Here is a 56,982-nt window from a genome sequence, read left to right as displayed (position 1 = left end):
GACGGCGCCGGTGACGACCAGGCCGACACCGGCACCAAGAACATCACCCGCGAGCACGAACTGGCACTGGCCGCCAACGCGCGCGAGATGCTCGAACAGACCGAGCGCGCCCTGCAGAGGCTGGACGCGGGCACCTACGGGCTCTGCGAGAACTGCGGGAACGCCATCGGGAAGGCCCGGATGCAGGCCTTCCCGAGGGCCACCCTGTGCGTGGAGTGCAAGCAGAAGCAGGAACGCCGCTACTGAGCATCGGGGTCCCCTGGGGCGTGCCGTAGTCTCGTCCCGAGGCAGGCACCTAGGTTGAGGGACTCACGTGGCAGAGGCGGAACGCATCATCGGTACGCCGGGTACCCCGGACGACGACGGCGAGCGGACGGCGGCGCCCGGCGCGTCGGACGCGTCCGGTGCGGATCAGCAGTCCACCGCCGACCGGCGGCCCGGGCGCGGGCGCCGTATCGCCGTGCTGTTCGCGGTGGCCGCCTTCGCGTACGCCCTCGACCTGGTCAGCAAGATGATCGTGGTCGCGAAGCTGGAGCACCACGCGCCGATCGAGGTCATCGGCGACTGGCTGGAGTTCCACGCGATCCGCAACCCGGGCGCGGCCTTCGGATTCGGCGGCGCCTTCACGATCATCTTCACGGTGATCGCGGCGGCCGTGATCGTCGTGATCTTCCGGCTGGCGCGCAAGCTGTACAGCTTCCCCTGGGCGGTCGCGCTCGGCCTGCTCCTCGGTGGCGCGCTCGGCAACCTCACCGACCGGATCTTCCGCTCGCCGGGGATCTTCGAGGGCCAGGTCGTCGACTTCATCGCGCCCAAGGGCTTCGCGGTGTTCAACCTGGCCGACTCGGCGATCGTCTGCGGCGGCATCCTGATCGTGCTGCTCTCCTTCCGCGGCCTGGACCCGGACGGGACCGTCCACAAGGACTGAGCGGCCCTGGGGCTCGCGTGCGTACGGGGCTGTCGGCGCGGTCCGGCATACTCGACGGGTGACCACGATTCCCGAGATCCGTACCCTGCCCGTGCCCGACGGCCTGGAGGGCGAGCGCGTCGACGCCGCCATCTCCCGCATGTTCGGCTTCTCCCGCACCAAGGCGGCCGAGCTGGCCGCGGCGGGCAAGGTCCAGGTCGACGGCTCGGTGGTCGGCAAGTCCGAGCGGGTGCGCGGCGGGGCCTGGCTGGAGGTCGAGATGCCGGGGGCGCCCGCGCCCGTGCAGATCGTCGCGGAGCCCGTCGAGGGCATGGAGATCGTGCACGACGACGATGACGTGGTCGTGATCGTCAAGCCGGTCGGCGTCGCCGCGCACCCCAGCCCCGGCTGGACCGGCCCGACCGTGATCGGCGGTCTCGCGGCCGCCGGCTACCGGATCTCCACCTCCGGTGCCGCCGAGCGCCAGGGCATCGTGCACCGCCTCGACGTCGGCACGTCGGGCCTGATGGTGGTCGCCAAGTCGGAGCGGGCGTACACGTCGCTGAAGCGCCAGTTCAAGGAGCGCACGGTCGACAAGCGCTACCACACGCTCGTGCAGGGCCACCCCGACCCGACCAGCGGCACCATCGACGCCCCCATCGGCCGCCACCCGCAGCACGACTACAAATGGGCGGTCACGGCCGACGGCAAGCCCTCCGTGACCCACTACGACCTCATCGAGGCGTTCCGCGCGGCCTCCCTGCTCGACGTGAAGCTGGAGACCGGCCGCACCCACCAGATCCGCGTCCACATGGCCGCCCACCGCCACCCCTGCGTCGGCGACCTGACCTACGGCGCCGACCCGACGCTCGCCAAGCGGCTGCGTCTCACCCGCCAGTGGCTGCACGCGGTCCGGCTCGGTTTCGAGCACCCCGGGGACGGCGAGTGGGCCGAGTTCGAGAGCGAGTACCCGGCGGACCTGCAGGAGGCGCTCGACCAGGTCCGCGAGGAGACGTACGGATGAGCACGCGCGCGTACACGGTGCGGGTCGCCGGGGACCCCGCCGACCTGGAGGCGTGCTTCGCGGTGCGCAAGCAGGTCTTCGTGGTCGAGCAGGGCGTCCCCGAGGACCTGGAGTACGACGAGTACGACCCTGTCGCCGTGCATGTCCTGGCGGTCCGCGAGGACGGCGTACCGCTCGGCACCGGCCGGCTGCTGTACGGCGAGGTGGCCGCGGCGAAGACCGGCGGCGACCTGTCCCTCGGCTCGCTGGGCCGGCTCGCGGTCTCCCAGGAGGCCCGCGGCCTCGGTATCGGGGTCGCCCTCGTCCGGGCCATCGAGGAGGCCGCACGCGCGCGTGGCCTGACCGCCGTGGACCTGCACGCGCAGACCCACGCGCTGGGCTTCTACGAGCGGCTGGGCTACGAGCCCTACGGCCCGGAGTACGAGGAGGCGGGTATCCCGCACCAGGGGATGCGCAGGGCTCTGTAGCCGAGGGTCGGCGCGGGACGGCGAGGGACGGCGGCGGTCGTCCGGCACCGCCGGGCTGCGGCGCCGTGGCCGATCACCGCCGTGGCGGACGAAAGCCGATCGCGGTCGTGGCGGACCAGAGCTGATCGCCGTTGCGGCAGACAAAAAGGGCGCGCCGCAGATACGTGGGCCGGAAGGCCGCCGTGGCACGCTTGAGGCTGCCGTTGCGTCGTCGATCTTCCCGGAGCGCTGGCCGTGGATCAGTTGGCCCTGTTGTTCGTGCTGCTGCTCGGGGCCCTGGTGAGCGTTCCGGTGGGGGACCGGTTCGGACTGCCGGCGCCTGTGCTGATGACGCTGTTCGGGATCGTCCTGGCGGTGGCCGACTTCGTGCCGAACGTGAACATCCCGCCCGAGCTGATCCTGCCCGGCCTGCTGCCGCCGCTGCTCTACGCCGCCGTACGGCGGACCTCCTGGCGGCAGTTCGCGGCCAACAAACGGCCGATCTTCCTGCTCGCCGTGGCCCTGGTCTTCGTCACGACGCTGTGCGTGGCCGTCGTCGCCAACGCGATCGTGCCCGGACTGCCGATCGCCGCCGCGGTCGCGCTGGGCGCGCTGGTCGCCCCGCCCGACCCGGTCGCCGCGACGGCCGTCGCCGGACAGCTCGGACTGCCGCGCCGGCTGGTGTCGATCCTGGAGGGCGAGGGCCTCTTCAACGACGTCACGGCCATCGTTCTCTACCACGTGGCCATCGCCGCCGTGGTCAGCGGCACGTTCTCGCCGTGGCGGGCCGGGCTGGACTTCCTGCTGTCCGCCGTGGTCGCGGTCGTCGTGGGGCTGGTGCTCGGCTGGGGTGCGAACCGGCTGATGGACATCCTCGGCGACGCGACCCTGCAGATCGGCCTGACCCTGATCGTCCCGTACGCCTCCTACGTCATCGCCGAGGAACTGCACGGTTCCGGGGTGCTCGCCGTGCTCACCACAGCGCTTTTCATCGCCGAGTACGCCACCGACGCCGACGACGTGATGACCCGGCTGGCCGGCTACACCTTCTGGGACATCGTCGACACGCTCGTCACCGGGGTCGCCTTCGGGCTGATCGGCCTGGAGCTGCACAACGCGATCCGTACGGCGGCCGGCCGCTGGAGCGAGATGCTCGGCTGGGCGGCCACGATCGTCGGCGTGGTCGTCGTGGTCCGGCTGGTGTGGCTGCTGCCGGCGACCTGGCTGACCAAGCGGCTGCACGCCCGGCGGGACTACGACGAGGAGATCCCGACCAGCTGGCGGGAGACCATCGTGATGTGGTGGGCCGGGATGCGCGGGGTGGCGTCGGTGGCGCTGGCCCTGGCCATCCCCCTGAAGACGGACGACGGGTCGGCGTTCCCGGACCGGGACGAGATCGTCTTCATCGCCTTCGGCGTGATCATGGCGACGCTGGTGCTCCAGGGGCTGACCCTGCCGTGGCTGGTGAGGCGGCTGGGGGTACGGGCCGACACCGACCGCGAGAAGGAGATCGAGAAGGAGCTGGCGGTACGGGCGGCGAAGGCGGCACGGCGGCGCCTGAAGGAGATCGAGCAGGTCGAGGAGTTGCCGGAGGACGTGACGGAGCAGATGCTGCGGCGGGCCTTCGAGATCGGGTTCCGGATCAGTCCCGACGTGGTGGAGGACGAGCGGCGGGAGGGCCACGAGAAGCGGATGCGGCGGCTGAAGAGGTTGCGGCGGATCCAGCAGGAGATGCTGAGCGCGGCGCGGCACGAGGTGCTGGCGGCGCGGAGCGAGCCGGGGGCGGATCCGGAGATCGTGGACCGGGTGCTGCGGCATCTGGACGTCCGCAGCCTGCGCTAGTTCGCCCACCCGCGCAACGCCCGTTCGGTTGCTCGAAGGGCGGGCGTCTCCCGCGGGGCTGAGCACCGTCGGCGGCCGGCCGTGGGCGGTCCGCCGTGGTCGGTCGGCCCTGCGTGGTCTGCCGGGCGTGTGTGGCGGCGGTCATACAAACACATGGCGGCTGTGGACAGCCACAGGCGCCGTCGGCTTTCCGCTCGTAGTCTCGGATCATGGCTCGGAACATTGTGATCAGTGGTGGAGGGACCGGGATCGGGCTCGCGGCGGCGCGGGTGTTCGCCGGGGACGGGGATCGGGTGCTGCTGCTCGGGCGGCGCAGAGAGGTGCTGGAGAAGGCGGGGGTGCCGGGGGCGGAGGTGTACGCCGCCGATCTGGCCGAACCGGAGCAGGTACGCGGAGTCGCGCGGTTCGTCGCCGAGGAGTTCGGGACCGTCGATGTGCTCGTCCACAGCGCCGGAGGGAACGCGGCGCGCACGGCCGACGCGGATGCCGGCGATCCGCTCGACGCCGCCGCGCGTACCTGGACCGGTAACTTCCGGCAGAACACGCTGACCTCCGTCCTGCTCACGGAGGCGTTGAAGGACCGGCTCGCCGACCCCGGCGGGCGGGTGCTGTTCATCAGTTCCATAGCGGCCTTCCGGGGCTCGGGGACCGGGTCGTACGCCGCTTCCAAGGCCGCTCTGCATCCCTATGCCCATGACCTGGCCCGGCAGTTGGGGCCGCGCGGGGTCACCGTGAACGTGGTCGCGCCCGGGTACGTCGAGGACACCGACTTCTTCGGCGGGCCGGTGGAGGAGGCGCGGCGGGAGCAGCTTGTCGCCGAGACGTCGACCGGGCGGGCCGGCACACCCGGTGACGTCGCCGCCACCCTGCACTGGCTGGCGTCCCAGGCCGCCGGGCACGTCACCTCGCAGATCATCCAGGTCAACGGCGGCGCCGAGCGCGGCCACTGAGGTACGGCCTCAGCCGCGGCCGGTGCGGGGCGGTTCGTGCAGCCGCCGGTTGGCCGCGGCCGCCGCCCCGTCCTGGGCGGAGACGATCCCGCCGGGTGGCAGGACGGCGTCGGCCGTGTTGACCCGGGGCAGGGCGTACGGGTGCTCCGCGTTCAGCCAGGTGATCATCTGCTCGCGGACGGTCACCCGGACCTTCCAGACGTCGTCCGCGTCCTTGGCGGTCACCAGCGCGCGTACCTGGATGGTGTTCGGTGTGCTGTCGGTGACCACCAGGCCGTGGTCCCGCCCGTCCCAGGCCGGGCACTCCCGCAGGATGTCCCGGAGCTTCTCGCGCATCGGCTCGATCGGCGCCGAGTGGTCGAGGTGCCAGAAGACGGTCCCGGTCATCTGCGGGGTGCCCCGCGACCAGTTCTCGAAGGGTTTGGAGGTGAAGTACGACACCGGCATGGTGATCCGGCGCTCGTCCCAGGTCCGTACCGTCAGAAAGGTCAGGGTGATCTCTTCGACCGTGCCCCACTCGCCGTCGACCACGACCGTGTCACCGAGGCGCACCATGTCGCCGAAGGCGATCTGCAGACCGGCGAACAGGTTCGCCAGCGTGGACTGGGCGGCCACACCGGCGACGATGCCGAGGATTCCGGCGGAGGCCAGCAGCGAGGCTCCGGCCGCGCGCATCGCCGGGAAGGTCAGCAGCATCGCCGCCACGGCCATCACGCCGACGATCGCCGTCACCACCCGCATGATCAGCGACACCTGGGTGCGCACCCGGCGGACCCGGGCCGCGTCGTGGTGGGCGCGGGCGTAGCGGGTGTAGGTCGACTCCACGACGGCCCCGGCGATCCGCACCACCAGCCAGGCGGCCGACCCGATCAGCACCAGGGTCAGGACCTGGCCGACGGCGACCCGGTGCTCCAGGATCAGCTCGGCCTGGTCGTAGGACCCTCTGAGCAGGGCCGCGCACAGCACCAGCTGGTAGGGGACGCGGCCGCGGCGCAGCAGGCCCCACAGGGGCGTCTCGCTGTGCCGTGCGTCGGCCTTGCGCAGCAGCAGGTCGGTCGCCCAGCCGATCAGCAGGGTGAGGACGACGGCGCCGCCGACCACGATCAGCGGGCGGAGTACGTTCTCCATCTCCATGGATCCGAACGTAACCGGATCTGCGGGGTCCTGAACATGCCGTCCGGTGACAAGGGCGTCACGGTCGTGGCCGGAGCCGTCGGCGCGCCGGGGCCGGCGGGCGTCGCCGGTGGTGGCTGGCACCATGGGCGCATGAACATCATGCTCTTTCACTCGACCTATGGCCTCAGGCCCGCGGTGCGTGCGGCCGCCGACCGGCTGCGTGCCGCCGGGCACGAGGTGTGGACGCCGGACCTGTTCGAGGGACGCACGTTCGACACGGTCGAGGAGGGCATGGAGTTCAACGAGTCGATCGGCAAGGACGAGCTGCTGAAGCGGGCCGTGCTGGCGGCGGCGCCGTACTCGGAGCGCGGGCTGGTGTACGCGGGGTTCTCGCTGGGCGCCTCGATCGCACAGACGCTGGCGCTGGGTGACGAGCGGGCGCGGGGGCTGCTGCTTCTGCACGGCACGTCGGACATCGCGCCGAACGCCTCGGTCGACGACCTGCCGGTGCAGCTGCACGTGGCCGAGCCGGACGCCTTCGAGACGGACGACTGGCTGAGCGCCTGGTATCTGCAGATGGGCCGGGCCGGCGCCGATGTGGAGATCTACCGGTACGAGGGGGCCGGTCACCTCTACACCGACCCCGGTCTGCCGGACTACGACGAGGAGGCCGCCGAGGCCACCTGGCGGGTGGCACTCGGCTTCCTCGACACGCTGTAGGACTTTTCTGCAGCCGCTGGCTAGACCGGGTCGTAGGTGCGCTCGACCTTCTGGGTGCCGCTGCGCGTGCGGTACGACCGCTCCCAGGACGAGGTGGCGTCGGCCTTCGTCTTGTCGGAGAGGACGTAGTAGTCCATCTGCGCCCGGTCGGCGGTGATGTCCAGGACGCCGTAGCCGTGCCGGTCGGTGTCGACCCAGTGGACATGCCGGTTGGCCAGCTGGATGACCGGCGCGGCGAGCGTGGAGACGACGCCCGGGGAGACCTTGAGGATGTCGTCCAGGTTGTCGGAGGTCACCGAGGTGACCACGAACTCCGTGGCGGCGGAGGCCGACAGCGGGTACGTACCGGCGTCCACCGGCACATCGTTGGCCCAGGCCATGTGGATGTCGCCGGTCAGGAAGACGGTGTTGGAGATCGCGTTGGAGCGCAGGTGGGCCAGCAGCTCGCGGCGGTCGTCTGTGTAGCCGTCCCACTGGTCGGTGTTGAGGGCGAGGCCGTCCTGGGGCAGCCCGAGCAGCTTGGCGAGCGGCTTGAGCAGGTCGGCGGAGAGCGAGCCGATGGCGAACGGCGAGATCATCACCGAGTTGCCGACCAGCCGCCAGGTGGTGTCGGAGGCCTTGAGTCCGGCCTTCAGCCAGTCGAGCTGGGCGCGGCCGGTGATGGTGCGGTCCGGGTCGTCGACCGAGCCGCTGCCCGTGGACACCTGCTGGGAGCGGAAGGAGCGCAGATCGAGCAGGGAGAGGTCGGCGAGCTTGCCGAAGCGCAGCCGGCGGTAGGTGGTGCCGGCGATGGCCGGGCGGACCGGCATCCACTCGAAGTAGGCCTGCTTGGCGGCGGCCTGACGGGCCGTCCAGGTGCCTTCGGTGCCCTCGGTGTGGTTCTCGGCGCCGCCGGACCAGGAGTCGTTGGCGAACTCGTGGTCGTCCCAGATCGCGATGACCGGGGCCTTGGTGTGCAGGGCCTGCAGGTCGGTGTCGGTCTTGTACTTGCCGTGCCGTATGCGGTAGTCGGCGAGGGTGATGATCTCGTGGGTGGGCGCGTGCTCACGGACGACGGTGTCGCGGGTGCCGTACTCGCCGGTGCCGTACTCGTAGATGTAGTCGCCCAGGTGCAGCCAGGCGTCCAGGTCGTTGCGGGCGGCCAGATGGCGGTAGGAGGCGAAGTAGCCGGCTTCCCAGTTGGCGCAGGAGACCACGCCGAAGCGCAGGCCCGAGACGGTGGCGTCCGTCGCCGGCGCGGTGCGGGTGCGCGCCACCGGGGAGTCCGTGGAGCCGGCCGAGAAGCGGAACCAGTAGTCGGTGGCCGGGGCCAGGCCGCGGATGTCGGCCTTGACGGTGTGGTCGGAGGCGGCGGTGGCGGTGGTGGAGCCCTTCGAGACGACGTTCGTGAGCGCCTTGTCGGTGGCGACGACCCAGCTGACCTCGGTGTCCGGGCCGACCCCGGAGCCGGGTGTCGCGTCGGCGGTCGGCGTCACCCGGGTCCACAGCAGGACGCCGTCGGGCAGCGGGTCGCCGGAGGCGATGCCGTGCAGGAAGGCGGGCGCGTCCGAGGCGGCCCGGGCCGGCAGCGCGGCGGCCAGCGGGGCGGCCAGGACAGCGGTCGCCGCCGCGGCCTTGACGACCGTGCGGCGGCGGGGGGAGAGGGAGTTGGCACCCTCGGAGGCCTGAGTTGATCGGTATCGACTGGTCACGTCCGATGAGGTTACTGACCAGTATGAACAAGAGCAGGCGAACAAATAAAAGTTCGCCTGCTCTTCACGCGGAGGTGATCCGGGCCCTGTGCACAGGGACCCGGGTCACGCCTTGAGCGCCGCGTCCACCACGGTGTTGAAGGCGTCGACCGTCATCGGCGGGTTGCCGCTGGAGTCGGCCGTCAGCATCTTGCCGTTCATGACGAAGCTCGGGGTGCCCGTCACGCCGTCCTTGTTGGTGTTGAAGAGGTTCGACATGGCCATCGCCCAGGCGTCGTAGGTGCCCTTCTTGACGGCGTCGTCGAACTTCGCGTTGTTCTTCAGCGCGGGGACCGTGTTCGCGACCTTGATGAGGTACGAGTCGTCCTTGAACTTGTCGGTGGTCTCGTCCGGGTGCCACTTGGTCGAGTACAGCGCGGTCTTGTACTCGAGGAACGCCTCGGGGCTGATGTTCAGCGCGGCGCCCATGGCGCTCAGCGCGTTCTTGGAGCCCTCGCCGTTGTCCTTGTCGTCGATGAACGTGCCACCGATGTACTCGATCTTGAACTTGCCGTCGTCGATGTCCTTCTTCACGGTCGAGCCGACGGTCTGCTCGAACTGGGCACAGATCGGGCAGCGCGGGTCCTCGTAGATCTTGAGGGTCTTCGTGGCGCTGGCCTTGCCGATGACGACCGTGGTGCCCTTGGTGCCGGTGGTGTTGGCCGGGGTGACGACCTTGGCGTCCTTCAGGCCGTTCCAGTAGCTGGGCTTGTTGGCCTGGACGACGGCGTAGCCTATGCCGCCCGCCGCAGCCAGCACGGCCACGACCGAGCTGGCCACGATGAGCTGCCGCCTGACCTTGGCGCGCTTGGCCTGCTTCTCGCGCTCGGCGCGCAGTCGCTCCCGGGCCGCGTTCTTGGCAGCTGCGCTGTTCCGCTGGCTCATGTTGGTGATCTCCATAGGGGACGCGCACATGTCGTACGCGGGATACGTGTGGGGGACTCGTCGTACTCGGAGTACTCGGACGAGGGGCGTGCTCGGGTGGGAGGGGCGCTCAGGCGAAGGGCAGGGCGAGCGCCCCGGAGCACGGCGGTCCGCGCCGTCCCAGGGAGTGCACGAGGAGCAGGCCGCGGGCGGCGGCCGGGCGCGGCGCCGGGCGCGGCAGCCGTCGTACCGGAGCCTGCCGGACCGTGCCCGCGGCGACCGCGAGGAGCAGCGGGCGGAAGGTGGTGGCGGCGACGGCGCGCAGCAGCTGGGTCAGGGCGCGCTCGCCACGGCGCAGCCAGGCGGCGGCGAGCAGGCCGACGCCGACGTGCGCGGCGAGCAGCAGCCAGGCGGCGGCCGGGTCGGCGTGCGCGAGGGCCGTGGCGGCGCGGGAGCCACCGGTCATCCGGGCCAGCGGGGTACCGACCATGCCGCCGTGACACAGCACGTCGAGGCCGACCGCGCGCAGCGGGCCGGCCACGGGGCCGCCCGCCCGGCCGTAACAGGCGTGCTGGCCGGTGGTGAAGACCGTGTCGGCGGCCAGCTCCAGCGGGATCAGCAGGGCCGCGATCCGGCCGAAGCCGCGCTCGCGGCCCGCCAGCGCGTAAGCCGCGACGAACACGCCGGCGGCGACCGCGGCCACCGTCGTGAACGGCAGCGGGGCCCGGGACAGCAGCACGTGCGACGCGGTGCTGAGCGTCACGACGAAGGCCGTGAACAGCGCCGCGCGCACGGCTCTGAGCTGGGTCCCGGATATGTCCATAGCGGTGGAGAGTCTGTCACGTACTCATGTAAGGGACCCCTAAAAGGGACCTGAGAATTGGCGAAGGTTACAGCCCTGGAATGCGGCCGTTGCGGAAGAGGTCGACGAAGATCTGGTGGTCGGCACGCGCGCGTGCGCCATAGCTGTGCGCGAAGTCGGTGAGCAGGCCCGCGAAGCCGTCCTCGTCGGCGGCGATCGCCGCGTCGATGGCCCGCTCGGTGGAGAACGGCACCAGGGACTCGCCGGACTGGTCGTCGGCCGCCGAGTGCATGGACGCCGTGGCCCGGCCGAGGTCGGCGACGACCGCCGCGATCTCCTCCGGGTCGTCGAGGTCGCTCCAGTCCAGGTCCACCGCGTACGGCGACACCTCGGCGACCAGCTGTCCCGCGCCGTCCAGCTCGGTCCAGCCCAGCCACGGGTCGGCGTGCGCCTGCAGGGCGCGCTGCGAGATCACCGTGCGGTGGCCCTCGTGCTGGAAGTAGTCCCGGATCGCCGGGTCCGTGACGTGCCGGGAGACGGCCGGGGTCTGCGCCTGCTTGATGTAGATCACCACGTCGTTCTCCAGGGCGTCCGTGGCGCCCTCCAGGAGGATGTTGTACGACGGCAGGCCGGCCGAGCCGATGCCGATCCCGCGGCGGCCCACGACGTCCTTCACACGGTAGGAGTCCGGGCGGGACAGGGACGACTCGGGGAGGGTCTCCAGGTAGCCGTCGAAGGCGGCCAGGACCTTGTAGCGGGTGGCGGCGTCCAGCTCGATGGAGCCGCCGCCGGAGGCGAAGCGACGCTCCCAGTCGCGGATCTCCGTCATCGAGTCCAGCAGCTCGAAACGGGTCAGCGAGCGGGCCGCGCGGAGCGCGCCGAGCAGCGGGCCCTCGGCGGTGTCCAGGGTGAACGGCGGCACCTCGTCGCTCTTCGCGCCCGTCGCCAGCGCGTGGATGCGCTCGCGGTACGCCTCCGCGTACACCTCGACCAGCTCGGTGATCTGCTCGTCGCTGAGCGCCTTCGCGTACCCGACCAGCGCGATGGAGGCGGCGAAGCGCTTCAGGTCCCAGGTGAACGGGCCGACGTAGGCCTCGTCGAAGTCGTTGACGTTGAAGACCAGACGGCCGTTGGAGTCCATGTACGTGCCGAAGTTCTCCGCGTGCAGGTCGCCGTGGATCCACACGCGCGAGGTGCGCTCGTCCAGGTAGGGGCCGGTGTATATCCGCCCACCGCCCAGTCCGGCGTTCTCCGCGTCCAGGTCGTGGTAGAAGAGCGCGGCCGTGCCCCGGTAGAAGGCGAAGGCCGAGGCCGCCATCTTCCGGAACTTCACGCGGAACGCGGCCGGGTCGGCGGCCAGGAGCTCGCCGAAGGCGGTGTCGAAGACGGCGAGGATCTCCTCGCCGCGCTGCTCGCCGTTGAGCTGGGGGACCGGCATCGCTGGGTGCCTCCTGGTACGGGTGGTGCCTGACATGTGGCGCGGATCTCTCGCCCGGACCAACGTGCGAAGGTCCCCGGGAGTGCCCGCTTTCTCCGCACGAAGGTACGCGGGGGAGCCCGTCGGGTGTCAGTGCCGAGGCATAGGATTCCGCTGTCCCACCAGACTGTCCGCAGTCGGTCGGGAGATCGTCGACGCCAGTTTCCTTTGGAGGCCGAAACCGTGTCAAAGCCGCCCTTCACGCACCTGCACGTCCACACCCAGTACTCGCTGCTGGACGGTGCCGCGCGGCTCAAGGACATGTTCAACGCCTGCAACGAGATGGGCATGACGCACATCGCCATGTCCGACCACGGCAACCTCCACGGGGCGTACGACTTCTTCCACACGGCGAAGAAGGCCGGGGTCACCCCGATCATCGGGATCGAGGCGTACGTCGCCCCCGAGTCCCGGCGCAACAAGCGCAAGATCCAGTGGGGCCAGCCGCACCAGAAGCGGGACGACGTCTCCGGTTCCGGCGGTTACACCCACAAGACGATGTGGGCCGTGAACAGCACGGGCCTGCACAACCTCTTCCGGCTCTCCTCGGACGCGTACGCCGAGGGCTGGCTGCAGAAGTGGCCCCGGATGGACAAGGAGACGATCGCCCAGTGGTCCGAGGGGATCGTGGCCTCCACCGGCTGCCCCTCCGGCGAGCTCCAGACCCGGCTGCGCCTCGGCCAGTACGACGAGGCGCTGAAGGCCGCCGCCGACTACCAGGACATCTTCGGCAAGGACCGCTACTTCCTGGAGCTGATGGACCACGGCATCGAGATCGAGCACCGGGTCCGCGACGGCCTCCTTGAGATCGGCAAGAAGCTCGGCATCCCGCCGCTGGTGACGAACGACTCGCACTACACGTACGCGCACGAGGCGACCGCCCACGACGCCCTGCTGTGCATCCAGACCGGCAAGAACCTCTCCGACCCGGACCGCTTCAAGTTCGACGGCACCGGCTACTACCTGAAGTCCACGGACGAGATGTACGCCGTCGACTCCTCGGACGCCTGGCAGGAGGGCTGCGCCAACACCCTCCTGGTCGCAGAGATGGTCGACACCACCGGCATGTTCGAGGCCAAGAACCTCATGCCGAAGTTCGACATCCCGGAGGGCTTCACCGAGGTCACCTGGTTCAAGGAGGAGGTCCGCCGGGGCATGGACCGCCGCTTCCCCGGCGGGGTCCCGGACGACCGGCAGAAGCAGGTCGAGTACGAGATGGACGTCATCATCCAGATGGGGTTCCCGGGCTACTTCCTCGTGGTCGCCGACTTCATCATGTGGGCCAAGAAGAACGGCATCGCGGTCGGTCCCGGCCGAGGTTCCGCGGCCGGTTCGATCGTCGCCTACGCCATGGGCATCACCGACCTGGACCCGATCCCGCACGGCCTGATCTTCGAGCGGTTCCTCAACCCCGAGCGCGTCTCCATGCCCGATGTCGACATCGACTTCGACGAGCGTCGGCGCGTCGAGGTGATCAGGTACGTGACCGAGAAGTACGGCGCCGACAAGGTCGCCATGATCGGCACCTACGGCAAGATCAAGGCCAAGAACGCGATCAAGGACTCCGCGCGCGTGCTGGGCTACCCGTACGCGATGGGCGACCGCCTCACCAAGGCGATGCCCGCCGACGTCCTCGGCAAGGGCATCGACCTCGACGGCATCACCAACCCCTCGCACCCGCGCTACAACGAGGCGGGCGAGATCCGCGGGATGTACGAGAACGAGCCGGACGTCAAGAAGGTCATCGACACCGCGAAGGGCGTCGAGGGCCTGGTGCGGCAGATGGGTGTGCACGCCGCCGGCGTGATCATGTCCAGCGAGCCCATCGTCGACCACGCCCCGATCTGGGTGCGGCACACGGACGGCGTGACCATCACGCAGTGGGACTACCCGCAGTGCGAGTCGCTCGGCCTGCTGAAGATGGACTTCCTCGGCCTGCGCAACCTGACGATCATGGACGACGCCGTCAAGATGGTGAAGTCCAACAAGGGCATCGACCTCGACCTGCTGGCCCTGCCGCTCGACGATCCGAAGACCTTCGAACTGCTCCAGCGCGGCGACACCCTCGGCGTCTTCCAGTTCGACGGCGGCCCCATGCGCTCCCTGCTGCGCCTGATGAAGCCCGACAACTTCGAAGACATCTCCGCCGTATCGGCCCTGTACCGTCCGGGCCCGATGGGCATGGACTCGCACACGAACTACGCCCTGCGCAAGAACAAGCTCCAGGAGATCACCCCGATCCACAAGGAGCTGGAGGAGCCCCTGGAGGAGGTCCTGGCCGTCACCTACGGCCTGATCGTCTACCAGGAGCAGGTGCAGAAGGCCGCCCAGATCATCGCCGGCTACTCGCTCGGCGAGGCCGACATCCTGCGCCGCGTGATGGGCAAGAAGAAGCCCGACGAACTGGCCAAGAACTTCACGATCTTCCAGGCCGGCGCCAAGAAGAACGGCTACAGCGACGAGGCGATCCAGGCCCTGTGGGACGTGCTGGTCCCGTTCGCCGGCTACGCGTTCAACAAGGCGCACTCCGCCGCGTACGGGCTGGTCTCCTACTGGACCGCCTACCTCAAGGCGAACTACCCCGCCGAGTACATGGCCGGTCTGCTCACCTCGGTCAAGGACGACAAGGACAAGTCGGCCGTCTACCTCAACGAGTGCCGGCGCATGGGCATCAAGGTGCTCCCGCCGAACGTCAACGAGTCGGTGCACAACTTCGCCGCCCAGGGCGACGACGTGATCCTCTTCGGCCTCGAAGCCGTACGCAACGTCGGCACGAACGTGGTGGAGTCGATCATCAGGAGCCGCAAGGCCAAGGGCAAGTACGGCTCCTTCCCCGACTACCTCGACAAGGTCGAGGCGGTCGCCTGCAACAAGCGGACCACGGAGTCGCTGATCAAGGCGGGCGCCTTCGATGCCCTGGGACACACCCGCAAGGGCCTCACCGCGCACTTCGACTCGATGATCGACAACGTCGTCGCGGTCAAGCGCAAGGAGGCCGAGGGCCAGTTCGACCTCTTCGGCGGGATGGGCGAGGAGGAGAGCAACGAGCCCGGCTTCGGACTGGACGTCGAGTTCACCACCGAGGAGTGGGACAAGACCTATCTGCTCGCCCAGGAGCGGGAGATGCTCGGTCTGTACGTCTCCGACCACCCGCTCTTCGGCCTGGAGCACGTGCTCTCCGACAAGGCCGACGCGGGCATCGCCCAGCTCACCGGCGGCGAGCACGCCGACGGGGCCGTGGTCACCATCGGCGGCATCATCTCGGGCCTGCAGCGCAAGATGACCAAGCAGGGCAACGCCTGGGCGATCGCCACCGTCGAGGACCTCGCGGGTTCCATCGAGTGCATGTTCTTCCCGGCGAGCTACCAGCTCATCTCGACCCAACTGATCGAGGACGCGGTGGTGTTCGTCAAGGGCCGCCTCGACAAGCGCGAGGACGTGCCCCGGCTGGTGGGGATGGAGCTGGCGGTCCCGGATCTCTCCAACGCCGGCACCAACGCGCCCGTGATCCTCACCATCCCGGCCACCCGGGTCACCCCGCCGATGGTCAGCCGCCTCGGCGAGATCCTCAGCCACCACAAGGGCGACAGCGAGGTCCGGATCAAGCTCCAGGGCCCGACCAAGACCACCGTGCTGCGCCTCGACCGGCACCGGGTGAAGCCGGATCCGGCGCTCTTCGGCGACCTGAAGGTGCTGCTCGGCCCGTCCTGCCTGGCCGGCTAGGTCCTCACCCCGTACGGACGGTCGTACGCGCGCGGAAGGGGCGCACCCGCAACGGGTGCGCCCCTCCTGCGTGCCTGGGCTTCAACAGCCCGGTGGGACCTGGTCAGTCCGCTCAGTTGTGGCCGAAGCTCTTCTGCTTCTTCTTCGCGACGTCCGCAGGGCTGCCCTGGATGTGCGACACCGGTGAGTCCTGGGACTCCGTCGACGTACGCTGCGGGTGCTCGTGGGTCTGCTCGGTCTGCGAGGTGCGGTTCTGAGAGCCACCCTTGCGGTTCTTGTTCTTGGCCATGGTGATCTGCCTCCTGTGGGGGATCTAGGGGCCGAATTCAGATTCACATAGGCTGACAACAGACGCATTTCGGATAATTACCGTGTGTGACAGGGCTTGTCGGAGAGCGAGGTCCCGAAACGCCACGCCGAAGATCGAGTTCGGGCCGTTAACCCCCGCGTGGTCGGGCAGACTCGAAGGAAGCCCCGAAAGCAAACCTCCCGGAAAGAGGGTGAGTCGCGTGGACCGCTGCATCGTCCTGGTGGACGCCGGGTATCTGCTGGGTGCCGCCGCCAGTCTCCTCGCCGGTGAGCCCTCCCGATCCCGGATCACCGTCGACCACGCCGCGCTGATCCAGGCGCTGCGCGACCGCGCGGAGTCCGACACCGAGCGTCCACTGCTGCGCATCTACTGGTTCGACGGCGCCCCCGACCGTGTTCCCCAGCCGGAACACCGTCGGCTGCGCGTGATGCCCCGGGTGACCGTCCGGCTCGGCGCGCTGACCCGCAGCGACGGACGCTGGGCGCAGAAGGGCGTGGACGCGGCCATGCACGCCGAGCTGACCGAGCTGGCCAGGAACCGCGCCTGCTCCGACGTCGTCCTTGTGACCGGCGACGGGGACCTGCTGCCGGGCATGATGGCCGCCAAGGAGCACGGGGTCGCCGTACACCTGTGGGCCGTGCAGGCCGCCGACGGGGACTACAACCAGTCCGAGGACCTGGTCGCCGAGGCCGACGAGCGGCGGGTCCTGGACCGGGCGTGGATCACCCAGGCGGTACGGGCCAAGGAGCTGACCGCGGTCTGTGCGCCGCCGCCGGTGCCGCGGCCGGAGATCGCCGCGATTCTCTCGGCGCCGCTGCCCGAGTCCTCGCTGGCGGCAGCGGCGGAGGCGGTGCCCGAGGACGCCGACCGGGCGCCTGCGGCGAGCGGGGCGGAGAACGGGGCGCCGGAGCGGATGCCGACGCCGAAGGGGGTGCCGACGCCCAAGGATCTCGCCGCGCTGCGCGCGCCGGGCGCGCCCGGCGCGCAGCCGGTCCAGCATCCGGCGACGGCCACCCTGCGGTGGTCCTCCGACAAGGGGTGGGTGGACCGGCAGGGGGGTGCGGCGGAGTCGGCGGAGGCGTCCTCCATGCCGACGCTGGCGCAGCTGACCACTGCGGAGCAGCGGTGGGCCGACCGGGAGGAGGACATCACGACCGTCGGCGGGGATCCGTATGAGGTCGGACAGGTGTTCGCCAAGCGGTGGATGTCGCGGCTCGGGGACCAGAACCATCTGCACAAGCTGTCGGGGATGTATCCGCGGATTCCGCACCGGATCGACGGGGAGCTGCTGCGGTACGCGGCGCGGTTCGGGCTGCTGGCGCACAAGGACGACCAGATCGACGAGCACGACCGGTACGCCATTCGGGCGGGGTTCTGGAGAGAGTTCGATGTGCCGGCGGGGGCCGGGGAGCATGCGTCGGCGGAGTGACCTGGGGGACTGCGGGAGGTGACTTCGGGTGCGGGCCGGTGGGGGTTGCTCGCGCCCACGCGGCGGCAGCCGCAAATTGACACGGCCCCGCGCCCCTTTCAGGGGCGCTGCTCTTACGGAGTCAGGAAGCTGGGCGCCCCAAAGGCGAGTAAACGGGGGCGACCCCGTAGTCTCGTCCCTTGTGAGTACGGGCGTGGGTCGGGCACTTCGGCAGCAGGGTGACGTCGTGTGTGCCGTGCGTGGGCTGACCAAGACCTACGCCGCGGTCAGAGGGCGGCGTGGCGCCCCCGCCGTGCCCGAGGTGCGGGCCACCGACGGGGTGGAGCTCGATGTCCGGCGTGGGGAGATCTTCGGGCTGCTCGGGCCGAACGGGGCCGGTAAGTCGACGCTCGTACGGCAGCTCACCGGGCTGCTGCGGCCGGACGCGGGCAGCGTCGAGATCCTCGGGCACGACATCGTGCGGCACCCGGAGCGGGCCGCGCGGATCCTCGCCTACCTCGGGCAGGAGTCCAGCGCCCTCGACGAGCTGACCGTGTCCCTCGCGGCCGAGACCACCGGGCGGCTGCGCGGACTGGACGTGCGGCAGGCGCGGAGCGAGCGCGACGCCGTACTGGAGGAACTGGGCCTGACGCCGATCGCCGGGCGGGCGCTCAAGAAGCTCTCCGGAGGACAGCGGCGGCTGGCCTGTTTCGCCGCCGCGCTGGTCGGGGAGCGGCCGTTGCTCGTGCTCGACGAGCCGACGACCGGGATGGACCCGGTGGCCAGGCGGGCCGTGTGGGCCGCCGTGGACCGGCGGCGGGCCGAGCAGGGGGCCACCGTGGTGCTGGTCACCCACAACGTCATCGAGGCCGAGACGGTCCTCGACCGGGTCGCCGTCCTCGACCAGGGACGGGTCATCGCCTGCGACACCCCCGCCGGGCTCAAGGAACGCGTCGCCGGCGAGGTCCGGGTCGAGCTGGTGTGGCGCGAGCGGGCGCCGCTGGAGGTGCCCGAGGTGGCCGTCCTTCGGGAGGGTGCCGTCGAGTCCGGCCGGCGCTGGACGCTGCGGCTCGCGCCCGAGGAGGCGCGTGCCGTCGTCGCCACGGTGACCGGCGGGGCCGCCTTCGCCGCCCTCGACGACTTCACCCTCGCCACGCCCAGCCTGGAGGACGTATACCTGGCGCTGGGCGGCGCCGCACGGCAGGGGCTGGTGAAGGCGTGAGGGTGAACAGGACGGCGGCCAGGCGCGTACGGAAAGACGCGGCAGCGGTACGGGCCGCAGGTGCCGCACGGAAAGGGAGCAGCGCGACGTGAGTGTCGTACCCGCGGAGGTTCTGCCGGGCGGTGCCCTGGCCGTGGAGGAGACGGCGCCGGGCGCTCCGGCGGCCGAGCTGGGCCCGCGTGCGCGGCTGTGGCCGTCGCTGGCGGCCGTCTACCGTGCGCAGCTGTCCCGGGCCCGGGTGGCGCGGATCCCGCTGCTGTTCGTCGCGACCTTCCAGTCCGTCGGCATCATGATCATGATGCGCGGGGTGGTGGACTCGCGGGGCGAGGCCCAGTCCGTGGTGGCGGGCTCGGCGGTGGTCGTGGTGGCCTACGTCGCGCTGAACCTGCTCGCGCAGTACTTCGGACAGCTGCGGGCGAGCGGCGGGCTCGACCACTACGCCACGCTGCCCGTGCCGCCGGCCTCGGTGGTGCTCGGGGCGGCCGCGGCGTACGCCTCCTTCACCGTGCCGGGGACGCTGGTGACCGCCGTCTTCGGATGCGTGCTGTTCGGGCTGCCGCTGGGGAACCTGTGGATCCTCGTCGCCGTGATCCCGCTCGCCGGGGCCGCCCTGGCGGGGCTCGGCGCGGCCTGTGGACTGCTTGCGCCCCGTCCCGAAATCGCCACACTGCTCGGGCAGTTGGGCATGTCCGCGGCGCTGCTGCTCGGGGTGCTGCCGCCGGACCGGATGCCGGGGATCATCCAGTTCGCGCGCGACCTGCTGCCTTCGACGTACGGCGTCGAGGCCTTCGCCCGGACCTTCGGGTCGCAGCCCGACTGGGCCGTCGTCCTCGCTGACCTGGGGGTGTGCGCCGGGGTGGGGGTCGTCTCGCTGGCCGTCGCCACCTGGGCGTACCGCCGGGCTGCCGTCCGGTGACGCGCCCCACAGGCCGACCTGGCACGATGGCATCGTGACCGCACCGCTGACGCCGCCTCCGCCGCCGCACGACCAGCCCTCGCACCAGGCCTGGCAGGCGCCGCCGCCTGCCGGGGAGGCCGCGGGGGAGTACGGACAGTACGCAGCGTACGGACAGGACGGTCCCGGGATGAAGACCGAACTGCGGGAGGGCGCCGTGATCGCCGTCGCGGTCGCGGTGAGCGGTGTGCTGCTCGGGCTGCTGTGGCTGTGGCTGGCGCCGCATGTACCGCTGGTGGGGGACCAGTCCGGCAAGAGCTGGGCGGTCTACCTCAAGGACAGCGAGGGGGAGCAGGCGGCGGGGGTGGACGGAACGTTCACGTTGCTGGCGCTGGCCCTCGGGGTCGTGAGCGCGGTCGTGGTGTTTCTGTGGCGGCGGCGTGGGGGTGTGCCGCTGGTGGTGGGGCTGGGGGTCGGGGGGCTGCTCGCGTCTGTGCTGGCCTGGCGGCTGGGGGTGTGGCTGGGGCCGGAGCAGGATGTGATCGCCCATGCGAAGGCTGTGGGCAAGGGGGTGACGTTCTCGGCGCCGCTGAAGCTCGGGGCGAGGGGGGCGTTGCTGGCGTGGTCGTTGTCGGCGTTGGTGGTGCATCTGGGGTTGACGGCGCTGTTCGGTCCGCGGGATCCGGAGCCGCCGTACGAGGACGGACCGTACGCCGCTCCGCCGGCGTAGGTTTTCTCGCCCCCGCCGCCCCTACCCGTCCCGTCCTCCAGGGGGTGGGCCCCCTTCGACCGCCCGTTCCGGGGGCTGCCGCCCCCGCACCCCCGCTTCGGCCTGAACGGCCTCGTCCTCAAACGCCGGACGGGCTGAGAGGGCGGGGGTGCGGACCGGCTTTCGTCCTCAGACGCCGGACGGGCTGGTGGGTGGGGGTGCGGACCGGTTCTCGGCCTCAAACGGTGCATGGGCTGGGTGGTCGGGTGCGGGCTGCGTTCGGTGGCTGGGAAGTGAGGGCGGCTGCAGAAGAGTCAGGGGCGCGGGGAACTGCGCGACCGGCCCACGACGGCCCGCAGCCGACCTGTCACCTGGCGCCCACGACGGCCCGCAGTCGGCCTGTCACCTGGCGCTCATGACGGCCCGCAGCCGACCTGCCGCCTGGCGCTCATGACGGCCCGCAGTCGGCCTGTCATCTGGTGCCCGCGACGGCCCGCAGTCGGCCTGCCTCCTGGTGCCCGCGGTGGTCCGTGGTCGGGCTGGCAGCTGGCGTGTTGCGGGCAGACACCGTCAGGGGCGCGGGGAACTGTGCGGTCAGGCTTTTGTGTTGCCCGCGCCCCGCGTGTTCCTATGCCGGACGGCGACCGTGGTTCGAGCGGGCCTTCTTCAGGCGCCACTTCCTTTTCCGTGTCCTCTTCGACATGTCTTCCGTACTTAACCGAGCACGGAGACTTCGTCGAGAGGTCACGCACGTCCGATGGGGGCCAGGGTCGCGTTCGTGAGGGTGGCGAGGGCGGTCGGGGTGAGCTCCACCTCCAGGCCACGGCGGCCTGCCGACACGCAGATGGTGGTGTGGGCCGAGGCCGACGCGTCCAGGACCGTGGGGAGTTTCCTGCGCTGGCCGAGCGGGGAGATGCCGCCGCGGACGTAGCCCGTGGTGCGCTCGGCGAGGGCCGGGTCTGCCATCGCCGCGCGTTTGCCGCCGACCGCAGTCGCCAGGGCTTTGAGGTCCAGGCTGCCGGCCACCGGGACCACCGCCACCGTGAGCGCGCCGTCCACGTCCGCGACCAGGGTCTTGAAGACACGGTCGGGGGACACGCCCATCGCCTCCGCCGCCTCCTCGCCGTAGGACGGGTGGGCGGGGTCGTGGTCGTAGGAGTGGACCGTGAAGTCCACCCCCGCCGTGGTCAGGGCCACCGTGGCCGGGGTGCCGCCGCCCCCGGACTGCTGCTGCTTCTTCGGCTTCTTCGGCATGTCAGGAAAACCCCGGCTCAGTTCAGACTCGTCGGCGCCCGCGTCAGCTCCGCCGCGGGCAGTGACGGCAGGTTACGGATGATCGCCGTCTCGGTGCGAAGGAGCTTCAGCTCGTCGCGGAGGCGGGAGGCGGTGTCGGGGGCCTGGAGCAGGCGCTGCTTGGTGGGGATGTCGTGCATTATCGCGGCCGCGACCAGGTAGGAGACCACGGACGGTTCGTCGGGGAGGTCCACGCCGGACGACAGTGAGCGCTCACGTGCGCCCGCCAGGCGCTTCTGGTACTGGCGGAAGGCCCGCAGGACCCCCTCGGCCAGTGCGCCCGCCTCGTCGCCCTGCTCCTCGGACAGCTCCTCCAGCTCCGCCGTCAGGAACGGGCCCGACGTGTCGACGGAGAGCAGCCGCACCCGGTTCGTACCCGTGGCCAGCACCTCGAAGGTGCCGTTCGCCCGCTCCCGGATCGTCGCCGCGTCCGCCACACAGCCCACCCGATGGAGGGACTTGAGCGGGTCGGGTCCGAAGCCGGCCGCCGAGCCCTTCTCGGGCTGGGCCGTCGGGTCCGGCATGCCCGGCGCGCTCGGTGCCACTTCGTGGCCGTCGCGGATCGCCACGACGGCGAACCGGCGTGGTTCCTCCTCGGGCGTCTTCAGCAGATCGCGCATCATGGCGCGATAGCGCTCCTCGAAGACGTTCAGCGGCAGCACCAGCCCCGGGAACAGCACCGAGTTCAGTGGGAAGAGAGGGAGACGGACGGTGGTCACGGCGCCACAGCCTAGTGGTCATCGGCGGTGGCATGTCCGCCGTGCTCGGTCCGTGGGCGCCCCGCGGCCCTCGGCGAGGCGATCAGTTCGGCCTCGGGCGGTGGTTCCGTACCGGCCAGCAGATGGGTGCGCAGGCGTAGAAAATGGCCCAGCGGGTCGTCGGAGAGGCGGTCCCAGGGGAAGGACGTGACGTACGGGCCGATCAGGTGCAGCTGGGTGCGGGCCGCCTCCCGGCGTTCCAGGCGGACCAGCAGGTACATCAGCTGGTTGCGGACCTCGGCCGGCCAGAGATCGGCCGCCGGGAACCGCGCGGAGAGGGCGATCGCCCGGTCGGCCGCCGCGTCCAGGCGGGCGCGCGGCACCTCGGGGCCGCAGCTGTCCGTGAGGTAGGTGAAGGCGGCGCGGGCCGGCAGGGCCTGGACCAGCGAGTCCGGCGGGGCGTCCTGCGCGGCCAGGTCGGCGAAGTCGAAGCACTCGTGGTGCGAGCCGTGCCAGTACGTGGCCAGATAGCGCAGCGCCGCCACATGGCAGCCGGAGTGGTGCGGGGCGCGGCGGACCGCCGCCTCCCACAGCTCCTCGAAGTACTTGTGGCCGGCGTTCGTCCCGCGGGCGTGGTCGAGCGCGATCCGCCACGGCACCGGGTCCCGGTCGTCGCCGCGCGCGGCCGCCGTGATCAGCGGGCTGAGCGGGCGCAGGAGTTCCGCGCGGGCGGGGGAGTCCCAGGCGTGGTCGACCGCGAGCTGGGCCTGGACCGGAAGCAGGTCCGGGTCGTGGGCGGCGGCCGCGGCCCACTGTTCGAGCCACTCGGCGCGGGAGCGCGCGAAGAGGGCGAGCCGGCGCACGTACCGGTCCCGTTCCTCCCACTCGGCCGCGTCCCTGGTGCCGGCCAGCAGCTTCGCGGCGGGTTCGTACTCGCCCCGGCCGGCCGCGACCAGCGCGGGCGCGAGCCGTTCGTCGGGCGCGTCGAGGAACACCTCGTCGTCGGCCGGGAGCGGTCCGGCGCCGAGAGGCGAAGCGGTCGTTGCCCTCCGTGCGGAACGGAAGAGCGCGCGCAGCGAAGCCATGGTGTCGACCATTGAAAGTCCGCAGGTCGGCGCAGCGCCAGACGGTATGGCCAACTCCACGAAAGTTGTACGGCCACCGGTCAAGGGCGGGTAAAAGGTGACTGTTGCTCATCTGTTCGGTACCTGTCAGAGGCGGCGGCAGGCAACGGCTCAGGTCGCTCGGGAGCCTCCGTGGCCTCCATGGCCTCCGTGGCACCGGTCGTCACCCCCGCCTCAGCAGCCTCGTCGCCCCCGCCGCCACCGTCGTCGCCAGGATCCAGCCCAGCAGGATCATCACCGCCGCCGCCCACTGCCAGCCGCCGGTGAGCCGCCACTGGCCGACCTGGCCCAGGTCGATCACCGGCAGCAGCAGGTCCAGGACGAACAGCGCCGGATCCCAGGCCGGGTGGCCGCCGGAGGTCATCGGCGGATGCGGGGCGTGCGTGAACGCGAGCGTGCCCGCCGCCCACAGCACCGCCATCCACACCGCCGCCCGGCCCGGCCGGTAGCCGTAGGCCACGGTCAGGTCCTGCGCGTACCCCCAGAGCTTGGCGGCCGGCGGCAGCGTCTCGCGCCGCCGCCGCTGCTTGGCGAGCAGTACCTCGCGCGCGTCCTCGTCCTCGCCGGCGGCCCGCAGCACGGTCGCGAGCCGCTCGTAGGGCTCCGGGTTGTACTCGGCGGTCGCCGCCGCCACCCAGTCCAGCCGCCGGGTCAGCGGGAACGGGCCCTGCGGCACCAGGTTCTCGTAGACGAACCCGCCCATGTGCAGCCGCCCCGGGCCCGGCCAGCTGGTCGCCCGGTCGACCAGGTTGGTGGTCCGGGCGCCCGACAGCAGCACCGCTCCGCGCTGCGGCTCCTCCCCGAGGAACCGCAGCTCCGGCGCCTGCACCCGGCGCAGCGACAGCTCCTGGACGTCCGTGAAGGTGAACCTCGCCCGCTCCAGGTCCACCGCGTCCCCGAACCGCCCGTCGTCCAGCCGGATCCCGCCCTGGCACTCGAACCGCTGGATCCGCGTGCCGCGCGCCGGGGTCGTCCCGCTCTGCCAGGGGCCGCCCACCCCGGCCGGGGTCAGGTACAGGGTCCGGCCGACGGTCAGCTGGGGCGCGTTCAGCGCGAACCGCCCGTCGGGGTTGCGCAGCCGCGCCCCGCGCAGGCTCAGCGAGACGCCCACCTTGGCGCTGCGCAGGCTCAGCTCCCCGTGCGACTCCAGGAGCTCCGCCTGCAGGTCCTGGCCGACGGTCATGCCGTCCGCCGCGATCGACCGCCCGCTGCGGTCCCGGTACACCACCGCCTGGTTCAGCAGCAGGTCGGTGCCGATGTGCGCGTCGGTCAGCCGGACCCCGCCGAGGAAACGGCAGCGCGGCAGGTGCAGGTCACCCTCCGTGTGCACCCGGGCGGCCTCGAGGCGCGGCGCCGCACAGTCGATCAGCCGCACGGTCGTGAAATGCGCCTCCGGCAGCAGGATCTCGTCGTCGAACCGGCAGCCGCGCAGCTCCACGTACGGTGTGACCGTGCCGCCCGCCAGGTCCAGGGGGCCGGTGATCCGCACGCCGACCAGCTTCAGCGAGGCCACCCGGCCCGCCAGCGCCGGCGGCCCGTCGAGCAGCAGCCAGCAGACGATCCGGGCCCGCACGGTCCGCTCGGGCCCCCACGGGTGGCCGCCGTGCGGATCGTCCACATGCATGTCGCCGCTGCTCAGGTCGTACGCACTGCCGTTGCGGAACGCCTGCCACATACCGGCCTCGGCGGCGGTCAGATCGTCCGGCAGGTCCCCGTCCCGGACGTCGTCCCCCTCGGTCACGGCATTTCCTTCTTCCTCTGCTACTCGTCAGTCATGTGTTCGCCAAGCGGTGATGCCCGGTCCGTCACGCCTCGAACACAGGAAGTGAAGGTGATCTTCCGGGTTCCGGCCAGGCTATGTACCGGCCGTTGCCCCGCGTTCTGTATCAGCCATTGATACGCGCGGACGGGCCGTGAGTGCCGTCTGAGAGAATTGATTCCGTGATCTCCCGAATCGATCTGCGCGGCGACGCCCTCCCCGAGGGCCCCGCCCTGCGCGACCTGCTGCCCCGAGCCGACTTCGACGTCTCGGCCGCCCTGGAGAAGGTGCGTCCGATCTGCGAGGCCGTGCATCATCGGGGCGACGCGGCGCTGATCGACTTCGCGGAGAAGTTCGACGGGGTGCGGCTGGACCAGGTGCGGGTGCCCGCCGAGGCGCTCGACAAGGCCCTGGCGGAACTCGACCCGGCCGTGCGCGCGGCCCTGGAGGAGTCCATCCGGCGCGCCCGCCTCGTCCACCGCGAGCAGCGCCGTACGAACCACACGACCCAGGTCGTGCCCGGCGGGTCGGTGACCGAGAAGTGGGTGCCGGTCGAGCGGGTCGGGCTCTACGCACCCGGCGGCCGGTCCGTCTACCCCTCGTCCGTGGTCATGAACGTGGTGCCCGCGCAGGAGGCCGGCGTCGAGTCCATCGCCCTCGCCTCCCCGCCGCAGGCCGAGTTCGGGGGCCTGCCGCACCCGACCATCCTCGCCGCCTGCGCCCTGCTCAGCGTCGACGAGGTGTACGCGGCCGGCGGCGCCACCGCCGTCGCGATGTTCGCCTACGGCACCGAGTCCTGCCCGCCCGCCAACATGGTCACCGGCCCGGGCAACATCTGGGTGGCCGCCGCGAAGCGCTACTTCACCGGCAGGATCGGCATCGACGCCGAGGCGGGACCCACCGAGATCGCCGTCCTCGCCGACTCCACCGCCGACCCCGTGCACGTCGCCGCCGACCTGATCAGCCAGGCCGAGCACGACCCGCTGGCCGCCGCCGTCCTGGTCACCCACTCGGCCGAGCTGGCGGACGCGGTCGAGAAGGAGCTGGCGCCGCAGGTCGCGGCCACCAAGCACGTCGACGACCGGATCGTCCCGGCGCTCGCGGGCCGGCAGTCCGCGATCGTCCTGGTCGACGGCGTCGAGGAGGGCCTGAGGGTCGTCGACGCGTACGGCGCCGAGCACCTGGAGATCCAGACCGCCGACGCCGCCGCCGTGGCCGACCGGGTCAGGAACGCGGGCGCGATCTTCATCGGCCCCTGGGCGCCGGTCTCCCTCGGCGACTACGCCGCCGGATCCAACCACGTGCTGCCCACCGGCGGCTGCGCCTGCCACTCCTCCGGGCTGTCCGTCCAGTCCTTCCTGCGCGGCATCCACGTCGTCGACTACACGAAGGACGCGCTGGCCGAGGTCGCGCACCACGTGGTCACGCTGGCGGAGGCGGAGGACCTGCCCGCGCACGGCGCGGCGATCAAGGCAAGGTTCGGGTGGAAGGTACCGGCGAGCAAGTGAACCTCGGAATCGACGATCTCCCCGTACGGGACGAGCTGCGTGGCAAGTCCCCCTACGGCGCGCCCCAACTGGACGTCCCGGTACGGCTGAACACCAACGAGAACCCGTACCCGCTGCCCGAACCGCTGGTCGAGCGGATCACGGAGCGGGTGCGCGAGGCCGCCCGCGACCTGAACCGCTACCCCGACCGGGACGCGGTCCAGCTCCGCACGGAACTGGCCAAGTACCTGACGAAGACCGGCAACCACCCGCTCTCCGTCGAGAACGTGTGGGCGGCCAACGGCTCCAACGAGGTCATCCAGCAGCTGCTGCAGACCTTCGGCGGCCCCGGCCGCACGGCGATCGGCTTCGAGCCGTCGTACTCGATGCACTCGCTCATCTCGCGCGGCACCGGCACCGGCTGGATCTCCGGTCCCCGGAACGAGGACTTCACGCTCGACGTCGAGGCCGCCTCGCGCGCCATCGCCGAGCACCGGCCGGACGTCGTCTTCATCACCACCCCCAACAACCCCACCGGCAACGCGGTGCCGGCCGAGACGGTCCTCGCGCTCTACGAGGCCGCCCAGGCCGCCAAGCCCTCGATGGTGGTGGTCGACGAGGCCTACATCGAGTTCAGCCACGGCGCCTCGCTGCTGCCCCTGCTCGAAGGTCGGCCGAATCTCGTCGTCTCCCGGACCATGTCGAAGGCCTTCGGCGCGGCCGGCCTGCGCCTGGGCTACCTCGCCGCGCACCCCGCGGTGGTGGACGCCGTCCAGCTCGTACGGCTGCCGTACCACCTGTCGGCGATCACCCAGGCGACCGCGCTGGCAGCCCTGGAGCACACCGACACGCTGCTGAAGTACGTCGAGCAGCTGAAGGCCGAGCGGGACCGGCTGGTCGCCGAGCTGCGGGCGGCGGGCCTCGAAGTCACCGAGTCGGACGCCAACTTCGTGCAGTTCGGGCGGTTCGCGGACCCGCACGCGGTGTGGCAGAAGATCCTCGACCGGGGAGTCCTCGTCCGGGACAACGGCGTGCCCGGGTTCCTGCGGGTGTCCGCCGGAACCCCCGAAGAGAACGACGCGTTCCTCGACGCGGTACGTGAAGTCAAGAAGGAGCTGGACGCATGACCCGCGTAGGGCGCGTGGAGCGCACCACCAAGGAGACCTCGGTCCTCGTCGAGATCGACCTCGACGGCACCGGCAAGACCGACGTCAAGACCGGCGTCGGCTTCTACGACCACATGCTCGACCAGCTCGGCCGGCACGGTCTGTTCGACCTCACCGTGAAGACCGACGGCGACCTGCACATCGACTCGCACCACACCATCGAGGACACCGCCCTCGCCCTCGGCGCCGCCTTCAAGCAGGCCCTCGGCGACAAGGTGGGCATCTACCGCTTCGGCAACTGCACGGTCCCGCTGGACGAGTCCCTCGCCCAGGTCACGGTCGACCTGTCCGGCCGCCCGTACCTCGTGCACACGGAGCCGGAGAAGATGGCGCCGATGATCGGCGAGTACGACACCACGATGACCCGGCACATCCTGGAGTCCTTCGTCGCCCAGGCGCAGATCGCCCTGCACGTGCACGTGCCGTACGGGCGCAACGCGCACCACATCGTGGAGTGCCAGTTCAAGGCGCTCGCGAGGGCGCTGCGCTACGCCTCCGAGCGCGACCCGCGCGCGGCCGGCATCCTCCCGTCGACGAAGGGCGCGCTGTAAAGCCATGAACAGTCTGTCCTCCCTGCTGATCGTCGTCGGCCTCTTCCTGGTCGGCGGCATCGTCTCCTTCGTCAAGCAGAAGATGCCCACCAGCCTGATCGTGCTGCTCTCGATCGGCGCCGCGATGTGCCTGGTGGCGGGTGTCATGAGGCTGGAGGTGTGGAATTGAGCGCAGCTTCCGCGGCTTCCAAGAAGGTCGTCGTCTTCGACTACGGCTTCGGCAACGTCCGGTCGGCCGAGCGCGCCCTCGCCCGTGCCGGGGCCGACGTCGAGATCACCCGTGACTTCGACAGGGCCATGAACGCGGACGGCCTGCTGGTGCCCGGCGTGGGCGCCTTCGCCGCCTGCATGGAGGGCCTGCGCGGGGCGCGCGGGGACTGGATCATCGACCGCCGGCTGTCCGGCGGACGGCCCGTGATGGGCATCTGCGTCGGCATGCAGATCCTGTTCGCGCGCGGCATCGAGCACGGCGTGGAGACCGACGGCCTCGACGAGTGGCCCGGCTCGGTCGAGCCGCTCCAGGCCGAGATCGTCCCGCACATGGGCTGGAACACCGTGGACGCACCGGCCGGCTCCGAGCTGTTCGCCGGCCTGGACGCCGACGCGCGCTTCTACTTCGTGCACTCCTACGCCGTCCACGACTGGTCGCTGGAGACGCACAACGCGGCGCTGCGGGCCCCGCTGGTGACCTGGTCGACGCACGGCAAGCCGTTCGTGGCCGCCGTGGAGAACGGCGCCCTGTGGGCCACCCAGTTCCACCCCGAGAAGTCCGGCGACGCCGGCGCCCAGCTCCTCACCAACTGGATCGGAACACTGTGAGCAAGCTCGAACTCCTCCCCGCCGTCGACGTCCGCGACGGCCAGGCCGTCCGCCTCGTGCACGGCGAGTCCGGGACCGAGACCTCCTACGGCTCCCCTCTGGAGGCCGCCCTCGCCTGGCAGCGGTCGGGCGCCGAGTGGCTGCACCTGGTCGACCTGGACGCGGCGTTCGGCACCGGCGACAACCGTGCGCTGGTCGCCGAGGTCACCCGGGCGATGGACATCAAGGTCGAGCTCTCCGGCGGCATCCGCGACGACGCCACCCTCGCCGCGGCCCTCGCCACCGGCTGCACCCGGGTGAACCTGGGCACGGCCGCCCTGGAGACCCCGGAATGGGTCGCCAAGGTCATCGCCGAGCACGGCGACCAGATCGCGGTCGGCCTGGACGTGCGCGGTACGACCCTGCGGGGCCGCGGCTGGACCCGCGACGGCGGCGACCTCTACGAGACGCTCGCCCGCCTCGACCAGGAGGGCTGCGCCCGCTACGTCGTCACCGACATCGCCAAGGACGGCACCCTCCAGGGCCCGAACCTGGAGCTCCTGAAGAACGTGTGCGGCGCGACGGACCGGCCGGTCGTGGCCTCCGGCGGCGTGTCGTCGCTGGACGACCTCCGCGCGCTGGCCGGCCTGGTACCCCTCGGTGTCGAGGGCGCCATCGTCGGAAAGGCGCTGTACGCCAAGGCGTTCACCTTGGAAGAAGCACTGGAGGCAGTGTCACCATGACGTCCGATGCCGTACGGCGCGTGCAGAGCGGAAGTCCCTGGGAGGAGGCCTTCGGTTTCGCCCGCGCCGTCGCGGCGGGCGACCGCGTGCTGGTGGGCGGTACGACGTCCTTCAAGGGCTCCGTGCTGTACGGGGAGGGCGACCCGTACGAGCAGGCCAGGGTGGCCTTCGCCACCGCCCTGGAGGCGCTCGCCGAGTTCGGGCTGGGACCCGAGTCGGTGATCCGCACCCGCCTGTTCCTCACGCACGCGCGCGACATGGACGCGGTGGGACGCGCCCACAAGGAGGTCTTCGACCAGGTGCGCCCGGTGACCACGTTCGTTGTGGTGACCGGCTTCGTCGACCCGCGCATCCTGGTCGAGGCAGAGCTAGAGGCATACAGAGGAGCCGTGGATTCATGACCCTGGCGGTCCGAGTCATCCCCTGCCTGGACGTGGACAACGGCCGGGTCGTCAAGGGTGTCAACTTCCAGAACCTGCGCGACGCGGGCGACCCGGTCGAGATGGCCAAGGTGTACGACGCGGAGGGCGCCGACGAGCTGACCTTCCTGGACATCACCGCGTCCTCCGGCAACCGGGAGACCACCTACGACGTGGTGCGCCGCACCGCCGAGCAGGTCTTCATCCCCCTGACGGTCGGCGGCGGCGTCCGCACCGCCGACGACGTCGACAAGCTGCTCCGCGCCGGCGCCGACAAGGTGGGCGTCAACACGGCGGCGATCGCCCGCCCGGACCTGATCCGCGAGATCGCGGAACGCTTCGGCCGCCAGGTCCTGGTCCTGTCGGTCGACGCCCGCCGCACCGAGTCGGGTTCCTTCGAGGTCACCACCCACGGCGGCCGCCGCGGCACCGGCATCGACGCGGTCGAGTGGGCACACCGGGCCGCCGAGCTGGGCGCGGGCGAGATCCTGCTCAACTCGATGGACGCGGACGGCACCAAGGACGGCTACGACCTGGAGATGATCACCGCCGTCCGCAAGCACGTCACGGTCCCGGTCATCGCCTCCGGCGGCGCCGGCGCTCTCGCCCACTTCCCCCCGGCCGTCAGCGCGGGCGCCGACGCGGTCCTCGCGGCCTCCGTCTTCCACTTCGGCGACCTGAGGATCGGCGAGGTGAAGCAGACCCTGCGCGAGGCAGGACACCCGGTGCGGTGACGCTGCGCTGAGCTTCGGCCCCGGTGCCCTGGAGACAGGGGGCCGGGGCCTCCCTTTCCCTAGATGCGAAAGAGAAGTTGCGCAAAATATATTGTGCAATATTTCTTTTGCATCTATCGTCGGCGGTATGACGGACAAGGAGCGGGACCGCCGGATCACCGATGTGGGCACCCTCAAGGCGCTTGCCCACCCGCTGCGCATGAAGCTCTACCGAGGCCTGTGCGTGGTCGGCAAGGCGACGGCCTCGCACCTCGCCGAGCAGGTCGACGAGGCCGTCTCACTGGTCAGCTACCACCTGCGCAAGCTCGCCGAGCACGGCCTGATCGAGGAGGCCGACCCGCAGAGCGCGGACGGTCGGGAGCGCTGGTGGCAGCCCGCGTCGGACGGCATCAGCATCCGGGACCGGGACTTCCGTGACGCACCCGAGAAGGCCGCCGCCCACCTCGCCGCCACCCGGCTCTTCCACGAGCAGCGGGCCGACATGTACCGCCGCTACCTCGATGAGCGCGCCACCTGGAGCGCCGAGTGGAACGCCGCCGCGCCCGACAGCGAGTCCCTGCTCCGCCTGACCGCGGCCGAACTGGACGAACTCCGCGAGGAACTGGTCGCGCTGGCCAGGAAGTACGACGCGAAAGGCCGGTCCGCCGAGGCGAACGGCGACACCGAAGGGCGCGAGCACGTGGCGCTGTACGTGTACGGCTTCCCGTTCCGCCTCTGAGAAGGGCTCGCCTCCGTGACCGCCTCCCTCACGGCCACCGCCGCCGTCACCGCCGCGCCGCGCCCCGCCCACCGCGACCCCAACGTCCTGCGCTGGCTCGGCGCCTACACCTCCTCCATGGTCGGCGACAGCGTCTACTACATCGCCCTCTCCTGGGCCGCCGTACAGGGCGGCTCGCCCGCGCAGGCCGGCGCCGTCATGTCCGTGAGCGCACTGCCCAGGGCCGTGCTGATGCTGTTCGGCGGAGTGGTCGCCGACCGGCTCGGGCCGCGCCGGGTCGTCATCGGCAGCGACGCGGTGCGCTGCGCGGCCGTCCTCGCCGTGGCCGCGCTGCTCTTCCTGACCAGCCCCGGCCTGTGGCCCCTCGCCGCACTGGCCCTGGTCTTCGGCATCGTGGACGCCGTGTTCATGCCCGCCGTGGGCGCCCTTCCCGCGCGCGTGACGAGCCGTGACCAACTCGCGCGCGTGCAGGGCATGCGCGGTCTCGCCATCCGCGTCGCGAGCATCCTCGGCGCCCCGCTGGGCGGCCTCGGCGTGGCGGTCGGCGGCGCGGCGGCCGCCTTCGGCCTCGCCGGACTGCTCATCGCCGTGTCGGTACCCCTGCTGATGTCCCTGCGGGTGCGGGAACTCCCGGCCGACGACCGCGCGGCCGCCCCCACCCCCTGGCAGGACCTGCGGGCCGGCCTCGCCCACGTCCGCCGCCACCGCGTCCTGGCTCCGCTGATGCTGGCCATCGCCCTCGGCGACCTGGGCTTCGTCAGCCCCCTCAACGTCGGCCTGACCCTGCTCGCCGACCGGCGCGGCTGGGGTGCGGCCGGTGTGGGCTGGGTGCTCGCGGGGTTCGGCGTCGGCGCCGGGGCCGCCTCACTGCTGCTGACCGTGCGCGGGCGGCTGCCGCGCGCGGGTCTGGTCGCGGGCGTCTCGATCCTCGCCGGGTCCGTCGCGATCGGCGCCCTCGCCTTCGTACCGGGCCTCGTCGGCGCGATCGGCGTCGCCCTGCTGATCGGCCTGCTCGCCGGGCTCAGCGGCGCCATGTGCGGGGCGCTGGTGCAGACCCAGGCCGACCCCGCCTGCCTGGGCCGGGTCACCGCCGTCTCCGGCCTGATCAGCCTGGGCCTCACCCCGCTCAGCATGCCCTTCACGGCCGCCGCGATCGGCGCCTTCGGGCTCGGCCCGGTCTACGTGGTCAGCGCCGTCGTCTGCGGACTCGGCGGAGTCGTCGCCCTGGCCGTGCCCGCGCTGCGCCGGGCCGAGCTGCCCCGCTGAGGGCGGTCAGCCCTTCGGCTGGGTCAGCTGGATCAGGTTGCCGACCGTGTCGTCCAGGACGGCGGCGACCACCGGGCCCTGGTCCTGCGGCTCGTGCGGGAAGCGGACGCCCAGGGCGCGCAGGCGGTCGTACTCCGAACGGATGTCGTCCACGGAGAAGACGATGGCCGGCAGGCCCGCCTCGTACACGGCCCTGCGGTACGGGTCCGCGATGGGGCCCTGGCCGGGCTCCAGCAGGAGCTGGAGGTCGGGCTGGGCGCCCTGCGGGGCGCCGACCGTGATGAACAGGGTGCCGCCGCCCAGGTCCAGCCGGGTGCGGGTCTCGAAGCCGAGGACGCCCGTGTAGAAGGCGTGCGCCTTCGGCACGTCGTCCACGTAGACGCTGGTCATCGCGACCCTGATCACCGCGGGCTCCTCAGAGGCCCAGCGTCCTGGACTCCTGCAGCTTGGCGATCGCGTTCTCGTCGCCGGCCACCTCGACCTTCGCCGTGCTCTGCCGGCCGAACGCGAACATCAGCAGTTCGGAGGGCTCGCCGGTCACCGTCACCACCGGGGCACCGCGATGGGCGACCGCCGTCTGGCCGTCCGGGCGGCGCAGCACCAGGCCCGTCGGCACGCCCCGGCCGAGCAGCCGGGCGGTGCGCTCCAGGCGGGACCACAGGGCGTCCTGGAAGACCGGGTCCAGCTCCCGCGCCGACCAGTCCGGCTGGGCCCGCCGGACGTCCTCGGTGTGCACGTAGAACTCGACCGTGTTGGCCGCCTCGTCCACCTGCTTGAGCTGGAACGGCGAGAACCGCGGCGGACCGGTGCGGATCAGCTGGATCAGCTCCTCGTACGGCTTCGCCGCGAACTCGGCCGTCACCTTCTCGAGGCGTGGCGCCAGCTGCTTGATCATCGTGCCCCCGGCCGCGTCCGGCCGGCGTTCCCGCACCACCACGTGCGCGGCCAGATCACGGGTCAGCCAGCCCTCGCAGAGGGTCGGTGCCTCGGGACCGGCGGTCTCCAAGAGGTCGGCGAGCAGAAGCCGTTCACGCTTGGCGAAGGTCGACATACCGCCAGCCTAAGGCCACACCCACCGTCCGGACAGTGGACACGGACCGTGACTGTCGGTGCCGCGCGGCACAATGGCACCCATGACCAGTACGACCGGTACGACGGATACGCCCCCGTCCAGTGGCCTCGCCCCGGAGATCGCCGCCCGCCTCAAGCGCAGCGCCGACGGACTCCTCCCCGCCATCGCCCAGCAGTACGACACCGGCGAGGTGCTGATGCTCGGCTGGATGGACGACGAGGCACTGCACCGGACCCTCACCACCGGCCGCTGCACCTACTGGTCGCGCAGCCGCCAGGAGTACTGGGTCAAGGGCGACACCTCGGGCCACTTCCAGTGGGTGAAGTCGGTCGCCCTGGACTGCGACGCCGACACCCTGCTGGTCAAGGTCGACCAGGTGGGCGCCGCCTGCCACACCGGCGACCGCACCTGCTTCGACGCCGACGTGCTGCTGAAGGACGCCGAGCACGGTCATGAAGGCGCCGATTCCGGCGTCCCGGCCTCCGGTCAGTAAGGTCTGCCGCCATGGACCTCGAGACCTTCCGCAAGCTCGCGACCGACCGGCGTGTCATCCCGGTCACCCGCAAGCTCCTCGCCGACGGCGACACCCCGGTCGCGCTCTACCGCAAACTCGCCGCCGAGCGCCCCGGCACCTTCCTGCTGGAGTCCGCCGAGAACGGCCGCTCCTGGTCCCGGTACTCGTTCGTGGGCGTCCGCTCCGCCGCCACCCTCACCGCCCGCGACGGCCAGGCCCACTGGCTCGGCACCCCGCCCGTCGGCGTGCCCGTCGACGGCGACCCGCTGGCCGCCCTGCGGGCCACCATCGAGGCCCTGCACACCCCGCACGACCAGGACCTGCCCCCCTTCACCGGCGGCATGGTCGGCTACCTCGGCTACGACATCGTGCGCCGCCTGGAGAAGATCGGCCCGGGGGAGCACGACGACCTGCAGCTGCCCGAGCTGACCATGCTCCTCACCAGCGACCTCGCCGTCATGGACCACTGGGAGGGCTCGGTCCTGCTGATCGCCAACGCGATCAACCACAACGACCTCGACACGGGCGTCGACGAGGCCCACGCGGACGCCGTGGCCCGTCTGGACGCGATGGAGGCGGACCTCTCCCGCCCGGTCGCCCAGCCGCCCGCCGTCCTGCCGCCCTCCGAGCTCCCCGAGTACACCGCCCTGTGGGGCGGCCCCGACTTCCAGGTGGCCGTCGAGGACATCAAGGAGCGCATCCGCGCGGGCGAGGCCTTCCAGGTCGTCCCCTCCCAGCGGTTCGAGACCCCCTGCACGGCGAGCGCGCTGGACGTGTACCGGGTCCTCAGGGCCACCAACCCGTCCCCGTACATGTACCTGTTCCGCTTCGAGGGCTTCGACGTCGTCGGCTCGTCCCCGGAGGCCCTGGTCAAGGTCGAGGACGGGCAGGCCATGGTGCACCCCATCGCCGGCACCCGGCCGCGGGGGGCCACCCCGCAGGAGGACCAGGCCCTCGCCGACGAGCTGATGGCCGACCCCAAGGAGCGCGCCGAGCACCTCATGCTCGTCGACCTCGGGCGCAACGACCTGGGGCGGGTCTGCGAACCCGGCTCCGTCGAGGTCGTCGACTTCATGTCCGTCGAGCGGTACTCGCACGTCATGCACATCGTCTCGACGGTCACCGGAAAGGTCGCCGAGGGCCGCACCGCCTTCGACGTCCTCACCGCCTGCTTCCCGGCCGGCACCCTCTCCGGCGCCCCCAAGCCCCGGGCGATGCAGATCATCGACGAACTGGAACCGTCGAGGCGGGGGCTGTACGGCGGCTGCGTCGGCTACCTCGACTTCGCCGGCGACTCCGACACGGCCATCGCCATCCGCACCGCCCTGCTCCGCGACGGCACGGCGTACGTCCAGGCGGGCGCCGGCATCGTCGCCGACTCCAACCCGGTCGCCGAGGACCAGGAGTGCCGGAACAAGGCGGCGGCGGTCCTGCGGGCGGTGCACACGGCCAACAGGCTGGGCAAGTAGGGCGCTTCTCACCCGACCCCGGGTGACCGTTCGCCCGGGGTTCAAGCGATAGTGGAGTACGTGACTGCTGTTCCTCACCCCCGTTCCGAAGCCGGCGAACCCACCGGGTCCGGCCGCCGCAGCCTCGCCGTCGCGCTGCTGTTCGGCGCGCTCGGCGCGGCCGTTGCCCTGCTGTCCAGCCGACAGCGCTGGGCGGAGGGCACCGCGACGGTGGCCGGTGGCGACTTCCCGCTGACCGCCAGGGGCAGCGACGTCACGGGCGTCCCCGCGGCCCTCGCCATAGTGGGCCTCGCCGCGCTCGTCGCCGTCTTCGCCGTCCGCAGGGCCGGCCGCTTCCTGGTCTCCGGGCTGCTCGCGCTCTCCGGCGCCGGCATCGCCGCCGCGGCCCTGCTCGGCGCCTCCGACGGCTCCGCGCTCGACGAGAAGGCCGCCGAGGCCAGCGGCGACACGTCCGCCACGGTCGACGCCCTCAGCCATACCGGCTGGCCGTACGTCGCCGCGGCCGGCGGCGTGCTCATCCTGGTCGCCGGGCTGCTGGCGCTGCGCTACGGCCGGCTGTGGCCCGCCATGTCCGGCCGCTACGAACGCGGCACGGGGGCGGAGCGGCCGCGCCGCGCGCCGAAGCCGGTGGATCCGGACCGGCCCGAGGACATCTGGAAGGCGCTGGACCGGGGTGAGGATCCCACCGGCGCGTGACGCTTCGCTGGGGGCGCCGAAGAGGGGGTGGTCGGGCGCGGTGGGCGTGTGCGGCACCGTCGTGGTTGCGCGCGCAGTTCCCCGCGCCCCTTTCGGGGCGCTGAACTTCGGGGCGCTGAATTTGGGGCGATCAATAGTGATGTGGCGTATCAGACGCGTGTGATGGGCCACCCCCCGCCCCACGCACCCGGGGGCGTGCGGGACAATCGGGAGTGAGCGTCCGGAAGGACACGTACGAGCAACGAGGAGCAAGTCATGGCGGGCAACAGCCACGGTCACACCCCGGCCGCCTGGACCGGCGTCACCATCGCCTTCATCGGTTTCTGCGTCGCGGGCGCCTTCATGGTGATGGCGCAGCCGGTGGGTTTCTGGGCCGGTATGGCGATCGTGGTCCTCGGTGGTGTGGTGGGCGGCATCATGCGTGCCATGGGCCTCGGGATGCCGAAGCAGGCCCCCCTGGTGACGTCCCACAGCGCCGCCCCGGTCGCGACCCGGGAGCCGGTCGGCGCCGAGAGCTGACCGCCCGCGCTTTTCGAGGGGCGCCCCGGACCAGGTCCGGGGCGCCCCTCGCGCGCGTGTGCCGACCGTACGGGGCACAATGCGAGGCGTGAACGCCGACAGCCACAGCGCAGCCGTACCACCGGTGACGGCCTCCCTCCGGGGCCGGCTGGCCGTGCCCGTCTCCGTGCTGGGCGCCGTCGTCGGGGCCTTCGCCTACGTCGGCACCGTCGACCCCAACCAGCCCGGCCACTACCCGGTCTGCCCGCTCTACCGGCTCACCGGCCTGTACTGCCCCGGCTGCGGGGGCCTGCGCAGCGCACACGCGTTCGTCCACGGCGACCTTCTGGCCGCGCTGCGGGACAACGCCGCGGGCGTGATCGCCTATCTGGCCTTCGCCGTGGTGTGGACCGTCTGGGTGGTGCGCGCGGCACGCGGCCGACCTGCCCGGATCGAGCTCAGGCCGGTGGGGATGTGGAGCCTCGGCGCGTTGCTGCTGGTCTTCACCGTTGTCCGGAACCTGCCCTTCGGCGGCTGGTTGCATCCTTGATCAACTGGTGAACGTCCAGGTAGTGGGACCGGCGTCAACCGGATGCGAGGCCTGCGCCGTCCTGCGGATACCATCGATATGACCATGGGTTTTGACCCGACTGGAAGAACCGTCCGGAACCGGAAGGGGACCGCTCGCGTGAGTGTGCTCGACGAGATCATCGACGGAGTCCGTGCCGACCTCGCGGAGCGGCAGGCGCGCGTCAGCCTCGACGAGCTCAAGGAGCGCGCGGCGCAGGCACGGGCCGCCAAGGACGGCGTGGCCGCGCTGCGCGGTGAGGGCGTCAAGGTCATCTGTGAGGTCAAGCGCTCCAGCCCGTCCAAGGGCGCGCTGGCCGCGATCGCCGACCCGGCCGGGCTCGCCGCGGACTACGAGGCGGGTGGCGCGGCCGTCATCTCGGTCCTGACCGAGCAGCGCCGCTTCGGCGGCTCGCTGGCCGACCTGGAGGCGGTCCGGGCCCGGGTGGACATCCCGGTGCTGCGCAAGGACTTCATCGTCACGTCGTACCAGCTGTGGGAGGCCCGTGCGTACGGTGCCGACCTCGCGCTGCTGATCGTCGCCGCCCTCGACCAGCCGGCCCTGGAGTCGCTGATCGAGCGCGCCGAGTCGATCGGCCTCACCCCGCTCGTCGAGGTCCATGACGAGGACGAGGCCGAGCGCGCGGTGGACGCGGGCGCCAAGGTGATCGGTGTCAACGCGCGCAACCTGAAGACCCTGGAGGTCGACCGCTCCACCTTCGAGCGGGTCGCCCCCGAGATCCCCGACCACATCGTCAAGGTCGCCGAGTCCGGCGTCCGCGGCCCGCACGACCTGATCGCGTACGCCAACGCGGGCGCCGACGCGGTCCTGGTCGGCGAGTCCCTGGTGACGGGCCGCGACCCCAAGTCGGCGGTGGCCGACCTGGTGGCGGCGGGCGAACACCCCGCACTCCGGCACGGCAGGCCCTGATCACCCGGTAGGCTGATCCCGATGACTCCCACCGTGACGACCGTGGACCGGTACGCCCGCCTCGCGCGCGGCTGCCGCCCGAGGGGCTGCCGAGCCCCGGCGAGGCGTGTCCACGGCCGCCGGGTGCGGTACGTCATCGGTGACGAACCGGGACAGGTGAACGGACGTCGATGGCAGCGCGCCCCCCAGGGGCGCGGGGCTGTATCTGACTGTGCGACTCCGTCGCGCGAGAGCGACCGGCCACACACGGCCTGAGGTCGTACGACGAGCCCCGCCCCCACGGCGAACAGTGTCTTTTCCACACACTCACCGTGAGGTTTTCGCATGCCCAGCGATTTCTTCTTCCCTGACCCGACCGGTCAGGTGCCCAGCGCCGAGGGCTACTTCGGCGCCTTCGGCGGCAAGTTCATCCCGGAGGCCCTCGTCGCCGCCGTGGACGAGGTCGCCGTCGAGTACGACAAGGCCAAGCACGACCCCGAGTTCGCCCGCGAACTCGACGACCTGATGGTCAACTACACCGGCCGCCCCAGCTCCCTCACCGAGGTGCCCCGTTTCGCGGAGCACGCGGGCGGCGCCCGGATCTTCCTCAAGCGCGAGGACCTGAACCACACCGGCTCGCACAAGATCAACAACGTGCTCGGCCAGGCCCTGCTCACCAAGCGCATGGGCAAGACCCGCGTGATCGCGGAGACCGGCGCCGGCCAGCACGGCGTGGCGACGGCCACCGCCTGCGCGCTGTTCGGCCTCGACTGCACCATCTACATGGGCGAGATCGACACCCAGCGCCAGGCCCTCAACGTGGCCCGGATGCGCATCCTCGGCGCCGAGGTCATCGCCGTGAAGTCCGGCAGCCGCACGCTCAAGGACGCCATCAACGAGGCGTTCCGCGACTGGGTGGCCAACGTCGACCACACCCACTACCTGTTCGGTACGGTCGCCGGCCCGCACCCCTTCCCGGCGATGGTCCGCGACTTCCACCGAGTGATCGGCGTCGAGGCCCGCCGCCAGATCCTGGAGCGGGCCGGCCGGCTCCCCGACGCCGCGATCGCCTGCGTCGGCGGCGGCTCCAACGCCATCGGCCTCTTCCACGCCTTCATCCCCGACGAGGGCGTCCGCCTCATCGGCTGCGAGCCCGCGGGGCACGGCATCGAGACCGGCGAGCACGCGGCCACCCTCACCGCCGGCGAGCCCGGCATCCTGCACGGCTCCCGGTCGTACGTCCTCCAGGACGACGAGGGCCAGATCACCGAGCCGTACTCGATCTCGGCCGGTCTGGACTACCCCGGCATCGGCCCCGAGCACTCCTACCTCAAGGACTCCGGCCGCGGCGAGTACCGCGCGGTCACCGACGACGCGGCCATGCAGGCCCTGCGCCTGCTCTCCCGCACCGAGGGCATCATCCCGGCCATCGAGAGCGCCCACGCCCTCGCGGGTGCCCTTGAGGTCGGCAGGGAGCTCGGCAAGGACGGGCTGATCGTCGTCAACCTGTCCGGCCGCGGCGACAAGGACATGGACACCGCCGCGCGCTACTTCGGCCTGTACGACACCGACGCCGAGGTGGCCGCCGACGCCGCCGCCACCGCCGAGATCGAGGGGGACGCCAAGTGAGCGGGAACATTCAGCTGCTGTCCGGCACCCTCGCCGGTGCCAAGGCCGAGGGCCGTAGCGCCCTGATCGCCTACCTCCCGGCCGGGTTCCCGACCGTGGACGGCGGCATCGAGGCGATCAAGGCCGTGCTCGACGGCGGCGCGGACGTCGTCGAGGTCGGACTGCCGCACAGCGACCCGGTCCTCGACGGCCCGGTCATCCAGACCGCCGACGACATCGCCCTGCGCGGCGGCGTGCGGATCGCGGACGTCATGCGCACGGTCAAGGAGGCCTACGAGGCCACCGGCAGGCCGATCCTCGTCATGACGTACTGGAACCCCATCGACCGCTACGGCGTCGAGCGCTTCACCGCGGAGCTCGCCGAGGCGGGCGGCGCGGGCTGCATCCTGCCCGACCTGCCGGTGCAGGAGTCGGCCCTGTGGAGGGAGCACGCCGAGAAGCACGGTCTCGCGACGGTCTTCGTGGTGGCGCCGAGCAGCAAGGACGAGCGGCTCGCGAAGATCACCGCGGCGGGCAGCGGCTTCGTCTACGCGGCCTCGCTGATGGGCGTCACCGGTACGCGTGAATCGGTCGGGACGCAGGCCCAGGACCTGGTGGAGCGCACCAGGGCCACCGGCACCGGCCTGCCCGTCTGCGTCGGCCTAGGCGTCTCCGACGCGGCCCAGGCCGCCGAGGTCGCCGGCTTCGCCGACGGCGTGATCGTCGGTTCGGCCTTCGTGAAGCGGATGCTGGACGCGCCGGACCACGCGGCCGGCGTCGCGGCCGTCCGCGAGCTCGCCGGGGACCTGGCGAAGGGCGTGCGCGGACAGGCGTAGACCCGCAGGCGTAGACCTACCGGGGTACCGCCGGACACAACAGAACATTCGGTCACTCGAACGGGTGGACCTGGGACCGGGGAGGCGCGGTGCGCCTCCCCGGTTCGTTCTGGGGGTGTGAGCGAGAAGAATCGTGACGGAAAGCGGATGGCCCGTGAGCGGCTGGCGGCCGAGCGCGAGAAGCAGCGGGCCGCGGACAAGCGGCGGCGCGCGCTGATCGTGGGCGCGAGCGTCGTCTGCGTCCTGGGCCTGGCGGCTGTGATCGGCGTGGTCGCCGCGAACGCGGGCAAGGACAAGAGCAGCGAGAGCTCGGGCCCGGTCGTGGCGCCCTCCGGCGCGCAGGGCAAGGACAGCCTCGCGATCCCGGTCGGCAAGGACGACGCCAAGGCGACGCTCACCGTCTGGGAGGACTTCCGCTGCCCGGCCTGCCAGGCCTTCGAGACGGCGTACCGCCCGACGCTCCACGAGCTGGTCGACGCCGGCAAGCTCAGAATCGAGTACCACCTGGTCACGCTGATCGACGGCAACCTCGGCGGCAGCGGCTCCCGGAACGCGGCCAACGCGGCGGCCTGCGCCCAGGACGCCGGGAAGTTCCGCGACTTCCACGACGTGCTGTACGAGAACCAGCCGAAGGAGACCGACGACGCGTTCGCCGGCAACGACAAGCTGATCGAGCTGGCCGGCAAGGTCGAAGGGCTGAACACGCCGGCGTTCCAGAAGTGCGTCAAGAACGGCACGCACAACTCCTGGGTCGTGAAATCCAACCAGGCCTTCCAGGCGGGCAAGTTCAACGGCACCCCGACCGTCCTGCTCGGCGGCAAGAACATCTACGAGGACCAGACCATGACCCCGGCCAAGCTGAAGCAGCTGGTCGAGGACGCGAACAAGCAGTAAGCGGGGGTAAGCGTTTCTCACGTCCCCGTTATGGAGCCGTAGCCGGGCTGGTTGCCGTCGGCCCGGTCCGGCACGGTAGCGTCGACCCTGCCATGGAAGAACTTGCCTACATTCCCAGCCCGTCGCGCGGAGTGATCCACCTCGGACCCATCCCGCTGCGCGGCTACGCGTTCTGCATCATCATCGGTGTCTTCGTAGCCGTCTGGCTCGGCAACAAGCGCTGGATCGCCCGGGGCGGGCGGGCCGGCACCGTGGCCGACATCGCGGTCTGGGCCGTACCGTTCGGCCTCGTCGGCGGGCGCCTCTACCACGTGATCACGGACTACGAGCTGTACTTCAGCTCGGGCCGCGACTGGGTCGACGCGTTCAAGGTCTGGCAGGGCGGCCTCGGCATCTGGGGCGCGATCGCGCTCGGTGCGGTGGGTGCGTGGATCGGCTGCCGGCGCCGGGGCATCCCACTGCCCGCCTACGCCGACGCCATCGCCCCCGGCATCGCCTTCGCCCAGGCGATCGGCCGCTGGGGCAACTGGTTCAACCAGGAGCTCTACGGCCGCGAGACCCACGTTCCGTGGGCCCTGCACATCACCTCCTCCGAGGGCGGCCGGATCCCGGGCTACTACCACCCGACCTTCCTCTACGAGTCGCTGTGGTGCATCGGCGTCGGCTTCCTGGTCATCTGGGCCGACCGCCGCTTCAAGCTCGGACACGGCCGCGCCTTCGCCCTGTACGTCGCCGCGTACTGCGTGGGCCGCGGCTGGATCGAGTACATGCGCGTCGACGACGCCCACCACATCCTCGGCCTGCGCCTCAACGACTGGACCGCGATGATCGTGTTCCTGCTCGCGGTGCTGTACATGGTGCTCTCGGCGAAGAAGCGGCCGGGCCGGGAGACGGTGGTCGAGCCGGGCGCCTCCGACGATGCCGTCGAGGCCGGCGGTGACACCGAGGCCGGCGGTGCCGGTGAGGCCGTTGAGGCGAAGGGCACCGAGGCCTCCGGCGACGAGGCCGAAGCCGAAGCCGAGTCCAAGGCCGAGGATGACGCCGACGACGAGGCCAAGGACGAGGTCAAGGACGAGGCCGGGTCGGGGACCAAGAAGAGCTGACCTGCTGCCGTACGACGAAGAGGGCGCCCGGGATCGAACCGGGCGCCCTCTTCGTGTGCGGACCGACGGGTCGCGCCGAGTCCGGCACCGCCGGACAACGCCGTTGTGGGTCTCGCCGTTGCGGCGGAAGAAAATGCCGGCGAAGGGGGTCGCCTGCGGAAGGGGTCAGCGGCGGTTCACCAGGGAGAGGGTTCTGCGGGCCGCTGCTACCACCGCTGCGTCGATGAAGCTGCCGTCGGGGAGGGCCTGGGCGCCCTGTTCCGTGGTGGCCGCCTTGATGACCGTCTCCGCCTGTTCCAGTTCGGCCTCCGTGGGGAGGTAGGCCCGTTCGATGATCGGGAGCTGGCGGGGGTGGATCGCGGCGCGGCCCAGGAAGCCCAGGGCGCGGCCGTGCGCGCAGGAGGCGGCGAGGCCGTTGAGGTCGCGGGTGTCGGGGTGGACCGACTGGGGCGGTGGGGCGAGACCCGCGGCCCGCGCGGCGACGACGATCCGGGACCGGGACCAGTCGAGGCCGATGTCGTCCCGTACCCCCAGGTCGGCCCGTAGGTCCGCCTCGCCCAGGGAGATGCCCCGCAGGGCGGGGTGGGCGCCGGCGATGGCGTAGGCGTGTTCGATGCCGAGGGCCGATTCGAGCAGGGCGTAGAGAGGGAGGACGGCGGTCCGGGTGGCCAGGTGGCGGATGTCTTCGGGGCTCGTCACTTTCGGGAGGCGCAGCCCGTCGAGGCCGGGGAGGCCGAGCAGGGCCTGGACGTCGGCCTGTGCCCAGGGCGTGTCCAGGCCGTTGATCCGGACGTGGACCGGGACCGGCTGGTGGTGGGTGAGGAGGTCGGCGGTGGCCGCGCGGGCGTAGTCCTTGCGGTCGGGGGCGACCGCGTCCTCCAGGTCGATCACCACCACGTCGGTTCCGGAGGCCAGCGCCTTGGCGACGACGTGCGGCCGGTCGCCGGGGACGTACAGCCAGGTCAGGGGGAAGGGCACGGTGGTCATACGGCGCCCTCCGCGCGCAGGGCCCGTACCTGGGCCGGGGTCAGGCCCAGCTCGGTCAGGACCTCGTCCGTGTCGGCGCCGTGCGGGCGGCCGGTCCAGCGGATCGCGCCGGGGGTGGCCGAGAGCCGGAAGAGGACGTTCTGCATGCGCAGCGGGCCCAGTTCGGGGTCGGGGACGGTGGTGATCGTGTTGAGGGCCTGGTACTGGGGGTCCTCCATGACGTCCCGTACGTCCTGGATCGGCGCGACCGCCGCCTCCGCCTTCTCGAACTCGGCCAGCACCTCGGCACGGGAGCGGGTGGCGACCCAGCCGCCGACGGCCGCGTCGAGGACGTCGGCGTGCGCGGCCCGGCCGGCACCGGTCGCGAACCACGGCTCGTCGATCAGCTCCGGGCGCCCGACCAGCCGCAGCACGCGTTCCGCGATCGACTGGGCCGAGGTGGACACCGCGACCCAGCTCCCGTCCGCCGTGCGGTAGGTGTTGCGCGGGGCGTTGTTGGCGGACCGGTTGCCGGTGCGTGCCTGGACGTAGCCGAGCTGGTCGTACCAGGTGGGCTGGGGGCCGAGGACGGCCAGGATCGGCTCGATGATCGCCATGTCGACGACCTGGCCCTCGCCGGTGCGGTCCCGGGCCGCGAGCGCGGTCATGACGGCGTACGCGGTCGCCAGCGCCGCGATGGAGTCGGCGAGCCCGAACGGGGGCAGGGTCGGCGGGGCGTCCGGCTCGCCGGTGATCGCCGCGAAGCCGCTCATCGCCTCGGCGAGGGTGCCGAAGCCGGGGCGGTGGGCGTAGGGGCCGAACTGGCCGAAGGCGGTGACCCGGGTCAGGACCAGCCGGGGGTTGGCGGCGGACAGCTCCTCCCACCCCAGGTCCCACTTCTCCAGGGTGCCGGGGCGGAAGTTCTCGATGATCACGTCGGCGGTGGCGGCGAGCCGGAGCAGGGTGGCTCGGCCGCCGGGCTTGGACAGGTCGAGGGTGAGGGTGCGCTTGTTGCGGCCGAGCAGCTTCCACCACAGGCCGACGCCCTGTTTGGCCGGGCCGTGGCCCCGGGAGGGGTCGGGTTTGGCGGGGTGCTCGACCTTGATGACCTCGGCGCCGAAGTCACCGAGCAGGGTGGCGGCGAGCGGGCCGGCGAAGAGGGTGGCGAGATCGAGGACGCGCAGACCGGTGAGGGGCGGCGGAGGGGGCGGGGACTCGGGGTGCACCGCCGTACTCGTGGCTGTCGTGGCTGTCGTGGCTGTCGTGGCTGTCGTGGCTGTCGTGGGTGTCGTGGGTGTCGTGGGTGTCGTGGGTGTCGTGGGTGTCGTACTCATGCGGTGTACTGGGCCTCGATCTCCGGGCGGTACGGCATCGACTCCGTCGCCCCCTCCCGTTGTACGGAGATCGCCGCCGCGGCGGCCGCCCAGGACAGGGCCTCGCGGATCGGCTTCTCCTCGGCCAGGGCCACCGCGAGGGCGCCGACGAAGGTGTCGCCCGCGCCCGTCGAGTCGACGGCGGTCACCCGGGGTGCGGGGATGACGAGGGGGACGGCGTCGCGGGTGAGGTAGAGGCTGCCGGCCGCGCCGAGCGTGACCACGACCTGCGGTACCCGGTCGAGGAGCGCGGCCGCCGCGTCGCGCGGGTCACCGCGGTCGGTGAGGGTGGCCGCCTCCCGCTCGTTGGGCACCAGCAGGTCGATGTTGTGGAGGAGTTCGAACGGGAGCGGGTGGGCGGGGGACGGAGTGAGGATGGTCCGGACGCCGTGGCGGCGGGCGGCCTGCGCACCGGCCACCACCGCGGCGAGGGGGATCTCCAGCTGGAGCAGGAGCGTGTCGGCGGAGGCGATGACGCCCTCGTCGCCGGGCGCCAGGTGGTCGACGGTGCCGTTCGCGCCGGGGACCACCACGATCGCGTTGCCGCCCTCGTCGTCCACGACGATGTGCGCGGTGCCGGAGGGGCCCTCGATCGTGCGCAGCGAGTCCGTGTCCACGCCGGAGTGTTCGAGGGTCTCGCGCATCCGGGCGCCGTAGACGTCGTGGCCGACCGCGCCGATCATCGAGACGGTGGCGCCGGCGCGGGCGGCGGCGATCGCCTGGTTGGCTCCCTTGCCGCCGGGGATCGTGCGGAACGCCCGTCCCGTCACGGTCTCGCCGAGCTGCGGGGCCTTCTCGGCGTACGCGACGAGGTCCATGTTCATGCTGCCGAGTACGGCGATGTGGGTCATGAGCGGGTCGCCTCCAGGTGGGTGAGGTGGGCGAGGGTGTCGAAGCCGGTGCTGTCGAAGCCGGCGACGGAGGTGGCGAGTCGGTTCTTGAGCGGGGTCGTCCAGCGGTCGGGGAGCGCGTCGGGGTCGCCCGCGAGCAGACCGGCGACGGAGCCGGCGGTCGCCCCGTTCGAGTCGGTGTCCCAACCGCCGCTCACCGCGCGGCAGACGGAGCCGGTGAAGTCGCCGTCGGCGTGGGTGAGGGCGGCGGCGATCAGAGCGGTGTTGGGGATGGCGTGCACCCAGTGGTGGGTGGGGGAGTGGGCGGCGTGGAGTTCGTCCACGACGGTGTCGAAGTCGTCGTGTTCTTCGGCGAGCCGGATCGCGTGGTCGACGGCGTGGGCCAGCCGGGAGCGGGGCGGGATCACCGTGCGGCCGGTGCGCAGACAGGCGTGGACGTCGTGGGTGCCGGTGGCGGCGGTGGCGATGACGGCCGCCGTGAACATCGCCGCGTAGACGCCGTTGGCCGTGTGGGTGAGGGTGGCGTCGCGGTGGGCCTGTTCGGCCGCGGCGGCCGGGTCGCCGGGGTTGGTCCAGCCGTGCACGTCGGCGCGGATGAGGGCGCCGATCCACTCCCGGAAGGGGTTGCGGTGGCGGGCGGTGTGCGGGGGCTCGATGCCGGTGAGGAGGTTGCGGTAGGCGATGCGTTCGGCGGTGAAGGTACAGCCGGCGGGGAGTTCGTCGAGCCAGAGCGCGGCGACGTCGGTGGTGGTGAAGTCCTTGCTGTGGCGTTGGAGCAGGAGGAGGTTGAGGAGGGGGTAGTTGAGGTCGTCGTCCTCGGGCATGCCGTCGATGTTCTCGGCGAGGGAGGTGAGGGCCGAGCGGCGGTTCCAGGGGTGGGCGGAGAGGAGTTCGGCCGGGACGCCGTGGGCGGTGAAGTACTGGTTCAGAGGCCAGTTGCCGGTGGCGCGGGCGAGTTCGCGGATGGCGTGCAGGGGGAGCTTCTCTACGGGCTTGCCGAGAAGACAGCCGACGGCTCTGCCGAGCCAGGCGGCGTGATAGGCGCGGGCGGGTGGGGGCTGGGGCGGGGTGGGGACGCTTGCCGGCGCTGGCCGGGTGCCGCTGCGCCCACCCGTGCCGCCCTGCGGCACGCCTGCCCGCAGCTGTGGAGCTGAAAGGGGGCGGCTGGACAGCGCCCCTTCAGGGGCGCGGGGCTGAGACATCTGCGGCTCCGCCGCGTGGGCGCGATCAGCCCCCACCGGGCCGCAGCTGTACGACGGCCACTGCGGACACAGCGCCTTGATGTCGTCCAGATCCGTCGGCTCGTTCAATCTGCTCGGCAGGTCCGCGAGTTCGTCGAGCAGGTCCTCCGCCAGCTGGCGGAGATAGCGCGAGGCCCGCCGCTCCGACGCACCGGCCCGGCTCGGTGCGTCCGTGCCCCCCGCCGCCCGCCACCTCGCCTCGACGGCCGAGGGCTCCCGGCCGTCCTGCCGGGCCTGGCGCAGCTCATGGCCCAGCAGATCCTCCGGCTGGACCCAGGTCAGACGGAGCAACTCGGGCCTCCGAGGCGGGCGAAGGACTCCTCGTGGGCGCGGCGGCGTTCCCTGTCGAGGGTGAAGATCTCGCGGGTCACGGCGGCCAGCGTGCGGGGCGGTTCCCAGAGGTCGAGGCGGCTGGCCTCCGCGACCCGCTTCGACCAGTCCTCCGGAACCGGCGAGCCCAGCGCGCCGGCGATCGCGCCCGCCATCGTCGCGATGGAGTCGCAGTCCCGGCCGTAGTTGACGGAACCGAGCACGGCCTGGCGGTAGTCGCCGTCGGCCACCAGCAACATGCCCAGGGCGACGGGGAGTTCCTCGATGGCGTGGAGGCGGGAGGGGCGGCGGGCGCCGAGGGAGGGGGCGCGGTAGTCCGGGCCGACCGTGTCGTAGGGGGCGACGGCGGCGCGGAGCGGGACGAGCGCGGACTCGAAGTCGGAGTGCTGTGCCGCCGTTTCACAGACGTGTTCGATCGCCTCGCGGGTGCCGTCCTTCGCCAGGGACAGACAGGCCGTGACGACCGAGTCCGGTGTCGCGCCGGGCGCCGCTGCCGCCGCCACCGCCGCCGCGAAGACGCCCGCCGCCTCCCTGCCGTACGACGACTGGTGGGCGCCCGTGATGTCCAGCGCCTCGGCGTACGCGGCCCGCGGGTGTGCCGCGTTGACCAGGCCGACCGGGGCCATGTACATCGCCGCACCGCAGTTGACGATGTTGCCGACGCCGGCTTCCCGGGGGTCGGTATGGCCGTAGTGGAGGCGGGTCGCCAGCCACTTCTCCGCGAGGAAGATCCGGTGGAGGGGGATGGTCTCCGTCTCCAGTTCCGGGATCCAGCGGGGGTTGGTCATCAGGTCGGGGACCAGGTGGTCGGCGATCGCGTACGCGTCGAGATGGTCGCGGACCCGGCCGTACACCCGGACCAGCGCATGGGTCATCAAGGTGTCGTCGGTGACGTGCCCGTCGCCCTTGTGGTACGGCGCGATGGGGCGGGCGGTGCGCCAGTCGTCGCCGTTCCAGGGGCCGACGATGCCGTGGACGCGGCCGCCGTGGCGTTCGAGGATCTGGTCGGGGGAGTAGCCCTCGACCGGACCGCCGAGGGCGTCACCGACCGCGGCCCCGACCAGTGCTCCGGTGATCCGGTCGTCGAGCGAAGCTCCGGCGCTTTCTTCTCCTTTGGGCGTCATGCACCGAATCATCCACCTGGACGGGCCGGTTGTGTGGCTTCCAGGAGTTCGGCGAGTTCCACGAGGTCCGTGCCGGTGAGGCGGGGGAGGGCGCAGCCGGAGAGGGTGCGGCAGGCGTCCCGCCAGGACGGCGGGATCGAATCGGCGCCGCCGAGGGCGCCGGTGAGGGCGCCGGCGAGGGCGGGGGCCGAGTCGGCGACCCGGGAGAGGCAGGCGGCGGCGGGTACGGCCTCGGCGATCCGGCCGCGCGCGGCGGTGGCGAGGGCGAGGGCGACCGGGACGGTTTCGGCGGCGGCGATGCCGTAGCTGTAGACGTGGTCGACGATTTGGTGTTCGAGGAGGGGGACGAGGGCGAATGCCGTGTCCGTGGCGCCGGTGAGGGTCAGGGCGTGGCGGGCGTTGCGGCCGATCTCGGTGGACTCGGGGAGTTCGGTGAGGGCTGCGGCCACGCAGGTCTCGACCTCGGCGCCGACGAGGGCGAGCGCGAGGGCCGCGGCCATGGCACGGGCGCCGTGCACGCCGTCGCCGTCCTGGGTGTAGCGGGCGTCGAACTCGGCGAGGTCGGCGGCGCGTTGGGGGTCGCCGGGGTGGGCGACGGCGAGCGCGCAGGCGCGGACGCAGGCGGCGTCGTCGAAGTAGTGCGGGTTGTCGTGGCCGGTGGCGGGCGGGCGCAGGCCGGCGGCGAGGTTGCCGAGACCGGCGCGGACGGAGATGCGGGCACGCAGGGGGAGTACGGCCGACTCGACCTCTGGGGCGCGTTCGGCCGCGGCGGCGACCTCGGAGGCGACCGCGGTCCAGGTGAGGTCGATGGCGGCACGGGTGCGGAGCTCACGGCTGAGGTCGCCGAGGGCGGTGTCGTCGCCGGCGCGCAGGACGGCTTCAGCGGCGAAGGCCGCCCACTCGGCGTCGTCGGAGGGGCCGAGGCGGAGGGGCTCGGGGGGTTGGTTGAGGGCGATGGGGACGGGGAGGGTGGTGGTCGCGTTCTGTTCGGCGAAGGTGTCGAGTTCGCGGGTGAGGCGGCGGGTCCATTCCGGCATGCGGGATGCGCGGTGCCGCGCGGAAGGCCAGCCGGCGGCGTCGCCCGCGGCGAGGCCGAGGAGAAGCCCCTCGATGTGCCGCCGGTTCACCGGAGCCCCTCGCTGCAGCCGGCCCCCAGGGGGCTCCGCCCCCTGGACCCCCGGGACCTCGCCCACCCACCACCCGACTCGGTGGGCAGAGAGGCTGGTGCGGAGGGTTGTGGCTCGGTGGGCAGAGAGGCTGGTGCGCAGGGTTGTGGCTCGGTCTGTGGCGAAGCCGAACCCGTCAGGAGTTCCGCCACCTCCAGCACATGCTGCCCCGCCATCGACGGCAGGCAGCTGCCGCGCGCCGGGCCGATCGCCGCTGCCCACTCCGGCGGGATCGACGTCTCTCCCATCGTCGCGCCCGCCAGCGCGCCGGCCACCGCGGCCGTCGTGTCCGCGTCGCGCCCCATGTTCACGGCTGTCAGCACCGCGTCCCGGAAGTCGCCGTCCGCCGCCGCGTACGCGCCGAAGGCCAGGGCCACCGCCTCCGGGGCCAGGTCGGTCCACGGGTAGCCGCCGATGACCACCGCGGAGCGCACCGCCCGTTCGCCGCGGTGGGCCACCGACACCGCGCGGCGCAGGGAGCGGGCGGTCCAGGAGTCGTCCGGGATCACCGCGAGCGCCGCCGCGACCACCGCCGTGGGCGGGGCTCCCGCCATCGCCGCCGCGACCCCCGCCGCCACCGCCTGGCCGCCGTAGATGCCCTCGCCCTCGTGGCTCACCGAGCCGTCGACGGCGACGAGCCGGGCCGCCTCGGCGGGGCGGCCCGCCGCGAAGACGCCGAAGGGGGCCGCCCGCATGGCCAGGCCGTCGCTCCAGGCGTGCCGGTGCTGGGCGGAGATGGGGGCGGCCAGGCCCCGCCGGAGGTTCTCCAGGGTGCCGCGTTCGCTGAAGCCCGCGCCCTTGAAGGGGCCCTCGGCGCGGTCGGCGATCCACTCGTGCCAGGCCGCCTCGGCATGGGCCGGGGTGAGGGCCGAGCCGTGCCGGGCGAGGAGGAGGCCGGAGAAGATCGCGTACTCGGTGTCGTCCGTACCGGCGGGGCGGTCGGTCACGTATCCCGTGATGCGGCCCCAGCGGGCGCGGATCTCGGAGGGCTTCATGTTCTCCGCCGGCGCCCCGAGCGCGTCGCCCACGGCCAGGCCCAGCAGCGCGCCCCGAGCCCGGTCGCGCAGTTCGGGGGCGGGCTCCCCGGGAGCGGGGACCGGTGGGGTGCAGGTGATCGAGGACATGGGCGGGCCTCTCCGGGAGGGGTTTCGCGCGGGGACGCGGAACCGTTTGCGGATGTGTCCCACCAACGGCGGTTGACCGCAGCCTGACGGGCCTCCACATCACCCGGTCGACATCTGTGCAGTACCTCGCGCGTGTGAGCGGGGAGGGATAAAACCGCAGGTTAGCCCAGCCTTTCCTTGCTGGCGGCGCGGAATGCCCCGGCGTAGTGTCAGCGTTGTCAAAAGATAGAACTTGTCCAAAGTTAGCTTTGCCTCAGCTTATCCGGGGCGCGCTGAGAGACCTTTTGGGGGACCCCTCATGGCCGTGATCGAGACCCAGGCGACCCTGCACGAAGCCCACCGCGACAACCACACCCACCGGGACGTCAACGGCGGATGGCTGCGGCCCGCCGTCTTCGGTGCCATGGACGGGCTGGTCTCCAACCTCGCCCTGATGACCGGTGTGGCGGGCGGGGCCGTCGGTCATCAGACCATCGTCATCACCGGACTCGCGGGCCTGGCCGCCGGCGCCTTCTCGATGGCCGCCGGCGAGTACACCTCCGTCGCCTCGCAGCGCGAGCTCGTCGAGGCCGAGCTGGACGTGGAGCGCGGCGAGCTGCGCAGGCACCCGCAGGACGAGGAGGCCGAGCTGGCCGCGCTGTACGAGGCGAGGGGCGTCGAGCCGGAGCTGGCCCGGGAGGTCGCCCGGCAGCTGTCCGCCGACCCCGAGCAGGCGTTGGAGATACACGCCCGCGAGGAGCTCGGGATCGACCCCGGTGACCTGCCCTCGCCGCTGGTCGCCGCCGTCTCGTCCTTCGGGTCGTTCGCGCTGGGCGCGCTGCTGCCCGTGCTGCCGTTCCTGCTCGGCGCGACCGCGCTCTGGCCCGCCCTGCTGCTGGCGCTCGCCGGACTGTTCGGGTGCGGTGCCGTGGTGGCCAGGGTGACCGCGCGGAGCTGGTGGTTCAGCGGTCTGCGGCAGCTCGCGCTGGGTGGCGCGGCGGCCGGTGTGACGTACGCCCTGGGCACCCTGTTCGGGACGGTCGTAGGATAGTGCGACTGGTAGCTATGCGTTGGGCCGCATAAGTACCCGTTACTCGCTGGTTTCGAATGCTTAACCACTGGGCATGAGCCGTAAGCGCCGCAGGCAATGAGGCCTGCCATGCACCTGTGGGGTGGCGCGACGCTCACCCCCGCCCCTGCGGACCGATGGACACGGATCTGTCCGGATCGGTCCCCCACCACCTTCACCGCTTTGAGCGGTACGTCGCCGTAAACCCCTGCGGCGTCCGCATGTTGGAACGGTGTATCCAGTTCCCGAGAACCGCTCCATCATGTAACCTGCGTGAAATTTCGCAACAAAAACGCAGAGGGCCAGCGTCGTCCCTCGGCACCTGCTATACGCCACTGACGACGACGGGAGAGCCGATGCGTACGCCGCGCCAGCCGTCCCAGCACTCCACGAACGGCCGAAACTGGTCGTTCATGGATGCTCGCCCTGCTGCGCAGGGTATGTACGACCCCCGCAACGAACGCGACGCCTGTGGCGTCGGCTTCGTGGCCACCCTCACCGGCGAGGCGAGCCATGCGCTGGTCGAGCAGGCGCTCACGGTTCTGCGCAACCTTGAGCACCGCGGCGCGACCGGCTCCGAGCCCGACTCCGGTGACGGCGCGGGCCTGCTCTCCCAGGTGCCCGACGCCTTCTTCCGCGAGGTGTCCGGATTCGAGCTGCCGGCGGCCGGTTCGTACGCCGTGGGTATCGCCTTCCTCCCGGAGGACGGCACCGAGAACGCCGTCTCGCAGATCGAGACGATCGCGGACGAGGAGGGCCTCACCGTCCTCGGCTGGCGCGAGGTTCCGGTCGCACCGGGGCTGCTCGGCGCCACCGCCCGCTCCACCATGCCGGTCTTCCGGCAGGTTTTCGTCACCGACGGCGCCAGCGAGGGCATCGCGCTGGACCGCAAGGCCTTCGTGCTGCGCAAGCGCGCCGAGCGCGAGGCCGACGTCTACTTCCCGTCGCTGTCCGCGCGGACCATCGTCTACAAGGGCATGCTGACCACGGGCCAGCTGGAGCCCTTCTTCCCGGACCTGTCCGACCGCCGCTTCGCGTCCGCGATCGCGCTCGTGCACTCCCGGTTCTCCACGAACACCTTCCCGTCGTGGCCGCTCGCCCACCCCTACCGCTTCGTCGCCCACAACGGTGAGATCAACACCGTCAAGGGCAACCGGAACTGGATGGTCGCCCGCGAGTCCCAGCTGGTCTCCGACCTGTTCGGCCCGCAGGACAAGCTGGACCGGGTCTTCCCGATCTGTACGCCCGACGCCTCCGACTCGGCCTCCTTCGACGAGGTGCTGGAGCTCCTGCACCTGGGCGGGCGTTCGCTGCCGCACTCCGTGCTGATGATGATCCCGGAGGCGTGGGAGAACCACGACTCCATGGACCCGGCCCGCCGCGCCTTCTACGGCTTCCACTCCACGATGATGGAGCCCTGGGACGGCCCCGCCTGCGTCACCTTCACCGACGGCTCCCAGGTCGGCGCCGTTCTCGACCGCAACGGTCTGCGTCCCGGTCGCTACTGGGTCACCGACGAGGGCCTGGTCGTCCTCGGCTCCGAGGTCGGCGTCCTCGACATCGACCCCGCCAGGGTCGTCCGCAAGGGCCGCCTGCAGCCCGGCAAGATGTTCCTCGTCGACACCGTCGAGCACCGCATCATCGAGGACGACGAGATCAAGGCCGGCCTCGCCGCCGCGCAGCCCTACGCCGAGTGGCTGGAGGCCGGGGAGATCGAGCTCTCCGACCTGCCCGAGCGCGAGCACATCGTGCACACCCACGCCTCGGTCACCCGCCGCCAGCAGACCTTCGGCTACACCGAGGAAGAGCTGCGCGTCATCCTCGCGCCGATGGCCAAGGCCGGCGCCGAGCCGATCGGCTCCATGGGCACCGACTCGCCGATCGCCGCGCTGAGCGAGCGCCCGCGCCTGCTCTTCGACTACTTCACCCAGCTGTTCGCGCAGGTCACCAACCCGCCGCTGGACGCGATCCGGGAAGAGCTGGTGACGAGTCTGCGCTCGTCCCTCGGCCCCGCGGGCAACCTGCTCGACCCGAACGCCGCGTCCTGCCGCTCGGTCGTGCTGCCCTTCCCGGTGATCGACAACGACGAGCTGGCCAAGCTCATCCACATCAACGCCGACGGCGACATGCCCGGCTTCAAGGCCGCGACCCTGTCCGGCCTGTACCGGGTCTCCGGCGGCGGCGACACCCTCGCCGCGCGGATCGAGGAGATCTGCGCCGAGGCCGACGCGGCCATCGAGAACGGCGCCCGGCTGATCGTCCTCTCGGACCGGCACTCGGACGCCGAGCACGCGCCGATCCCCTCGCTGCTGCTCACCGCGGCCGTCCACCACCACCTCATCCGCACCAAGCAGCGCACCCAGGTGGGTCTGCTGGTCGAGGCCGGTGACGTCCGCGAGGTCCACCACGTCGCCCTGCTGATCGGCTTCGGCGCCGCCGCCGTCAACCCGTACCTGGCCATGGAGTCGGTCGAGGACCTGACCCGCGCGGGCACCTTCCTGCCGGGCATGGAGTCCGAGCAGGCCATCCGCAACCTGATCTACGCCCTCGGCAAGGGCGTCCTGAAGGTCATGTCCAAGATGGGCATCTCGACGGTCGCCTCCTACCGCGGCGCCCAGGTCTTCGAGGCCGTCGGTCTCGAAGCGGGCTTCGTCGACAAGTACTTCAACGGCACCGCCTCCAAGATCGGCGGCGTCGGCATCGACGTCATCGCCAAGGAGGTCGCCGCCCGCCACGCCAAGGCGTACCCGGCCTCCGGCATCGCCCCTGCGCACCGCGCCCTCGACATAGGCGGCGAGTACCAGTGGCGCCGCGAGGGCGAGCCGCACCTGTTCGACCCGGAGACGGTCTTCCGCCTCCAGCACTCGACCCGCGCGAACCGCTACGACATCTTCAAGAAGTACACGGACCGCGTGAACGAGCAGTCCGAGCGGCTGATGACGCTGCGCGGCCTCTTCGGCTTCAAGAGCGACCGGGAAGCCATCTCCGTCGACGAGGTCGAGCCGGTCTCCGAGATCGTCAAGCGGTTCTCGACCGGTGCCATGTCCTACGGCTCCATCTCGCGCGAGGCCCACGAGACCCTCGCCATCGCCATGAACCAGCTGGGCGGCAAGTCCAACACCGGTGAGGGCGGCGAGGACCCGGACCGCCTGTACGACCCGGCGCGGCGCAGCGCCATCAAGCAGGTCGCCTCCGGCCGCTTCGGCGTGACCTCGGAGTACCTGGTCAACGCGGACGACATCCAGATCAAGATGGCCCAGGGCGCCAAGCCCGGCGAGGGCGGCCAGCTGCCCGGCCACAAGGTCTACCCGTGGGTCGCCAAGACCCGGCACTCCACCCCGGGTGTCGGCCTGATCTCGCCGCCGCCGCACCACGACATCTACTCCATCGAGGACCTGGCCCAGCTGATCCACGACCTCAAGAACGCGAACCCGCAGGCGCGGATTCACGTCAAGCTGGTCTCCGAGGTCGGCGTCGGCACGGTCGCGGCCGGTGTGTCCAAGGCGCACGCGGACGTGGTGCTCATCTCCGGCCACGACGGCGGTACCGGTGCCTCCCCGCTGACCTCGCTGAAGCACGCGGGCGGCCCCTGGGAGCTCGGCCTCGCCGAGACCCAGCAGACCCTGCTGCTCAACGGCCTGCGCGACCGCATCGTCGTGCAGACCGACGGCCAGCTGAAGACCGGCCGTGACGTCGTCATCGCCGCGCTGCTCGGCGCCGAGGAGTTCGGTTTCGCGACCGCGCCGCTCGTCGTCTCCGGCTGCATCATGATGCGCGTCTGCCACCTCGACACCTGCCCCGTCGGCGTCGCCACCCAGAACCCGGTGCTGCGCGACCGCTTCTCCGGCAAGGCCGAGTACGTGGTGAACTTCTTCAGGTTCATCGCCGAGGAGGTCCGCGAGATCCTCGCCGAGCTGGGCTTCCGCTCCATCGAGGAGGCCGTCGGCCACGCCGGGACGCTCGACGTCACCCGTGCCGTCAACCACTGGAAGGCGCAGGGCCTGGACCTGGCCCCGCTCTTCCACGTGCCCGAGCTGCCCGAGGGCGCGGCGCTGCACCAGACCATCGCGCAGGACCACGGCCTGGAGAAGGCCCTGGACAACGAGCTGATCAAGCTCGCCTCCGACGCCCTGGCCGCCTCCAGCGCCACCGACGCCCAGCCGGTGCGCGCCCAGATCAAGGTGCGCAACATCAACCGCACGGTCGGCACCATGCTCGGCCACGAGGTGACGAAGAAGTTCGGCGGCGCGGGCCTGCCCGACGACACCATCGACATCACCTTCACCGGCTCGGCCGGCCAGTCCTTCGGCGCCTTCCTGCCGCGCGGTGTCACGCTCCGCCTGGAGGGCGACGCCAACGACTACGTCGGCAAGGGCCTCTCCGGCGGCCGTGTGATCGTGCGTCCCGACCGGGCCGCCGACCACCTCGCCGAGTTCTCGACGATCGCGGGCAACACCATCGCGTACGGCGCGACCGGTGGCGAGCTGTTCCTGCGCGGTCGTACGGGTGAACGATTCTGCGTCCGTAACTCCGGTGCGCTGGTGGTCTCGGAGGGCGTGGGCGACCACGGCTGCGAGTACATGACCGGCGGTCACGCGGTGGTCCTCGGCGAGACGGGCCGCAACTTCGCGGCCGGCATGTCGGGCGGTGTCGCCTACGTGATCGACCTGAACCGCGACAACGTCAACGTC

Annotated in this window: 54 protein-coding genes (2 of these 54 cut by a window edge); 35 read left to right on the top strand and 19 right to left on the bottom strand. The window is 71.6% G+C overall.

All coding sequences use genetic code 11. The features are described 5' to 3' along the window. The 6 genes from KVT45_RS01690 to KVT45_RS01665 form a co-directional block, all read left to right on the top strand. Positions 1 to 246, top strand: the final stretch of a protein-coding gene (locus tag KVT45_RS01690) for a TraR/DksA family transcriptional regulator (protein WP_217544548.1). Its footprint begins 648 nt before the window's first position; the window shows 246 of its 894 coding nt (coding positions 649–894); its start codon lies beyond the left edge, outside the window; its stop codon occupies positions 244 to 246. Between the two features lie 67 nt (positions 247 to 313). Beyond that, positions 314 to 928, top strand: a complete 615-nt coding sequence (lspA, locus tag KVT45_RS01685) for a signal peptidase II (protein WP_217544546.1) — start codon at positions 314 to 316, stop codon at positions 926 to 928. Positions 929 to 986: 58 nt separating this feature from the next. Continuing rightward, positions 987 to 1,931, top strand: a complete 945-nt coding sequence (locus KVT45_RS01680) for an RluA family pseudouridine synthase (protein ID WP_217544544.1) — start codon at positions 987 to 989, stop codon at positions 1,929 to 1,931. Beyond that, positions 1,928 to 2,398, top strand: a complete 471-nt coding sequence (locus KVT45_RS01675) for a GNAT family N-acetyltransferase (protein WP_217544542.1) — start codon at positions 1,928 to 1,930, stop codon at positions 2,396 to 2,398. The genes KVT45_RS01680 and KVT45_RS01675 overlap by 4 nt, the downstream gene beginning before the upstream one ends. A gap of 234 nt (positions 2,399 to 2,632) precedes the next feature. Beyond that, entirely contained in the window at positions 2,633 to 4,219 is a 1,587-nt protein-coding gene (locus KVT45_RS01670; protein WP_217544539.1) for a Na+/H+ antiporter, read from the top strand. Between the two features lie 209 nt (positions 4,220 to 4,428). Continuing rightward, positions 4,429 to 5,169 carry an SDR family NAD(P)-dependent oxidoreductase gene (locus tag KVT45_RS01665; RefSeq protein WP_217544538.1) on the top strand — a complete coding sequence of 247 codons (741 nt, stop codon included), beginning with the start codon at positions 4,429 to 4,431 and terminating at the stop codon, positions 5,167 to 5,169. Between the two features lie 9 nt (positions 5,170 to 5,178). Here KVT45_RS01665 and KVT45_RS01660 read toward each other — a convergent pair whose 3' ends face one another. Further along, on the bottom strand, positions 5,179 to 6,297 hold the full coding sequence (locus KVT45_RS01660) for a mechanosensitive ion channel family protein (protein WP_217544866.1): 1,119 nt from the start codon (positions 6,295 to 6,297) through the stop codon (positions 5,179 to 5,181). 138 nt (positions 6,298 to 6,435) lie between these two features. Here KVT45_RS01660 and KVT45_RS01655 point away from each other — a divergent pair, with 138 nt between their 5' ends. Then, the gene (locus KVT45_RS01655) at positions 6,436 to 7,005 is read left to right on the top strand and encodes a dienelactone hydrolase family protein (RefSeq protein ID WP_217544865.1); all 570 of its coding nucleotides are present in this window, start codon (positions 6,436 to 6,438) and stop codon (positions 7,003 to 7,005) included. Positions 7,006 to 7,025: 20 nt separating this feature from the next. On the opposite strand, the gene KVT45_RS01650 is transcribed toward KVT45_RS01655, so the two are convergent. The 4 genes from KVT45_RS01650 to KVT45_RS01635 form a co-directional block, all read right to left on the bottom strand. Beyond that, positions 7,026 to 8,696, bottom strand: a complete 1,671-nt coding sequence (locus KVT45_RS01650) for an alkaline phosphatase (protein WP_217544536.1) — start codon at positions 8,694 to 8,696, stop codon at positions 7,026 to 7,028. A 105-nt stretch (positions 8,697 to 8,801) separates the two neighbouring features. Next, the gene (locus KVT45_RS01645; RefSeq protein WP_217544535.1) at positions 8,802 to 9,620 is read right to left on the bottom strand and encodes a thioredoxin domain-containing protein; all 819 of its coding nucleotides are present in this window, start codon (positions 9,618 to 9,620) and stop codon (positions 8,802 to 8,804) included. A 109-nt stretch (positions 9,621 to 9,729) separates the two neighbouring features. Then, the gene (locus tag KVT45_RS01640; protein ID WP_217544533.1) at positions 9,730 to 10,422 is read right to left on the bottom strand and encodes a hypothetical protein; all 693 of its coding nucleotides are present in this window, start codon (positions 10,420 to 10,422) and stop codon (positions 9,730 to 9,732) included. Between the two features lie 67 nt (positions 10,423 to 10,489). Beyond that, positions 10,490 to 11,839, bottom strand: coding sequence for a DUF2252 domain-containing protein (locus KVT45_RS01635; RefSeq protein WP_217544531.1), 1,350 nt, complete (start codon positions 11,837 to 11,839; stop codon positions 10,490 to 10,492). A 222-nt stretch (positions 11,840 to 12,061) separates the two neighbouring features. On the opposite strand from KVT45_RS01635, the gene dnaE reads away from it, so the two are divergent. After that, positions 12,062 to 15,601, top strand: coding sequence for a DNA polymerase III subunit alpha (gene dnaE, locus KVT45_RS01630; RefSeq protein ID WP_217544530.1), 3,540 nt, complete (start codon positions 12,062 to 12,064; stop codon positions 15,599 to 15,601). Positions 15,602 to 15,713: 112 nt separating this feature from the next. On the opposite strand, the gene KVT45_RS01625 is transcribed toward dnaE, so the two are convergent. After that, complete coding sequence (locus KVT45_RS01625; RefSeq protein ID WP_167449920.1) at positions 15,714 to 15,890, bottom strand: hypothetical protein; 177 nt, start codon at positions 15,888 to 15,890, stop codon at positions 15,714 to 15,716. Positions 15,891 to 16,110: 220 nt separating this feature from the next. Between KVT45_RS01625 and KVT45_RS01620 the strand changes: the two genes are divergently transcribed. The 4 genes from KVT45_RS01620 (at position 16,111) to KVT45_RS01605 (ending at position 20,166) form a co-directional block, all read left to right on the top strand. Next, the gene (locus KVT45_RS01620; protein WP_217544528.1) at positions 16,111 to 17,340 is read left to right on the top strand and encodes an NYN domain-containing protein; all 1,230 of its coding nucleotides are present in this window, start codon (positions 16,111 to 16,113) and stop codon (positions 17,338 to 17,340) included. A gap of 226 nt (positions 17,341 to 17,566) precedes the next feature. Further along, a complete protein-coding gene (locus KVT45_RS01615; protein ID WP_217544526.1) occupies positions 17,567 to 18,541 on the top strand; it encodes an ABC transporter ATP-binding protein in 975 nt (324 codons plus the stop codon). Between the two features lie 88 nt (positions 18,542 to 18,629). Beyond that, the gene (locus KVT45_RS01610; protein WP_217544524.1) at positions 18,630 to 19,457 is read left to right on the top strand and encodes an ABC transporter permease; all 828 of its coding nucleotides are present in this window, start codon (positions 18,630 to 18,632) and stop codon (positions 19,455 to 19,457) included. Between the two features lie 34 nt (positions 19,458 to 19,491). Continuing rightward, the gene (locus tag KVT45_RS01605) at positions 19,492 to 20,166 is read left to right on the top strand and encodes an AAA family ATPase (protein ID WP_217544522.1); all 675 of its coding nucleotides are present in this window, start codon (positions 19,492 to 19,494) and stop codon (positions 20,164 to 20,166) included. A gap of 723 nt (positions 20,167 to 20,889) precedes the next feature. Here the strand turns inward: KVT45_RS01605 and ybaK are convergent. The 4 genes from ybaK to KVT45_RS01585 form a co-directional block, all read right to left on the bottom strand. Next, on the bottom strand, positions 20,890 to 21,399 hold the full coding sequence (gene ybaK, locus KVT45_RS01600) for a Cys-tRNA(Pro) deacylase (RefSeq protein ID WP_217544520.1): 510 nt from the start codon (positions 21,397 to 21,399) through the stop codon (positions 20,890 to 20,892). A 17-nt stretch (positions 21,400 to 21,416) separates the two neighbouring features. Beyond that, a complete protein-coding gene (locus tag KVT45_RS01595; protein ID WP_217544518.1) occupies positions 21,417 to 22,157 on the bottom strand; it encodes an LON peptidase substrate-binding domain-containing protein in 741 nt (246 codons plus the stop codon). Between the two features lie 11 nt (positions 22,158 to 22,168). Continuing rightward, on the bottom strand, positions 22,169 to 23,233 hold the full coding sequence (locus KVT45_RS01590) for a hypothetical protein (protein WP_217544516.1): 1,065 nt from the start codon (positions 23,231 to 23,233) through the stop codon (positions 22,169 to 22,171). 190 nt (positions 23,234 to 23,423) lie between these two features. After that, on the bottom strand, positions 23,424 to 25,001 hold the full coding sequence (locus tag KVT45_RS01585) for an oxidoreductase (RefSeq protein WP_217544514.1): 1,578 nt from the start codon (positions 24,999 to 25,001) through the stop codon (positions 23,424 to 23,426). A 200-nt stretch (positions 25,002 to 25,201) separates the two neighbouring features. Between KVT45_RS01585 and hisD the strand changes: the two genes are divergently transcribed. The 10 genes from hisD (at position 25,202) to KVT45_RS01535 (ending at position 32,901) form a co-directional block, all read left to right on the top strand. Then, positions 25,202 to 26,527, top strand: coding sequence for a histidinol dehydrogenase (hisD, locus tag KVT45_RS01580; RefSeq protein WP_217544512.1), 1,326 nt, complete (start codon positions 25,202 to 25,204; stop codon positions 26,525 to 26,527). Next, positions 26,524 to 27,633 (top strand): histidinol-phosphate transaminase, encoded by a 1,110-nt coding sequence (locus tag KVT45_RS01575; protein ID WP_217544510.1) that lies wholly within the window; start codon positions 26,524 to 26,526, stop codon positions 27,631 to 27,633. Before hisD ends, KVT45_RS01575 begins: the two co-directional genes overlap by 4 nt. Beyond that, a complete protein-coding gene (gene hisB, locus KVT45_RS01570; protein ID WP_089101053.1) occupies positions 27,630 to 28,223 on the top strand; it encodes an imidazoleglycerol-phosphate dehydratase HisB in 594 nt (197 codons plus the stop codon). The genes KVT45_RS01575 and hisB overlap by 4 nt, the downstream gene beginning before the upstream one ends. A 4-nt stretch (positions 28,224 to 28,227) precedes the next feature. Beyond that, complete coding sequence (locus KVT45_RS01565) at positions 28,228 to 28,392, top strand: hypothetical protein (protein WP_167449919.1); 165 nt, start codon at positions 28,228 to 28,230, stop codon at positions 28,390 to 28,392. Continuing rightward, positions 28,389 to 29,042 carry an imidazole glycerol phosphate synthase subunit HisH gene (gene hisH / locus KVT45_RS01560; protein ID WP_217544508.1) on the top strand — a complete coding sequence of 218 codons (654 nt, stop codon included), beginning with the start codon at positions 28,389 to 28,391 and terminating at the stop codon, positions 29,040 to 29,042. The genes KVT45_RS01565 and hisH overlap by 4 nt, the downstream gene beginning before the upstream one ends. Continuing rightward, complete coding sequence (gene priA, locus KVT45_RS01555) at positions 29,039 to 29,764, top strand: bifunctional 1-(5-phosphoribosyl)-5-((5-phosphoribosylamino)methylideneamino)imidazole-4-carboxamide isomerase/phosphoribosylanthranilate isomerase PriA (RefSeq protein ID WP_217544506.1); 726 nt, start codon at positions 29,039 to 29,041, stop codon at positions 29,762 to 29,764. Before hisH ends, priA begins: the two co-directional genes overlap by 4 nt. Then, complete coding sequence (locus tag KVT45_RS01550; protein ID WP_217544504.1) at positions 29,761 to 30,165, top strand: RidA family protein; 405 nt, start codon at positions 29,761 to 29,763, stop codon at positions 30,163 to 30,165. The genes priA and KVT45_RS01550 overlap by 4 nt, the downstream gene beginning before the upstream one ends. Beyond that, a complete protein-coding gene (gene hisF / locus KVT45_RS01545) occupies positions 30,162 to 30,917 on the top strand; it encodes an imidazole glycerol phosphate synthase subunit HisF (protein WP_217544502.1) in 756 nt (251 codons plus the stop codon). The genes KVT45_RS01550 and hisF overlap by 4 nt, the downstream gene beginning before the upstream one ends. Positions 30,918 to 31,044: 127 nt before the next feature. Further along, positions 31,045 to 31,635: a transcriptional regulator gene (locus KVT45_RS01540; RefSeq protein WP_217544500.1), complete on the top strand. Its 591-nt coding sequence runs from the start codon at positions 31,045 to 31,047 to the stop codon at positions 31,633 to 31,635. Between the two features lie 15 nt (positions 31,636 to 31,650). Continuing rightward, a complete protein-coding gene (locus KVT45_RS01535; RefSeq protein ID WP_308310613.1) occupies positions 31,651 to 32,901 on the top strand; it encodes an MFS transporter in 1,251 nt (416 codons plus the stop codon). A gap of 6 nt (positions 32,902 to 32,907) precedes the next feature. Here KVT45_RS01535 and KVT45_RS01530 read toward each other — a convergent pair whose 3' ends face one another. Continuing rightward, entirely contained in the window at positions 32,908 to 33,306 is a 399-nt protein-coding gene (locus KVT45_RS01530) for a VOC family protein (RefSeq protein ID WP_217544498.1), read from the bottom strand. Between the two features lie 10 nt (positions 33,307 to 33,316). After that, a complete protein-coding gene (locus KVT45_RS01525; RefSeq protein WP_217544496.1) occupies positions 33,317 to 33,952 on the bottom strand; it encodes a TIGR03085 family metal-binding protein in 636 nt (211 codons plus the stop codon). A 73-nt stretch (positions 33,953 to 34,025) separates the two neighbouring features. Here KVT45_RS01525 and hisI point away from each other — a divergent pair, with 73 nt between their 5' ends. From hisI to lgt, 11 genes are all read left to right on the top strand, one after another. Further along, positions 34,026 to 34,466 (top strand): phosphoribosyl-AMP cyclohydrolase, encoded by a 441-nt coding sequence (gene hisI, locus KVT45_RS01520; protein WP_217544863.1) that lies wholly within the window; start codon positions 34,026 to 34,028, stop codon positions 34,464 to 34,466. A gap of 11 nt (positions 34,467 to 34,477) precedes the next feature. Next, positions 34,478 to 35,956, top strand: coding sequence for an anthranilate synthase component I (locus KVT45_RS01515; protein ID WP_217544494.1), 1,479 nt, complete (start codon positions 34,478 to 34,480; stop codon positions 35,954 to 35,956). A gap of 51 nt (positions 35,957 to 36,007) precedes the next feature. Then, positions 36,008 to 36,652 carry a TIGR02234 family membrane protein gene (locus tag KVT45_RS01510; protein WP_217544492.1) on the top strand — a complete coding sequence of 215 codons (645 nt, stop codon included), beginning with the start codon at positions 36,008 to 36,010 and terminating at the stop codon, positions 36,650 to 36,652. 255 nt (positions 36,653 to 36,907) lie between these two features. Further along, positions 36,908 to 37,171: an HGxxPAAW family protein gene (locus tag KVT45_RS01505; RefSeq protein WP_217544490.1), complete on the top strand. Its 264-nt coding sequence runs from the start codon at positions 36,908 to 36,910 to the stop codon at positions 37,169 to 37,171. Positions 37,172 to 37,250: 79 nt separating this feature from the next. Next, complete coding sequence (locus KVT45_RS01500; protein WP_217544488.1) at positions 37,251 to 37,700, top strand: DUF2752 domain-containing protein; 450 nt, start codon at positions 37,251 to 37,253, stop codon at positions 37,698 to 37,700. A 138-nt stretch (positions 37,701 to 37,838) separates the two neighbouring features. After that, complete coding sequence (gene trpC, locus KVT45_RS01495; RefSeq protein WP_089101040.1) at positions 37,839 to 38,648, top strand: indole-3-glycerol phosphate synthase TrpC; 810 nt, start codon at positions 37,839 to 37,841, stop codon at positions 38,646 to 38,648. A gap of 21 nt (positions 38,649 to 38,669) precedes the next feature. Further along, positions 38,670 to 38,903 carry a tryptophan biosynthesis modulator TrpM gene (gene trpM / locus KVT45_RS58360; RefSeq protein ID WP_368857548.1) on the top strand — a complete coding sequence of 78 codons (234 nt, stop codon included), beginning with the start codon at positions 38,670 to 38,672 and terminating at the stop codon, positions 38,901 to 38,903. 69 nt (positions 38,904 to 38,972) lie between these two features. Continuing rightward, the gene (trpB, locus tag KVT45_RS01490) at positions 38,973 to 40,256 is read left to right on the top strand and encodes a tryptophan synthase subunit beta (protein WP_217544486.1); all 1,284 of its coding nucleotides are present in this window, start codon (positions 38,973 to 38,975) and stop codon (positions 40,254 to 40,256) included. Then, entirely contained in the window at positions 40,253 to 41,071 is an 819-nt protein-coding gene (gene trpA / locus KVT45_RS01485) for a tryptophan synthase subunit alpha (protein ID WP_217544484.1), read from the top strand. The genes trpB and trpA overlap by 4 nt, the downstream gene beginning before the upstream one ends. Before the next feature lie 117 nt (positions 41,072 to 41,188). Next, a complete protein-coding gene (locus tag KVT45_RS01480) occupies positions 41,189 to 41,965 on the top strand; it encodes a thioredoxin domain-containing protein (RefSeq protein ID WP_217544482.1) in 777 nt (258 codons plus the stop codon). 92 nt (positions 41,966 to 42,057) lie between these two features. Further along, positions 42,058 to 43,068: a prolipoprotein diacylglyceryl transferase gene (gene lgt, locus KVT45_RS01475; protein ID WP_217544480.1), complete on the top strand. Its 1,011-nt coding sequence runs from the start codon at positions 42,058 to 42,060 to the stop codon at positions 43,066 to 43,068. 165 nt (positions 43,069 to 43,233) lie between these two features. On the opposite strand, the gene KVT45_RS01470 is transcribed toward lgt, so the two are convergent. The 7 genes from KVT45_RS01470 to KVT45_RS01440 are packed head-to-tail and all read right to left on the bottom strand — an operon-like array spanning position 43,234 to position 51,243. Beyond that, on the bottom strand, positions 43,234 to 44,055 hold the full coding sequence (locus tag KVT45_RS01470) for a CoA ester lyase (RefSeq protein ID WP_217544478.1): 822 nt from the start codon (positions 44,053 to 44,055) through the stop codon (positions 43,234 to 43,236). Continuing rightward, positions 44,052 to 45,368 (bottom strand): CaiB/BaiF CoA-transferase family protein, encoded by a 1,317-nt coding sequence (locus KVT45_RS01465; protein ID WP_217544476.1) that lies wholly within the window; start codon positions 45,366 to 45,368, stop codon positions 44,052 to 44,054. Before KVT45_RS01465 ends, KVT45_RS01470 begins: the two co-directional genes overlap by 4 nt. Further along, a complete protein-coding gene (rbsK, locus tag KVT45_RS01460) occupies positions 45,365 to 46,258 on the bottom strand; it encodes a ribokinase (protein ID WP_217544474.1) in 894 nt (297 codons plus the stop codon). Before rbsK ends, KVT45_RS01465 begins: the two co-directional genes overlap by 4 nt. After that, positions 46,255 to 47,790 carry an ADP-ribosylglycohydrolase family protein gene (locus KVT45_RS01455; RefSeq protein ID WP_217544472.1) on the bottom strand — a complete coding sequence of 512 codons (1,536 nt, stop codon included), beginning with the start codon at positions 47,788 to 47,790 and terminating at the stop codon, positions 46,255 to 46,257. The genes rbsK and KVT45_RS01455 overlap by 4 nt, the downstream gene beginning before the upstream one ends. Beyond that, positions 47,778 to 48,953 carry an ADP-ribosylglycohydrolase family protein gene (locus KVT45_RS01450; RefSeq protein WP_217544470.1) on the bottom strand — a complete coding sequence of 392 codons (1,176 nt, stop codon included), beginning with the start codon at positions 48,951 to 48,953 and terminating at the stop codon, positions 47,778 to 47,780. The genes KVT45_RS01455 and KVT45_RS01450 overlap by 13 nt, the downstream gene beginning before the upstream one ends. An 8-nt stretch (positions 48,954 to 48,961) precedes the next feature. Next, positions 48,962 to 50,146, bottom strand: coding sequence for an ADP-ribosylglycohydrolase family protein (locus KVT45_RS01445; RefSeq protein ID WP_217544468.1), 1,185 nt, complete (start codon positions 50,144 to 50,146; stop codon positions 48,962 to 48,964). Further along, the gene (locus KVT45_RS01440; RefSeq protein WP_308310612.1) at positions 50,077 to 51,243 is read right to left on the bottom strand and encodes an ADP-ribosylglycohydrolase family protein; all 1,167 of its coding nucleotides are present in this window, start codon (positions 51,241 to 51,243) and stop codon (positions 50,077 to 50,079) included. Before KVT45_RS01440 ends, KVT45_RS01445 begins: the two co-directional genes overlap by 70 nt. 298 nt (positions 51,244 to 51,541) lie before the next feature. On the opposite strand from KVT45_RS01440, the gene KVT45_RS01435 reads away from it, so the two are divergent. Both KVT45_RS01435 and gltB read left to right on the top strand, forming a co-directional pair. After that, entirely contained in the window at positions 51,542 to 52,273 is a 732-nt protein-coding gene (locus tag KVT45_RS01435; protein WP_217544466.1) for a VIT1/CCC1 transporter family protein, read from the top strand. 431 nt (positions 52,274 to 52,704) lie between these two features. Beyond that, positions 52,705 to 56,982: the 5' portion of a glutamate synthase large subunit gene (gene gltB / locus KVT45_RS01430; protein ID WP_254646131.1), read on the top strand. Its footprint extends 261 nt past the window's final position; 4,278 of the gene's 4,539 nt are visible here — the first part of the coding sequence; the start codon lies at positions 52,705 to 52,707; its stop codon lies beyond the right edge, outside the window.

It is taken from the genome of Streptomyces sp. GbtcB6 (genome assembly GCF_019091475.1).
Classification (GTDB): Bacteria; Actinomycetota; Actinomycetes; order Streptomycetales; family Streptomycetaceae; genus Streptomyces; species Streptomyces hyaluromycini.
This window is presented reverse-complemented; position numbering and strand designations above follow the sequence as displayed.

Bases quoted from the DNA above. Each gene is read 5' to 3' on its own strand.
- KVT45_RS01675 (WP_217544542.1), top strand. From the start codon at position 1,928: ATGAGCACGCGCGCGTACACGGTGCGGGTCGCCGGGGACCCCGCCGAC.
- KVT45_RS01665 (WP_217544538.1), top strand. From the start codon at position 4,429: ATGGCTCGGAACATTGTGATCAGTGGTGGAGGGACCGGGATCGGGCTC.
- KVT45_RS01660 (WP_217544866.1), bottom strand. From the start codon at position 6,297: ATGGAGAACGTACTCCGCCCGCTGATCGTGGTCGGCGGCGCCGTCGTC.
- KVT45_RS01655 (WP_217544865.1), top strand. From the start codon at position 6,436: ATGAACATCATGCTCTTTCACTCGACCTATGGCCTCAGGCCCGCGGTG.
- KVT45_RS01645 (WP_217544535.1), bottom strand. From the start codon at position 9,620: ATGAGCCAGCGGAACAGCGCAGCTGCCAAGAACGCGGCCCGGGAGCGA.
- KVT45_RS01640 (WP_217544533.1), bottom strand. From the start codon at position 10,422: ATGGACATATCCGGGACCCAGCTCAGAGCCGTGCGCGCGGCGCTGTTC.
- KVT45_RS01635 (WP_217544531.1), bottom strand. From the start codon at position 11,839: ATGCCGGTCCCCCAGCTCAACGGCGAGCAGCGCGGCGAGGAGATCCTC.
- KVT45_RS01625 (WP_167449920.1), bottom strand. From the start codon at position 15,890: ATGGCCAAGAACAAGAACCGCAAGGGTGGCTCTCAGAACCGCACCTCG.
- ybaK (WP_217544520.1), bottom strand. From the start codon at position 21,399: ATGCCGAAGAAGCCGAAGAAGCAGCAGCAGTCCGGGGGCGGCGGCACC.
- KVT45_RS01590 (WP_217544516.1), bottom strand. From the start codon at position 23,233: ATGGTCGACACCATGGCTTCGCTGCGCGCGCTCTTCCGTTCCGCACGG.
- hisB (WP_089101053.1), top strand. From the start codon at position 27,630: ATGACCCGCGTAGGGCGCGTGGAGCGCACCACCAAGGAGACCTCGGTC.
- KVT45_RS01565 (WP_167449919.1), top strand. From the start codon at position 28,228: ATGAACAGTCTGTCCTCCCTGCTGATCGTCGTCGGCCTCTTCCTGGTC.
- KVT45_RS01550 (WP_217544504.1), top strand. From the start codon at position 29,761: ATGACGTCCGATGCCGTACGGCGCGTGCAGAGCGGAAGTCCCTGGGAG.
- hisF (WP_217544502.1), top strand. From the start codon at position 30,162: ATGACCCTGGCGGTCCGAGTCATCCCCTGCCTGGACGTGGACAACGGC.
- KVT45_RS01540 (WP_217544500.1), top strand. From the start codon at position 31,045: ATGACGGACAAGGAGCGGGACCGCCGGATCACCGATGTGGGCACCCTC.
- KVT45_RS01525 (WP_217544496.1), bottom strand. From the start codon at position 33,952: ATGTCGACCTTCGCCAAGCGTGAACGGCTTCTGCTCGCCGACCTCTTG.
- hisI (WP_217544863.1), top strand. From the start codon at position 34,026: ATGGCACCCATGACCAGTACGACCGGTACGACGGATACGCCCCCGTCC.
- KVT45_RS01515 (WP_217544494.1), top strand. From the start codon at position 34,478: ATGGACCTCGAGACCTTCCGCAAGCTCGCGACCGACCGGCGTGTCATC.
- KVT45_RS01505 (WP_217544490.1), top strand. From the start codon at position 36,908: ATGGCGGGCAACAGCCACGGTCACACCCCGGCCGCCTGGACCGGCGTC.
- KVT45_RS01500 (WP_217544488.1), top strand. From the start codon at position 37,251: ATGCGAGGCGTGAACGCCGACAGCCACAGCGCAGCCGTACCACCGGTG.
- trpM (WP_368857548.1), top strand. From the start codon at position 38,670: ATGACTCCCACCGTGACGACCGTGGACCGGTACGCCCGCCTCGCGCGC.
- trpB (WP_217544486.1), top strand. From the start codon at position 38,973: ATGCCCAGCGATTTCTTCTTCCCTGACCCGACCGGTCAGGTGCCCAGC.
- lgt (WP_217544480.1), top strand. From the start codon at position 42,058: ATGGAAGAACTTGCCTACATTCCCAGCCCGTCGCGCGGAGTGATCCAC.
- KVT45_RS01470 (WP_217544478.1), bottom strand. From the start codon at position 44,055: ATGACCACCGTGCCCTTCCCCCTGACCTGGCTGTACGTCCCCGGCGAC.
- KVT45_RS01465 (WP_217544476.1), bottom strand. From the start codon at position 45,368: ATGAGTACGACACCCACGACACCCACGACACCCACGACACCCACGACA.
- rbsK (WP_217544474.1), bottom strand. From the start codon at position 46,258: ATGACCCACATCGCCGTACTCGGCAGCATGAACATGGACCTCGTCGCG.
- KVT45_RS01450 (WP_217544470.1), bottom strand. From the start codon at position 48,953: ATGACGCCCAAAGGAGAAGAAAGCGCCGGAGCTTCGCTCGACGACCGG.
- KVT45_RS01440 (WP_308310612.1), bottom strand. From the start codon at position 51,243: ATGTCCTCGATCACCTGCACCCCACCGGTCCCCGCTCCCGGGGAGCCC.
- KVT45_RS01435 (WP_217544466.1), top strand. From the start codon at position 51,542: ATGGCCGTGATCGAGACCCAGGCGACCCTGCACGAAGCCCACCGCGAC.